Origin of the sequence: Gordonia marina, from assembly GCF_052036135.1 — a bacterium.
Classification (GTDB): domain Bacteria; phylum Actinomycetota; class Actinomycetes; order Mycobacteriales; family Mycobacteriaceae; genus Gordonia.
Genome location: NZ_JBPSDN010000031.1, coordinates 1 through 51,649 on the forward strand (window position 1 = coordinate 1; position 51,649 = coordinate 51,649).

At 70.3% G+C, this 51,649-nt stretch carries 52 protein-coding genes; 15 read left to right on the top strand and 37 right to left on the bottom strand.

Annotated elements, in window-relative coordinates; translation table 11 throughout:
- Nucleotides 1–394: 394 nt before the first annotated feature.
- Nucleotides 395–1,186, bottom strand: a complete 792-nt coding sequence (locus ACSEEN_RS16595) for a ParA family protein (protein ID WP_247864850.1) — start codon at nt 1,184–1,186, stop codon at nt 395–397.
- A 46-nt stretch (nt 1,187–1,232) separates the two neighbouring features.
- A complete protein-coding gene (locus tag ACSEEN_RS16600) occupies nt 1,233–1,691 on the bottom strand; it encodes a hypothetical protein (protein WP_440713769.1) in 459 nt (152 codons plus the stop codon).
- A 66-nt stretch (nt 1,692–1,757) separates the two neighbouring features.
- Here ACSEEN_RS16600 and ACSEEN_RS16605 point away from each other — a divergent pair, with 66 nt between their 5' ends.
- Complete coding sequence (locus ACSEEN_RS16605) at nt 1,758–2,708, top strand: diacylglycerol/lipid kinase family protein (RefSeq protein WP_440713770.1); 951 nt, start codon at nt 1,758–1,760, stop codon at nt 2,706–2,708.
- 301 nt (nt 2,709–3,009) lie between these two features.
- A complete protein-coding gene (locus ACSEEN_RS16610; protein ID WP_062393655.1) occupies nt 3,010–3,264 on the top strand; it encodes a WhiB family transcriptional regulator in 255 nt (84 codons plus the stop codon).
- Between the two features lie 178 nt (nt 3,265–3,442).
- Here ACSEEN_RS16610 and ACSEEN_RS16615 read toward each other — a convergent pair whose 3' ends face one another.
- On the bottom strand, nt 3,443–4,975 hold the full coding sequence (locus ACSEEN_RS16615) for a sensor histidine kinase (RefSeq protein WP_440713771.1): 1,533 nt from the start codon (nt 4,973–4,975) through the stop codon (nt 3,443–3,445).
- Nucleotides 4,976–5,070: 95 nt separating this feature from the next.
- Here ACSEEN_RS16615 and ACSEEN_RS16620 point away from each other — a divergent pair, with 95 nt between their 5' ends.
- Complete coding sequence (locus ACSEEN_RS16620) at nt 5,071–5,145, top strand: 50S ribosomal protein bL37 (RefSeq protein WP_371307617.1); 75 nt, start codon at nt 5,071–5,073, stop codon at nt 5,143–5,145.
- A 74-nt stretch (nt 5,146–5,219) separates the two neighbouring features.
- Here the strand turns inward: ACSEEN_RS16620 and rsrA are convergent, their stop codons facing one another.
- The 5 genes from rsrA to ACSEEN_RS16645 all read right to left on the bottom strand — a co-directional run bounded on the left by rsrA (nt 5,220) and on the right by ACSEEN_RS16645 (nt 8,923).
- Nucleotides 5,220–5,519, bottom strand: a complete 300-nt coding sequence (gene rsrA / locus ACSEEN_RS16625) for a mycothiol system anti-sigma-R factor (RefSeq protein ID WP_247864854.1) — start codon at nt 5,517–5,519, stop codon at nt 5,220–5,222.
- A complete protein-coding gene (locus ACSEEN_RS16630; protein WP_440713772.1) occupies nt 5,516–6,178 on the bottom strand; it encodes a sigma-70 family RNA polymerase sigma factor in 663 nt (220 codons plus the stop codon). The genes rsrA and ACSEEN_RS16630 overlap by 4 nt, the downstream gene beginning before the upstream one ends.
- 120 nt (nt 6,179–6,298) lie before the next feature.
- Nucleotides 6,299–7,183: a DUF1266 domain-containing protein gene (locus ACSEEN_RS16635; protein WP_440713773.1), complete on the bottom strand. Its 885-nt coding sequence runs from the start codon at nt 7,181–7,183 to the stop codon at nt 6,299–6,301.
- Nucleotides 7,171–8,037 (bottom strand): DUF1266 domain-containing protein, encoded by an 867-nt coding sequence (locus tag ACSEEN_RS16640; protein WP_440713774.1) that lies wholly within the window; start codon nt 8,035–8,037, stop codon nt 7,171–7,173. Before ACSEEN_RS16640 ends, ACSEEN_RS16635 begins: the two co-directional genes overlap by 13 nt.
- 49 nt (nt 8,038–8,086) lie before the next feature.
- Nucleotides 8,087–8,923, bottom strand: a complete 837-nt coding sequence (locus ACSEEN_RS16645) for a DUF1266 domain-containing protein (protein ID WP_440713775.1) — start codon at nt 8,921–8,923, stop codon at nt 8,087–8,089.
- 42 nt (nt 8,924–8,965) lie between these two features.
- Between ACSEEN_RS16645 and ACSEEN_RS16650 the strand changes: the two genes are divergently transcribed.
- Together ACSEEN_RS16650 and ACSEEN_RS16655 are read left to right on the top strand one after the other, a co-directional pair.
- Nucleotides 8,966–9,706, top strand: coding sequence for an SOS response-associated peptidase (locus ACSEEN_RS16650; RefSeq protein WP_440713776.1), 741 nt, complete (start codon nt 8,966–8,968; stop codon nt 9,704–9,706).
- Nucleotides 9,703–10,215, top strand: coding sequence for a DUF5313 family protein (locus ACSEEN_RS16655; RefSeq protein ID WP_440713777.1), 513 nt, complete (start codon nt 9,703–9,705; stop codon nt 10,213–10,215). The genes ACSEEN_RS16650 and ACSEEN_RS16655 overlap by 4 nt, the downstream gene beginning before the upstream one ends.
- A 152-nt stretch (nt 10,216–10,367) precedes the next feature.
- Here the strand turns inward: ACSEEN_RS16655 and ACSEEN_RS16660 are convergent, their stop codons facing one another.
- The 3 genes from ACSEEN_RS16660 to ACSEEN_RS16670 are packed head-to-tail and all read right to left on the bottom strand — an operon-like array spanning nt 10,368 to nt 13,567.
- Nucleotides 10,368–11,858: a flavin-containing monooxygenase gene (locus ACSEEN_RS16660; protein WP_440713778.1), complete on the bottom strand. Its 1,491-nt coding sequence runs from the start codon at nt 11,856–11,858 to the stop codon at nt 10,368–10,370.
- Between the two features lie 52 nt (nt 11,859–11,910).
- Nucleotides 11,911–13,290, bottom strand: coding sequence for an FAD-binding oxidoreductase (locus ACSEEN_RS16665; protein ID WP_440713779.1), 1,380 nt, complete (start codon nt 13,288–13,290; stop codon nt 11,911–11,913).
- Nucleotides 13,291–13,297: 7 nt separating this feature from the next.
- Nucleotides 13,298–13,567 (bottom strand): GlsB/YeaQ/YmgE family stress response membrane protein, encoded by a 270-nt coding sequence (locus tag ACSEEN_RS16670; RefSeq protein ID WP_247864860.1) that lies wholly within the window; start codon nt 13,565–13,567, stop codon nt 13,298–13,300.
- A 54-nt stretch (nt 13,568–13,621) separates the two neighbouring features.
- On the opposite strand from ACSEEN_RS16670, the gene ACSEEN_RS16675 reads away from it, so the two are divergent.
- Complete coding sequence (locus tag ACSEEN_RS16675; protein ID WP_440713780.1) at nt 13,622–14,545, top strand: quinone oxidoreductase family protein; 924 nt, start codon at nt 13,622–13,624, stop codon at nt 14,543–14,545.
- A 226-nt stretch (nt 14,546–14,771) separates the two neighbouring features.
- On the opposite strand, the gene ACSEEN_RS16680 is transcribed toward ACSEEN_RS16675, so the two are convergent.
- On the bottom strand, nt 14,772–14,957 hold the full coding sequence (locus ACSEEN_RS16680; RefSeq protein ID WP_247864862.1) for a hypothetical protein: 186 nt from the start codon (nt 14,955–14,957) through the stop codon (nt 14,772–14,774).
- A 146-nt stretch (nt 14,958–15,103) separates the two neighbouring features.
- Between ACSEEN_RS16680 and ACSEEN_RS16685 the strand changes: the two genes are divergently transcribed.
- Entirely contained in the window at nt 15,104–15,937 is an 834-nt protein-coding gene (locus ACSEEN_RS16685) for an aldo/keto reductase (RefSeq protein WP_440713781.1), read from the top strand.
- Nucleotides 15,938–15,956: 19 nt separating this feature from the next.
- Here ACSEEN_RS16685 and ACSEEN_RS16690 read toward each other — a convergent pair whose 3' ends face one another.
- Both ACSEEN_RS16690 and ACSEEN_RS16695 read right to left on the bottom strand, forming a co-directional pair.
- Entirely contained in the window at nt 15,957–16,280 is a 324-nt protein-coding gene (locus tag ACSEEN_RS16690) for an ArsR/SmtB family transcription factor (protein WP_440713782.1), read from the bottom strand.
- The gene (locus tag ACSEEN_RS16695) at nt 16,277–17,131 is read right to left on the bottom strand and encodes an NAD(P)-binding domain-containing protein (protein WP_440713783.1); all 855 of its coding nucleotides are present in this window, start codon (nt 17,129–17,131) and stop codon (nt 16,277–16,279) included. The genes ACSEEN_RS16690 and ACSEEN_RS16695 overlap by 4 nt, the downstream gene beginning before the upstream one ends.
- Before the next feature lie 104 nt (nt 17,132–17,235).
- On the opposite strand from ACSEEN_RS16695, the gene ACSEEN_RS16700 reads away from it, so the two are divergent.
- Nucleotides 17,236–18,396, top strand: coding sequence for an aminotransferase class I/II-fold pyridoxal phosphate-dependent enzyme (locus ACSEEN_RS16700; protein WP_440713784.1), 1,161 nt, complete (start codon nt 17,236–17,238; stop codon nt 18,394–18,396).
- 6 nt (nt 18,397–18,402) lie between these two features.
- Here the strand turns inward: ACSEEN_RS16700 and ACSEEN_RS16705 are convergent, their stop codons facing one another.
- Nucleotides 18,403–18,870 carry an NUDIX hydrolase gene (locus ACSEEN_RS16705; RefSeq protein WP_440713785.1) on the bottom strand — a complete coding sequence of 156 codons (468 nt, stop codon included), beginning with the start codon at nt 18,868–18,870 and terminating at the stop codon, nt 18,403–18,405.
- A gap of 147 nt (nt 18,871–19,017) precedes the next feature.
- Between ACSEEN_RS16705 and aroA the strand changes: the two genes are divergently transcribed.
- From aroA to ACSEEN_RS16725, 4 genes are all read left to right on the top strand, one after another.
- A complete protein-coding gene (gene aroA / locus ACSEEN_RS16710) occupies nt 19,018–20,310 on the top strand; it encodes a 3-phosphoshikimate 1-carboxyvinyltransferase (RefSeq protein WP_440713786.1) in 1,293 nt (430 codons plus the stop codon).
- 1 nt (nt 20,311) lies between these two features.
- Entirely contained in the window at nt 20,312–21,415 is a 1,104-nt protein-coding gene (rsgA, locus tag ACSEEN_RS16715) for a ribosome small subunit-dependent GTPase A (protein WP_247864869.1), read from the top strand.
- 48 nt (nt 21,416–21,463) lie between these two features.
- On the top strand, nt 21,464–21,697 hold the full coding sequence (locus tag ACSEEN_RS16720) for a FitA-like ribbon-helix-helix domain-containing protein (RefSeq protein WP_247864870.1): 234 nt from the start codon (nt 21,464–21,466) through the stop codon (nt 21,695–21,697).
- Nucleotides 21,698–21,871: 174 nt separating this feature from the next.
- Entirely contained in the window at nt 21,872–22,273 is a 402-nt protein-coding gene (locus tag ACSEEN_RS16725; RefSeq protein ID WP_247864871.1) for a type II toxin-antitoxin system VapC family toxin, read from the top strand.
- 192 nt (nt 22,274–22,465) lie between these two features.
- Here ACSEEN_RS16725 and ACSEEN_RS16730 read toward each other — a convergent pair whose 3' ends face one another.
- The 15 genes from ACSEEN_RS16730 to ACSEEN_RS16800 all read right to left on the bottom strand — a co-directional run bounded on the left by ACSEEN_RS16730 (nt 22,466) and on the right by ACSEEN_RS16800 (nt 41,747).
- Nucleotides 22,466–22,816 carry a DUF732 domain-containing protein gene (locus tag ACSEEN_RS16730; protein ID WP_247864872.1) on the bottom strand — a complete coding sequence of 117 codons (351 nt, stop codon included), beginning with the start codon at nt 22,814–22,816 and terminating at the stop codon, nt 22,466–22,468.
- A 203-nt stretch (nt 22,817–23,019) separates the two neighbouring features.
- A complete protein-coding gene (locus tag ACSEEN_RS16735) occupies nt 23,020–24,240 on the bottom strand; it encodes a fatty acid desaturase family protein (protein WP_440713787.1) in 1,221 nt (406 codons plus the stop codon).
- A 145-nt stretch (nt 24,241–24,385) separates the two neighbouring features.
- Nucleotides 24,386–25,666: a fatty acid desaturase family protein gene (locus tag ACSEEN_RS16740; RefSeq protein ID WP_440713788.1), complete on the bottom strand. Its 1,281-nt coding sequence runs from the start codon at nt 25,664–25,666 to the stop codon at nt 24,386–24,388.
- 90 nt (nt 25,667–25,756) lie between these two features.
- Nucleotides 25,757–26,350, bottom strand: coding sequence for a mycothiol transferase (locus tag ACSEEN_RS16745; RefSeq protein ID WP_298444985.1), 594 nt, complete (start codon nt 26,348–26,350; stop codon nt 25,757–25,759).
- Between the two features lie 114 nt (nt 26,351–26,464).
- Nucleotides 26,465–27,592, bottom strand: a complete 1,128-nt coding sequence (locus ACSEEN_RS16750; RefSeq protein ID WP_440713789.1) for a ferredoxin reductase — start codon at nt 27,590–27,592, stop codon at nt 26,465–26,467.
- Nucleotides 27,593–27,693: 101 nt separating this feature from the next.
- A complete protein-coding gene (locus tag ACSEEN_RS16755; RefSeq protein ID WP_247864876.1) occupies nt 27,694–28,188 on the bottom strand; it encodes a DUF6912 family protein in 495 nt (164 codons plus the stop codon).
- A complete protein-coding gene (locus tag ACSEEN_RS16760; RefSeq protein ID WP_440713790.1) occupies nt 28,185–29,156 on the bottom strand; it encodes a WS/DGAT domain-containing protein in 972 nt (323 codons plus the stop codon). The genes ACSEEN_RS16755 and ACSEEN_RS16760 overlap by 4 nt, the downstream gene beginning before the upstream one ends.
- Nucleotides 29,157–29,192: 36 nt before the next feature.
- Complete coding sequence (locus ACSEEN_RS16765; RefSeq protein ID WP_440713791.1) at nt 29,193–29,669, bottom strand: wax ester/triacylglycerol synthase domain-containing protein; 477 nt, start codon at nt 29,667–29,669, stop codon at nt 29,193–29,195.
- Nucleotides 29,670–29,728: 59 nt separating this feature from the next.
- Nucleotides 29,729–30,172: an Rv3235 family protein gene (locus tag ACSEEN_RS16770; RefSeq protein WP_298444990.1), complete on the bottom strand. Its 444-nt coding sequence runs from the start codon at nt 30,170–30,172 to the stop codon at nt 29,729–29,731.
- A gap of 321 nt (nt 30,173–30,493) precedes the next feature.
- On the bottom strand, nt 30,494–33,265 hold the full coding sequence (secA, locus tag ACSEEN_RS16775; protein ID WP_440713792.1) for a preprotein translocase subunit SecA: 2,772 nt from the start codon (nt 33,263–33,265) through the stop codon (nt 30,494–30,496).
- Between the two features lie 99 nt (nt 33,266–33,364).
- Nucleotides 33,365–35,032 carry an allophanate hydrolase gene (atzF, locus tag ACSEEN_RS16780; RefSeq protein WP_440713793.1) on the bottom strand — a complete coding sequence of 556 codons (1,668 nt, stop codon included), beginning with the start codon at nt 35,030–35,032 and terminating at the stop codon, nt 33,365–33,367.
- Nucleotides 35,029–38,616: an urea carboxylase gene (uca, locus tag ACSEEN_RS16785; protein WP_440713794.1), complete on the bottom strand. Its 3,588-nt coding sequence runs from the start codon at nt 38,614–38,616 to the stop codon at nt 35,029–35,031. Before uca ends, atzF begins: the two co-directional genes overlap by 4 nt.
- On the bottom strand, nt 38,613–39,311 hold the full coding sequence (locus tag ACSEEN_RS16790) for an urea amidolyase associated protein UAAP2 (RefSeq protein WP_440713795.1): 699 nt from the start codon (nt 39,309–39,311) through the stop codon (nt 38,613–38,615). The genes uca and ACSEEN_RS16790 overlap by 4 nt, the downstream gene beginning before the upstream one ends.
- Nucleotides 39,312–39,334: 23 nt before the next feature.
- On the bottom strand, nt 39,335–40,186 hold the full coding sequence (locus tag ACSEEN_RS16795) for an urea amidolyase associated protein UAAP1 (RefSeq protein WP_440713796.1): 852 nt from the start codon (nt 40,184–40,186) through the stop codon (nt 39,335–39,337).
- A gap of 25 nt (nt 40,187–40,211) precedes the next feature.
- Nucleotides 40,212–41,747, bottom strand: a complete 1,536-nt coding sequence (locus ACSEEN_RS16800; RefSeq protein ID WP_440713797.1) for an amino acid permease — start codon at nt 41,745–41,747, stop codon at nt 40,212–40,214.
- Nucleotides 41,748–41,936: 189 nt separating this feature from the next.
- Here ACSEEN_RS16800 and ACSEEN_RS16805 point away from each other — a divergent pair, with 189 nt between their 5' ends.
- Entirely contained in the window at nt 41,937–42,575 is a 639-nt protein-coding gene (locus ACSEEN_RS16805) for a TetR/AcrR family transcriptional regulator (RefSeq protein WP_440713798.1), read from the top strand.
- Nucleotides 42,576–42,619: 44 nt separating this feature from the next.
- On the opposite strand, the gene ACSEEN_RS16810 is transcribed toward ACSEEN_RS16805, so the two are convergent.
- The 6 genes from ACSEEN_RS16810 to mtrA form a co-directional block, all read right to left on the bottom strand.
- Nucleotides 42,620–43,219, bottom strand: coding sequence for a hypothetical protein (locus ACSEEN_RS16810; protein ID WP_440713799.1), 600 nt, complete (start codon nt 43,217–43,219; stop codon nt 42,620–42,622).
- Between the two features lie 137 nt (nt 43,220–43,356).
- The gene (gene hpf, locus ACSEEN_RS16815; protein WP_440713800.1) at nt 43,357–44,094 is read right to left on the bottom strand and encodes a ribosome hibernation-promoting factor, HPF/YfiA family; all 738 of its coding nucleotides are present in this window, start codon (nt 44,092–44,094) and stop codon (nt 43,357–43,359) included.
- A 295-nt stretch (nt 44,095–44,389) separates the two neighbouring features.
- Nucleotides 44,390–45,109: a ComF family protein gene (locus ACSEEN_RS16820; RefSeq protein WP_247864881.1), complete on the bottom strand. Its 720-nt coding sequence runs from the start codon at nt 45,107–45,109 to the stop codon at nt 44,390–44,392.
- A gap of 142 nt (nt 45,110–45,251) precedes the next feature.
- The gene (locus ACSEEN_RS16825; protein WP_247864882.1) at nt 45,252–46,961 is read right to left on the bottom strand and encodes an LpqB family beta-propeller domain-containing protein; all 1,710 of its coding nucleotides are present in this window, start codon (nt 46,959–46,961) and stop codon (nt 45,252–45,254) included.
- Nucleotides 46,958–48,526, bottom strand: coding sequence for an MtrAB system histidine kinase MtrB (gene mtrB / locus ACSEEN_RS16830; protein ID WP_440713802.1), 1,569 nt, complete (start codon nt 48,524–48,526; stop codon nt 46,958–46,960). The genes ACSEEN_RS16825 and mtrB overlap by 4 nt, the downstream gene beginning before the upstream one ends.
- A gap of 53 nt (nt 48,527–48,579) precedes the next feature.
- Nucleotides 48,580–49,266, bottom strand: a complete 687-nt coding sequence (mtrA, locus tag ACSEEN_RS16835; RefSeq protein WP_247864883.1) for an MtrAB system response regulator MtrA — start codon at nt 49,264–49,266, stop codon at nt 48,580–48,582.
- Between the two features lie 124 nt (nt 49,267–49,390).
- On the opposite strand from mtrA, the gene ACSEEN_RS16840 reads away from it, so the two are divergent.
- Entirely contained in the window at nt 49,391–50,029 is a 639-nt protein-coding gene (locus ACSEEN_RS16840; protein WP_371307050.1) for a dTMP kinase, read from the top strand.
- Nucleotides 50,030–50,039: 10 nt separating this feature from the next.
- On the opposite strand, the gene ACSEEN_RS16845 is transcribed toward ACSEEN_RS16840, so the two are convergent.
- On the bottom strand, nt 50,040–50,465 hold the full coding sequence (locus ACSEEN_RS16845; protein WP_247864885.1) for a hypothetical protein: 426 nt from the start codon (nt 50,463–50,465) through the stop codon (nt 50,040–50,042).
- A gap of 785 nt (nt 50,466–51,250) precedes the next feature.
- On the opposite strand from ACSEEN_RS16845, the gene ACSEEN_RS16850 reads away from it, so the two are divergent.
- On the top strand, nt 51,251–51,541 hold the full coding sequence (locus ACSEEN_RS16850) for an aminoglycoside phosphotransferase/kinase family protein (protein WP_440713801.1): 291 nt from the start codon (nt 51,251–51,253) through the stop codon (nt 51,539–51,541).
- The last annotated feature ends 108 nt before the right edge of the window (nt 51,542–51,649 follow it).

Here is a 51,649-nt window from a genome sequence, read left to right on the forward strand (position 1 = left end):
GTGAGGCGCGGTGTCAGTCGCGGCGGCGGCGACCGCTCGACGACCCGCCACCCGACCCCTCACGGAGCCGGTTGAGCAGTTCCGAAACCGGCTGACCACCGGTATGGGCACCATCATCCGTGGCGGGACCCCGACGACCCCGCTGCGGCATCGGCGGCACCTCGGGCACCGGCGGAACCGGCGCGGCCGACGGCTGATAGCCGGCCCCCGGGTAGTCCTGCGGCAGCACGTAGTCCTGCGGCGGCGCGTACTGCTCCGGCTGGGTGTACGGCTGCTGCGGGTAGACCTGCGGTCAACAACGCCTCAGCGCCCTGACCAGAAAGCTGCGTAGCCTCGAAGAGCCCAGTCACACCTGCCAGCGGAGTCCGGACAATCCCGCTCGGCTATCGAGCGGTCAGCCGCCCAGCTCGAAGGTCCGCAGATCCTTGCCGTTCCAGTGCCCCCACAGGTTCTCGGCGAGTTCCCGGTAGGCGGTGGCGCCCTTGTTCTTGCGCCCGCGCATCACCGATGCGCCCGACGCCGAGGCCTCGGCGAAGCGCACGGTCCGCGGGATCGGCGGATCCAAGACGGGCAGCTGGTAGCGATCGGCGACGTCGGACAGCACGTCGCGCGAATGCGTGGTGCGGGCGTCGAACAGCGTGGCGATGGCGCCCAGGGTCTTCAGTTCCGGGTTGGTGATCTGCTGCACCTCGGTGACCGTCCGGAGCAGCTGCCCCAGACCGCGGTGCGCGAGGGTCTCACACTGCAACGGCACGACCACCTCGTCGGCGGCGGTGAGCCCGTTGAGCGTGAGCACGCCGAGCGACGGCGGGCAGTCGATCAGGATCACGTCGAAGTCCTGCGCCACCTCGGCGAGCGCCCGCTTGAGCGCGTACTCGCGGCCCGGCCGCATCAGCAGCAGCGCCTCGGCGCCGGCGAGGTCGATGGTGGCCGGCAGCAGGGTCACATTGTCGTCGGTGTCGAGCAGCACATCGGCGATGTCCTCGGCGCCGAGGAGGACGTCGTGGACCGACTTACTCAGCGAATCGGGGTCGTGTCCGAGCGAAAAGGTCAGGCAGCCTTGCGGATCCAGGTCGACGACCAGTACCGACACGTCCAGGTCGGCCAGGGCCGCCCCGACGGAGGCCGTGGTCGTGGTCTTGGCGACCCCGCCCTTCTGGTTGGCGATGGCGAGCGTGCGCGTCATGCCCACCACCCTAATGTGTCGGCCCGCACAGGGCCTTCCGGCCCTGTCAGGCGTCCGGCGGCAGGTCGTGCCCGGCGAGGTAGTGGACCGACACCGGCGCGAAGACCAGTCCCAGGACGACGAGCACGATGATCATCAGCGGCGCCCCGAACAGCGCCTGGTAGTGGTCGACCAGCAACGACGACCCGGTCAGCAGCGACCACGCCACCGGGATCAGCAGGATGTTGGTGATGACGCCGATCGCACGCCCCCAGCGCCGTCCGTGATACAGCGCGATCCCGCCGGCCAGCACGCCGCCGAAGATGCAGATGAACCACAGCGCGGTGCCGGGGCCGCTGACCCACGACTCGTGGTGGTGCCCGACGAGCGCGAGGATCAGGTAGACCACCGCGACGGAGAGGCCCGCCAGGCCTTGGGCCGAGACGATGCCGCCCGCCGCCCGCAGGGTCGCCGGGATCGTGGACGACGGCCGGGGTTCGACCGGGGCGGAATCGGAATCGCTCACGCCCCTACCCTATTTGACCCCGGCCGCACCGGGCCGCGCCGGGCACCACCGGTAGGCTGGTTGCTCGTGCGCGTCATGCTGGTCACCAATCCTTTTGCCACTTTCACCACCGCGGCCGGCCGGGACACCCTGGCCAACACCCTCAGCGCGCGGTACGACGTGGACGTGGAGCACACCACGCATCGCGGACACGCCGGCGAGCTGGGTGCCCGCGCCGCCGCCGACGGATACGACGCGGTGGTGGTGCACGGCGGCGACGGCACCGTCAACGAGGTGGTCAACGGCATCCTCGGCGCGCCCGATCGGCCGTCGCCCGTCGATCCGGCCGACCTCCCCGCGCTCGGCGTGATCCCCGGGGGCAGCGCCAACGTCTTCGCCCGCGCTCTCGGCATCGACCGCGACCCGATCGTCGCGACCGCACAACTGATCTTACTGCTCGACTCCGGCAGCCGGCGGCCGATCAGCCTCGGCCACACGCTGAACCGCTGGTTCCTGTTCAACGCGGGCATGGGGATGGACGCGATCGTCGTGCGCCGCATGGAGGACAAGCGCCGCAAGGGCAAGAAGGCCACCGCCCAGCGCTACTTCGCGACCACGGTGTCGTCGTTCTTCTCGTCGTCGGTCACGCCGCCGGTCTTCACCGTTACGGTGCCCGACCGCGAGCCGATCGAGGGGGTGCGCTTCGGCTTCGTCAGCAATACCGGGCCCTGGACCTACTTCGGCACGCGGCCGATCGCCACCAACCCGCACACCGACTTCGATCACGGCCTCGGCGTGTTCGCCGCCACCAGTGTCGGGATCCTGCGCAACATCGCCCTGGGCAGCCAGTTGCTCCGCGGCTCGGACAACCCGCACGCACGGCATCTGTTCCGCGACGACGACGTCGAGTGGGTCCGCTTCACCGGGGCCGAGCCCGCCGACGTGCAGATGGACGGCGACTACCTGGGCCGGTACACCGAGTTGGAGTTCGGCACCCGCAAGCACGTACTGCACGTCGCCGCCGCACAGCCCGAATAGGACTTACCGACATTCCCGCAGGTCACAGCGTCGTACACCCGCTCGTTACCTACGGGTAACTGCCGTGTCGACTGATTGCAACCCCTTGTGATCTATCCGGCAATCAGAAAATACCCCTAGCCAAATGTCGGCACAGGGTAGTACAACGGTAACAGACAGCAAAACTCCCGCCCCCAGCGCACCGGGTCACCGGCCGCCTGCTAGGTGAGGCACCTGCTGTTAACAGCCCGTAGCAACCCACGAGCTCCAACGCGCCGCCATGAAGTGGTGCGCCTGGAGTCATGCCGCAAGGAGAGATGAAATGGACTGGCGTCACAAGGCCATCTGTCGCGATGAGGACCCGGAACTGTTCTTCCCGGTGGGCACCAGCGGCCCGGCCATCGCGCAGGTCGCCGATGCCAAGCTGGTGTGCCAGCGCTGCCCGGTGACCGCCGAGTGCCTGAGCTGGGCGCTCGAGACCGGTCAGGACGCCGGCGTCTGGGGCGGCATGAGCGAGGACGAGCGTCGCGCTCTCAAGCGCCGCAACGCCCGCACCCGCGCCCGCAGCGCGGTCTGAGACCCCGCCGGAGCACGCTCCGGCGACAAGCGAGAAGCCCGGCCGATCTCTTCACGGCCGGGCTTCTTTCTGTTCTGACCCGACTGTGACGTATTTTCTCGGGCCGGCTTTCCGGCCTGCGCATCCCGCCGACGCCGCGGCCGCACCGGCCGGAAGACGTCACGGTACGGACAACCGGTCAGTGCAGGGGGATCTTCAACTCGACCAGCGTGCCGGGGGCGCCGGGATTCGGGCCGATCGAGATGCGGCCGCCGAGGTCGTTCGAGACCAGGGTGCGCACGATCTGCAGGCCCAGCCGGTCTGAGGAGTCCAGATCGAAGCCGGCGGGGACACCCACCCCGTTGTCGGTCACCCGGACGGTGAGACCGCGCAGGTCGCGCTCGCCGTCCACCACGATCGTCGGCGCGGGCGTCTCACCGGTGAACCCGTGCTCGATCGCGTTCTGCATGACCTCGGTGAGTACCTGCACGAGGGGCATGGCGAGGTCGGCCGGGAGCACGCCGAGACGACTGCCCCGCCGCACCCGGATCGTCGCGGCGAACGGACTCGGCGCACCGACGTCGGCCAGGGTCGGGATCAGCCGGTCGACCACCGCATCGAGATCCACTTCCTCATCCACGCTGCCCGACAGCATCTCGTGCACCAGCGCGATCGACGAGACCCGGCGCACCGCCTCGGTCAGCGCCACCGTGGTCTCGGCGTTCCCGGACCGCCGCGCCTGCAACCGCAGCAGCGCCGAAACGCTCTGCAGATTGTTCTTCACCCGGTGGTGGATCTCCCGGATGGTGGCGTCCTTGCTGATCAACGCCAGGTCGCGGCGCTTCACCTCGGTGACGTCTCGGATCAGCAGTGCCGCACCCCGGCTCTGCCCACGACTGCGCAGCGGCACCGCGCGGATCAGCACGCTGGCCCGTCTGGCGTCGAGTTCCATGCGCAGCGGCAGGTCGGCCGCGGGCAGCGCGGCGCCGGTTCCACCGTCGCGCTCGCCGCAGGCCGCCGACAGCGTGGCCGCCACATCGACGGCGTCGAACGGATCGGTGAGCAGCTGGGCGAAGACGTCGGCGAGCCGGGCGTGCCCGAGTTCGGCGGTCCAGCCCATCCGATGCACCGCCGAGACCGCGTTCGGGCTGGCGTAGACCACTCGCCCGCCGGCGTCCAGACGAATGAAGCCGTCGCCGGCGCGCGGCGTGGAGAGGCCGAGCGTGTTCGCCTCGTCGAGCGGGAAGGTGCCCTCCACGACCATCTGGCACAGTGCGTCGGCGGCGTCCCGGTAAGCCGACTCCAGCGGCGACGGGGGCAGCGTCCCGGACGCGTCACCCGTCCGGCCGAGGACCGCGATCACCTCGCCGCCGAAGGTCACCGGCACGGCGATGCGCTCCACCAGCAGGTCGCCGAATCGCCGGGCGACGTCGTCCCGTTCGATCCGCCCGCTGACGAAGGCCCGGGTCACGAACGGATTGGCGCCCTGCGGGCTGGCCGGCGAGTCGACGCGGTGGCCCACCTCGTCGTGCGGGAACAGGGTCGATGCGGTGTTGGGGCGCACCTGCGCCACGTACACCTGCCGGTGGTCGGCGCCGGGCACGGCGAGCACGTAGTCGGCGAAGGAGAGATCCGCCAGAAGCTGCCACTCGGCCACCAGCCGCTGCAGGTGCAGCGCGGCCGGATCGGACAGGTCGGTGTGCTCGGCGAGCAGGTCGTGAAGGGTGGCCATCGTCGCCCATCGTAGATCAGGCGATTAACGCCGACCGGCCGCGGCGTGACAGAATCATCGATGATCTTTTCCCTAGAGATGTCAGGAGGTCCGTCATGGGTAAGCGCGGACGCAAGAAGCGTGCACGTAAGAAGAACAAGGCCAACCACGGCAACCGCCCGAACGCCTGAGTCTTCGCATAGACAAGACGACGACGGCCCGGCCCCGATCACTCGGGGCCGGGCCGTTCGCATCGCTGCCGAGGCTAGGGAGCGCTCGGGTCGGCGCGGATCGTCGTCTGCTGCACGATCACGGTTCGCCGGATCTCGACGCGCAGTCGTTCCCGCAGGCCCTCCGGCGCGGCCTCGCAGCATTTGCGCCGAAGCAGTTCCTTGATCTGCTGCTGCACCGCGTAGTGCTCCAGGCACGACGGGCACTCCTCGAGGTGCTCCTGCAGCCGTGCGCGGGCGTTGAGGTCGCACTCGTTGTCGAGCAGCAGGAAGATGTCGGCGAGTACCGCCGAGCAGTCGAGCCGTTCCCCGTGGTCCGGGGTGCCGGCGGTCATCGGGTCGCCTCGCTCTTCGCGCGGCCGATACCGCGCTCGCGCGCGACGTCGGCGAGAAGCTCCCGCAGTTGCTTGCGGCCGCGGTGCAGCCGGGACATCACGGTGCCGATCGGGGTGTCCATGATCTCGGCGATCTCCTTGTAGGGGAGTCCTTCGACGTCGGCGTAGTAGACGACCATCCGGAAATCCTCCGGCAGCTGCCCGAGCGCGTCCTTGATCTCGCTGTTGGGCAGGGCGTCGAGCGCCTCCACCTCGGCCGACCGCAGGCCGGTGGAGGTGTGCTCGGCGTTCGCCGCGAGCTGCCAGTCGGTGATCTCGTCGGTCGGATACTGCGCGGGCTGCCGCTGCTTCTTGCGATACGAGTTGATGTAGGTGTTGGTGAGGATGCGGTACATCCACGCCTTGAGATTGGTGCCCTTCTTGAACGACGAGAACGCCGAGAAGGCCTTCACGTAGGTCTCCTGCACCAGATCCTCGGCGTCCGCCGGGTTACGCGTCATCCGCAGCGCGGCACCGTAGAGCTGGTCGAGCAGCGGCAGAGCGTCCCGCTCGAACCGCGCGGTGAGCTCCTCCGGGGTCTCTGGAGCATCGGTGGCCTCGTCAGGCACAAGGGTCCCTTCTGTGGAGATGTGCTGGATCAAGTCTAGCTTTGCGCGCATGGGTTGCGGCCTGTCGTGCAGGACTGCGATCGTCATGTCTGGCGTCACCTCCGAGGCGTTGTCCGTAGTCGCCTATCGAGTCAGGTCAACACCGCGACGGGCACAGTTGTTCCCGAACACTCAGTCCCCGGGCTGGTCATCGTCCGCCGGCAGGACACGCTCCGCCGGGAACGGGATGTTGTTCCACGGCGATTCGGGGTTGTCCAACAGCGGCCGCATCATGAACAGCGCGTCGGCGATGCCGTTGCCCCAAGTGTCCGGATAGGTGACGATCCGCCCGACGTTGCAGCCGATCGCGTACTCGCGCCAGCCCGAGTACAGATCTGACGCCGAGTCCCGGCACATCATGGCGACGTTGGCGACCACATGCTTCTCTCCGTAGCCCACATTCACACCCCATTTCGCGACCGCACCGGCCCTGAGGTAGTCGTAGCCGTCGAGGGCCTCGGCTTCCTCGTCCGCGCCGAGCAACTGCGACATCCGTACGGTGTCCTCGGCCCGGCGGATCCCGGGGATGGCCCCGCGCAGCGCCTCGGCGAACTCCGGGGAGCCGCCGGCGCCCGCCACCTCCGCGTCGATCGCCGACGCCCAATCGGCGTCGGTGATGGTCGGCAACTCGCGCGCACGCTTGTAGCGTGTACGGATCTGGACCGCCTCGTAGGAGTGCCAGTCACCCCAGCCGCTATTGACCAGCGAGTTCAATGCGTTCATCCAGCCCTCGGCGTCGGTGATGCCGTATAGGTCCAGGCCTTCTCGGGGTTCCATGTGGCCCACCGACGTGAGCGAATTCCACCATCCGCCGTGGCTGACACTCATCGGACAGACCACCGCCAGGCCCTGGGCGAGCGGCCCGTACAGCGGTCCGTCCGGGAGCGCCGCGCACGGAATCGCGCTGTAGTCGCGCCGGATCGCGGCGTCTATCTCCTCCCTGGTGTCCTTCTTGTTCGCCAGCTTCTCCTGCCGGATCCGGCCCGGCGTTCTCTTGATCGAATTCAGAAGTCCCATGACTGCTCCTCGAAGTCGTCGATATTCAGGTCCGCTAGGGGAAACCGGAGAACCCGCCACGGGCTCTCCGGGTCGATGAGGCAGGTCGCCACCGCGGACAGGACGCTCTCGAACCGGCGATGTTCCTCCCCCGGATTCGCCAGTAACGTCGCGCCGGCGACCACGGAGACCGCGTGCTCATGCCAGGACGCGCAGCGCGTCCCGATCAGGTCGCGCGCGGCCAGCAGCGACTGGGTGACGGCCGCATGATCGGCATACCCTGCCTTGGCCCCGAGGCAGATCGTGGAGACCGCGTAGGCCGCCTGATATCCCACGACGGTGTTGACGTGGTTGCCCGCGGCCTGCAGCCCCGCGCCGGTGAGCCAGGCGTCGACCTCGGTGATCCGCGGGGCCAGCTGGGCAAGCCGCTCATGGGCACTGTCGGACTGCTCGGTGCGGTGCAGCCAGTCGTGCAGTCCGTCGACCCACGCTGCCGGAAGGTCACCACCGCACGCCCGGATCAGGTCGGCACGCACCTGCAGGATCGCCTCGATGTCGCCGGGCGACGCCGGATCGAGCACTCCGCTCAGGTACCCCACCCAGTCGCCGGGATTGTTCACTCCCAGCTCGGCCGACAGGATCACGCGGGCGTCGTAGACCGAGCAGTCCGGCAGGTCCAGGGCGTTCCAGCACGCGCCGCGGGTCAGTGCGATCGATGCGCCGAGGGCGAAGGCCTGCGCGGTCTCGCCGTACAGTGCACCGCCGGGCTGCGCACGCAGTTCACCGGCCGCTGCCGCCGCCAGCGTGGCCGGTACCGGCCACGGCGGGTCATCGTCGCCGCGGGTCTGCACGTACCGCTCGAGTAGCTCGTTCATCGCGGGACCGGGCCGCGGTCCGACGTCCACCTTCCGTGCATCGCCGCCGTCAGCGGCCCGCGGGGTACGGAATGTTCGTCCACGGGCTCGCCGTGCTCGACAGCAGCAGCTTCGTGATGTCCGCGGCTTTCCGGAATACCTGATCGCTCGGGTATCCGCCGTCGAACATGGAGTGGGCGAGGACATAAGCGGCACCGAACGACGGCCATGACGGGTACATCGCGGCAGCATTCGCGCCGAGAGCGTCGATCATGGCGTTCACCGTCTTCGGGTCGGAGAAGCCCGCACGTGCCCCGGTGTTGATCAGGTGTGCGGCGGCGGCGAAGTCGTAGGCGAACAGACTGCGAACGTACTCGCCAGGCGGCAGGAGTCCTTCTTCGGCCAGCGCCTGTTCGGCGTGGAACGCCTTCACCGCGGCGCGCAGGACGGCATCGGTCCGTTCGTCGTCCCAACCGCGCACCTGCTGCTGGGCGTCGACAGCGGGCAGCCACTCGTCCAACGACAGGTAGCTGGCGGCCCGCTCGACGAGCAGGTGGTGCCGAATATTCAGCGCCTCCTCGCCGGGTTCGGCGACCGCGGAGGCCGCCCGGAGGGTCTTGTCGGTCACCTCCAGCCACGACTCGCTGCTGGTGATCTTCCAGTCCCGCGCCAGCTCTATCTTCTCCTCGCGCGAGGCCACCAACCGGCCGGTGTCCGGCCGTTCGGGGCTGTTCCAGAACGTGCCGGCCCGGATCGCCTCCGGTGCGCCAAGGGCAAGGGTCGACGCGGCCAGGCCATGGGTGGGGCCGTTGGGCGAGGTGAGGATCTGCGGCTCGACTCCGGAAGTCATCGACGGTGTCCCTTCGCTGTGCGTTGGCGCCCGACCGAAGCGCCGCGGCGCAAGCATACTGGACGCCTCGTCCGTTTCTGCGGGTGCGACAATGGGGACATGTGCGGACGGTATGCGGTGGCGACGGATCCGGCGAAGCTCGCCGCCGAGATCGACGCCCGCAACGAGGTTCCGGAGTCCGACGACCTCGGCCCGAACTACAACGTCGCACCCACCACCACGGTGATGACCGTCGTCGACCGGCATGAACGCGGCGACGCCGCCGAGCCCGTCGACCGTCGGGTGCGCGCCATGCGCTGGGGCCTGATCCCGCCGTGGACCAAGGAGTTCGGCAAGGGACCGCTGCTGTTCAACGCCCGCGCCGAGACCGTGACGGAGAAGCCGGCGTTCCGGGCCGCAGCCAAGAACAAGCGCTGCCTGTTCCCGATGGACGGCTGGTACGAATGGCAGGCCGGCCCCCTGGACAGCCGGGGAAAGCCCACCAAGATCCCGTTCTACATGTCCCCGCGCGACGGTTCACGACTGTTCATCGGCGGGTTGTGGACGGCGTGGCGCTCACCCGAGGACCGGGAAGCCGGGAACGACGACGCCTGGATCTCCAGCGCGGCGATCCTGACCACCGAGGCCGTCGGCGCCCACCGGGAGATCCACGACCGGATGCCGCTGATCATGCCGTTCGAGTACTGGGCCGCCTGGCTCGACCCGGACCATCCCGCCGACCCCGGCCTGCTGGCCCCGCCCGACCTGACGCTGGCCGACGCCATCGAGATCCGCGAGGTCTCTCCCCTGGTCAACCGGGTCGCCAACAACGGCCCCGAGCTGCTGGAGGCGGCGCGATGAGTACCACCCCTTCGACTCCGCTCAGGAACCACCCTTCGACTCCGCTCAGGAACCACCGGCCGGGCCCGCTGCAGCGACTGGGCTATCTGCTCGGGCGGCCGCTCCCCGAATCGATGCGGGACTGGGTGCGCCGCGACATCACCGGCCGGCGCAACACGCTGCGGTATCTCCTCCGCGGCTTCGTGCCCTTCGTCCCGATCGCCGTGGGCCTGTGCTTCATCCCCGCGCCGTGGTGGGTGCGCGGCGGCATGGTGCTGCTCCTGGCGATCCCCTTACTCTACTTCCAGATCGCCCTGAAGGACGTCTACCGGCGCCACCTGCTGCGCAACAACGGACTCGACCCGAAGCTGGCCGACAAGGTGAAGATCGTGCGCCTGTCCGACGCCCAGGCCCTCTACGAGGCCAAACACCGGCCCGCGGTTCCTGAGCGGAGTCGAAGGGCGGTCACCGCGCCGATCGAGATCGACGGCGTCGTCGTCGACCGGTCGCCCGACGAGAATCAGCGCTGATCCGCCGGACGTGGCTTCGACTCAGTCTCGACCCCGCGGGACTCGACCGGTGGTTCCTGAGCGGAGTCGAAGGACTCGACCGGCTCAACGAGGCCTTGTCCAGCCGGCTGAGTAGGCCGAGGAACGAGGCCTTGTCGAGGCCACGCCTCTTCTCACGCGTACGAGTAGTCGTCCAGCGGGAAGCTGTCCATCTCGTGCAGGGTCGCGAGGGTCGACGACGGGCGCAGGAGCGTCGCCTCGCCGTGCTGGTTGAAGTAGTAGCTGCGTGACGTCGCGCAGTCCCCGGCGTAGAACACCGACGAGTCGAGCGCCTTGGTGGAGCGGTCGAGGTAGCGCGTGTTGGCGTCCTCGGTCACCTCGAAGGTGTGGGCGCCGCGGCGTCGCAGTTCGGTGAAGAGCCGGGCGATGTGCTTCATCTGCCCCTCGATGGTGGTGAAGTAGCTCAGTCCGCTGTACGAGTACGGGCTGTTCAGGCTCAGCAGATTCGGCATCTTGGGCACCGCGACACCCTCGTATGCCTGGAAGCGGCCCTCGCGCCACCACTTCCCCAGATCGCGGCCGTCGCGCCCGATGATCTGGAAGGCCGGGAAGTTGGTGTCCCAGAGGTTGAATCCGGTCGCCAGCACCAGCGTGTCGATCTCGGTTTCGGTGCCGTCCTCGCTGATGATCCCGCCCGGCGTGAACCGCTCGATCGGCGACGTCTGCAGCGTGACGTTCGGCTGGTTGAACACCCGGAAGTAGGTGTTCGAGAACGTGGGCCGCTTGCAGCCGAAGTCGTACGACGGCGTCAGTTCCCGGCGGGTCCTCCTGTCGCGCACCTGCGCGCGCAGGTGCGCCTTCGAGAGCAGCGCCGCGAGCTTGTTGCCGGGCTTGGCCTGCTTGAAGTGCAGGACACCGAAGACCATCAGCGCTTCCAGGAGCGAGGTGTTGACCAGCCGGGCCGCCTTCTGCGTCAGCGGCACCTTCTCGAACAGGGTCTGCACGCCGTCCGGGATCGCGAAGTCGATCTTCGGCACCACCCAGATCGGGGTGCGCTGAAAGACGGTGAGCGCCTTGGCCTTCCGGGCGAGCTCGGGGATCAGCTGCACCGCCGTCGCGCCGGTGCCGATCACCGCGACGCGCTTGCCGGTGGCGTCGTAGTCGTCGTCCCAGGCCGTGGTGTGGAGGATCTCGCCGGTGAAGTCGCCGATCCCGGGGAAATCCGGGATGTGCGGCTGGCTCAAGAATCCGGTGGCGGTCACCAGATAGCGCGCGGTGCGGCTGCGCCCGTCGTCGGTGTGGACGGTCCAGAACCGGCCGTCGTCGTCCCATTCGGCGCGGACCACCGCAACGCCGAATTCCATGTGCCGTCGCAGGTCGTACTTGTCTGCGATGTGTTCGGCGTACTTCTTCAGTTCGGCGCCGGGCGCGAAGAGCCGCGACCAGTGCGGGTTGGGCTCGAACGAGTACGAGTAGGTGACCGAGGCGATGTCCACCGCGAGCCCCGGGTAGTGGTTGACGTGCCAGGTGCCGCCGAGATCGTCCTCGCGCTCCAGGATCGCCAGGTTCTCCAGGCCCTGCCTGCGCAGTTCCATCCCGGCACCCATGCCGCCGAAGCCCGCACCGACGATCACCGCGTCGTGATCGAGTCGCTTCTCGCCCATCGTCCAGCCTTCCCCGAAATCTACATGTGACTACGACTCACAGTAACTGAGGTCACAGGCCCCGGCCAGGCGGCGTCACCGGCGCCATCCCCAGCACGCCCGGATTCAGGGCCCCCCGCGGGTCCAGCGCCGACTTCACCGCGCGCATCGCGGCCAGATCGGTGGGCGAGCGCGACAGATCCAGCCACGGCACCTTCGCCCGGCCGACGCCGTGTTCGGCGCTGATGCTTCCGCCGAGCCCGGTCACGGCCCGCAGCACCCGGTCGGTGAGCTCGTCGGCGCGGGCCGGATCGACGTCGAGCAGGTTCACGTGCAGATTGCCGTCGGCGAGGTGGCCGAACGGGATGTGCCGGGCACCGAATTCGGCGGCGAGCGGGTCGACGGCGCCGATCAGATCACCGAGCGCCGGCAGCGGCACCGACACGTCGAGCTTGACGACGGGGGTGGTGCTGGCGCGGGCGATGATCTCGGTGTGCGCCTCCCGGACCGCCCACAGCTGCGCGGCCGAGCCCTCCTCCAGCACGGCGTCGGCCACACCGGCCGCCTCCAGCGCCGCGGCGAGGTCGGCCCCGGCGGCCTCGACCGTGACCAGCAGCAGATACGGCGGCGGGTCGGCGAACGGACGACGATGCCCGTGCTCGGCGAGCAGATCCATGCCGCGCCTGATCATCAGCTCGGCGGCGCAGACCACCAGCCCGGCCTCCTCGATCGCGGTCAGCATACGCAGCGCGGCGGCCGGGTGATCGACCGCCGCGATCGCCGACGCGGTCCGCCGCAGCTGCGGGACCAGCCGGAGGAGGACCCCGGTGATCACCGCGAGGGTGCCCTCGCTGCCGGTGAGCAGCCCGGGCAGGTCGTATCCGACGTTGTCCTTGCGGAGCGGCCGCCAGCGGCGCAGCACCTCGCCGGACGCGAGGACGGCCTCGATACCGAGGACCTGCGCACGCATCGAGCCGTACCGGACCACGTGGATCCCGCCGGCGTTGGTGGCGACCATGCCGCCGACGGTGGCACTGTCGCGCGCGGCGAGATCGACCCCGAAGGCCAGACCGGCGGCGTGGACGCGGCGTTCCAGGCGGGCCAGCGGCACCCCCGCGCCCGCGCCGACCGCGCGACCGGGGACGTCGACGTCGTCGATCCAGTCCAGCCGCGCGGTGGACAGGACGATCGCGGACATCCCGACGGGCGGGACGGAGCCGCCGACCAGGCCGGTGTTGCCGCCCTGCGGACAGATCGCGACCCCGGACCCGGCGCAGCGTCGTACCACGCCGGCCACCTCGGCGGTGTTGCCGGGCCGGACCACGGCGAGGGCGTCGCCCGTCCAGCGGCCGGTCCAGTCGGTGAGGTATCCGGCGGTGATCGCCGGATCGGTCAGGACGTGAGCGCCGCCGACGATCCCCGCCAGATCGTCGAGCAGTCCCGCCGCGGACATCGCCGGGTCAGTTGCGCTGCTTGGAGTTGACCAGACTCATCAGCCAGATCAGCAGGCACGCACCACCGAGGCAGGTCAGGAAGCTGAAGCCCCAGCCCGCCTCGTCGACGTTGACCCCGAAGAATTTGAGGATGAAACCACCGACCAGGCCGCCGATCACGCCGACCACCACGTTCAGCAGCAGACCGAGCGAATCGGTCCGCTTCATCAGCCTGGCCGCGAGCCAGCCGGCGAGGCCGCCGATCAGAATCCAGCCGATGACGCTCAGTGGCAGCATGTCGTTCCCCTTCGTGGACAGCCCGTTTCCGAACCTAACGCTACCCTGGCGCCCATGACCATCAGTATCGTCGCGACACAGTACGGAGAACCCGCCGATTCCCTGGCGGCGGTCCAGACGCCGGTCCCCGAGCCCGGGCCCGGCGAGGTGGTGGTGCGGGTGACCGCCGCGGGGGTCAATCCGTTCGACGCCAAGCAGGTCCGCGGGCAGGTCGGCAACGACCCGGCCAAGCTGCCGTTGCGGATCGGCGGGGAGGCGGCCGGAGTGGTGCACGCGGCCGGCACCGGCACCGAGGTCAGCCCGGGTGACCGCGTGGTGGTCTACCCGGCCACCGGCGCGTTCGCCGAGTACGTGACGGCTCCGGCACCGAACGTGCACGCCATCCCGGACGGGCTCGACGACGACTCTGCCGCGGCGCTGCTGCTCGCCGGCGTCACCGCGGCCGACATCCTCGCGACGCTGGGTGTCACCGGCGACGACGTGCTGCTGGTGCACGGCGGTGCCGGCGCGGTCGGGGCGATCGTGACCGCCCGCGCGGTCGCCGCCGGGGCGACCGTCATCGCCACCGCGTCGGCCGCCAACCACGACTACCTGCGCGGACTCGGCGCGATCCCCGTCGACTACCGGGGCGATCTCGCGGCCGCGGTCGACGCCGCGGCACCCACGCCGGTGACCGCCGTCGCCGACACGGTGGGCTCCGACCAGGCGATCGACGTATCGCTGGCGCTGGTGCCCGCGGACCGGATCGTCAGCATCGCGGCGTGGGGCCGGACCGGCGACGGGATCGTCGTGGTCGGCGGCAGCACCGAGGAGTCGCGGCGGCATCGCCGCGAGGCGGTTCCCGGACTGGTGGCCGATGCCGCGGCGGGGCGGATCGTCATCGAGATCGCCGGGAGTTATCCCCTCGCGGAGACCGCGCGGGCGCTGGAGGCGGTCAGCGGACCGCATCCGCGCGGCAAGTACGTCGTGCGGCCCTGACGTCCGGGACCTCGGCTGCTGTTTCGTGGCCGCTCAGCAACCACGAGACAGCAGCCGACGCGAGGCCGTGTCGTCTCCTGAGTCTTCTCCGAAGGCATCGGAGGATCCGCTGGGCGGCCGGCAAGGCGGAGGAGGGAGGCATAGCGGCGCTATGCCGGCCGACGACGACGCCGCCAGGCGCTGCGCGGGCCGCCGAGGACCGGAAAGAGACTCAGGAGACACGGCCTTAATCGTGCTTGGCGAAGAACCGGGCGACGGTGATCGCGCCGACCACCACCAGCACCACGACAGCGATCCACAGGACCGCCTTGATGAGGGCGCCGGCGATCGAGGCCAGGATCAGGATGCCGAGGATGACGAGGGCGATCTTCAGCGCCGAGGTGCGCTTGTGTTCGGGGGTGTGCGTGCTCATGTCTCCACCGTGCCTCAGCGGGGCCGCCGAGTCACCCGCGGCTGAGGGATCCGGGCCGGAAATCGGTGATCACCCGGAGACGGTGCCCGACGACTTCCCACCCGAACCGGGGAATGCCCCGGATCCCGGCCGCGTTGAACCGGACTATGACCACGGTTCCGCAGATCACCCTGAACAACGGCGTCACCATCCCGCAGCTGGGCCTCGGCGTCTTCCAGATCGCACCGAAGGACACCAAACAGGTGGTCCTGGACGCGCTCGGCGTCGGCTACCGGCACATCGACACCGCGCAGATGTACGGCAACGAACGCGAGGTCGGTGAGGCGATCGCGGAGTCCGGGATCGCCCGCGACGAGATCTTCGTGACCAGCAAGCTCAACAACGACGCGCACGATCCCGAGGCCGCGCGCGCGGCCACCGCCCGCAGCGTCGACGCGCTCGGCGGCCCGCTGGACCTGTACCTGATCCACTGGCCGATGCCCGCGGTCGGCGACTTCGTCGACACCTGGCGCGCCATGGAGGAGTTCGCCGAGCAGGGTCTGACCCGCGCGATCGGCGTCGCCAACTTCCAGATCCCGCACCTGCAGCGCCTGCTCGACGAGACCGGGACCGTTCCGGCCGTCAACCAGATCGAGGTCCACCCCTACCTGCAGCAGAACCCGCTGCGCGCCTTCGGCCGCGAGCACGGCATAGCCACCGAGGCGTGGTCCCCGATCGCCCAGGGCGACGTCCTGGACGACCCGGTCCTGCTCGGTATCGCCGCCGACACCGGCCGCAGCGTGGCCCAGGTGGTGCTCCGCTGGCACCTGGAGCGCGGCGACATCGTCTTCCCCAAGTCGTCTCACCCGGAGCGCCTGCGCGAGAACTTCGACCTCTTCGACTTCTCCCTGAACGACGACCAGCTCGCCGCGATCGCCGCCCTCAACGCGGACCGCCGCCGCGGCCCGAACCCGGACGAGTTCAACTGGATCCCCGGCTGAACCGCACCGGCCGACGGGTTCAGTGCCCGTCGGCCCGGCAAGCACGGATGGTCGTGACCAGTGCGTCCAGGGAGTCGACAGTCGCATCGTCGATCGTGACGCGGTAGATCCGGGTGGTTCCATCACGCTGCGCGGCCACCACGCCGGTGTCCCGGAGTATTCCGAGGTGCCGGGACACCGTCGATTGCGGCGCATCGACCGCCGCCATCAGCGCGGCGACACTCATCCCGTCGTCCGCGGCGAGCAGGCAGCGCACGAGCGCGAGACGCAGCGGCTCGCCCAGCGCCCGGAACAGCGGATGCAGGTCTTCGATGAGCCCGTCGACCCGTTCGGCGTGACTCATCGGCCGAGCTTGTCGGCAAGCGCGCCGCGCAGGTCATCGAGTGCGGGATGGTCGGCGGCGTCGCGGTCGGCCCAGGCGTCGAGCATGGCGAGACTCTGACGCGCATGACGACCGAAATGTGACCGCGCGTACGCGGGCGCGTCGAACGGCGCCATCAACCCGAAGAGCCGCAACCCGCACCAGGCCACCGCCCGCGGCACCGGCCGATGCCGCTCGCCGTCGATCGACCGCACAGCCTCCGCTGCCGCGGCGCCGGGTCGGGCGAGATTCTGCAACAGCCGTCCCCAATCCCCGTCCTGCACCGCCAGCTCGGCCATGTACGGCATCGTCCACGCGGTGCGGGCCAGCCCGGATTCGATCGGAACCACATTCGCGGCGCGGCCGAAGGCCGCTGCCGCCCGCGCCACCGCATCGTCCGGCCCGGAGAGCTCGAACAGGGCGCGCCCCGGTGCCCAGGCGTCGGTGACCGGGCCGCGGCTCCACGCGAAGAACGACGGCGCCGCCAGGACCGCCTCGGCTGCGGGAAGCCGCCGGCTGAGGAGTTCCAGGTCGCCCGGAACCTTGCTCATCGTGGCGACGACGCCGGCGTGCTCAGCCGCGAAATCGAGCACTTCCGCGTCGACCTCCGCCGGAGGCACAGATAACACGACGACGTCCCACTCCCGGGATGCCGCGTCCTCGTACGTCAGCACCTCCACCGTCCGCGACGACCGTCGGCGACCCCGGCCGCTCCGGCACGTCCGCGCACCTTCCGCGTTCCGCGAGGCGACGGCGATCTGCGCGCTCTCACCCGCCAGACCGGCCGCAGCCACCCCCACGGCGCCGGCGCCCGCGATGAGAATCCCAGCCATCCGTAACTCCATCCTAATATCCGGATATACAGATATATCACGGCTACGCCCGGCCTCCGAACCGGCGGCACAGCTCTTCCGAGGCTCGACACTACGATCTCCCCATGGAGTTCTCCCGGCGCGCCCAGGCCGTCAGCCCGTTCTACGCGATGGAGTACGGACGGCGGGCCGCCGAACTGGAAGCCCGCGGCACCCACGTGGTGAAGCTCAACCTCGGAGAACCGGATTTCGGGGCGCCCCCGGCGTTTCTCGAGGAGATCCGGCGGATCAGCGACGGCCGCCCGATGCCGTACACCGGCGCCCTGGGCGCCCCCGAGCTGCGGGCCGCGATCGCCGGGTTCAGCCGCGAGCGGTTCGGGGCGCCGATCGACCCGGCGCGCGTCGTGGTCACCACCGGCGCATCGGCGGCGCTCCTGCTGGCGTGCGCGGCACTGATCGATCCGGGCGACGAGGTCCTGGTCGCCGACCCGTCGTATCCGTGCAACCGGCGCTTCGCCGAGAGCTTCGGCGCGCAGGTGCGGCTGCTGCCCACCGGACCGGAATCGCGATTCCAGCTCGACGCCGCCGCCGTCGCGGACGCCTGGAGTGAGCGCACCCGCGGGGTGATGGTCGCCTCGCCGTCGAACCCGACCGGCACCAGCCTTCCCCACCAGGACCTTCTCGACCTGAGTCACGCGACGCACGACCGCGGTGGGTGGCGCATCGTCGACGAGATCTACCTCGGTCTGGCCGACGGCGAGCGCCGGAGCGTCGCCGCCGACGATCCGGGCGCCGTGGTGGTCAACAGCTTCTCCAAGTACTTCGGCATGACCGGCTGGCGCCTGGGCTGGATGGTGGTGCCCGACAAGATGATCCCGGTGGCCGAGCGGCTCGCGCAGAACTACTACATCTGCCCGCCGACGCCCACGCAGGTCGCGGCGCTGACCTGCTTCGCCCCGGAGACCCTGGCCGTCGCCGAGGAACGCCGCGCCGTCCTCCGGCGACGCCGGCGACTCGTTCTCGACGGACTGGCCGGCCTTCCAGGCATCACCGTGCCGGTCGAACCCGACGGCGCGTTCTACGTCTACCTCGACGTTTCGGGCACGGGCCTGTCGGCCACCGACTTCTGCGACCGGGTCCTGGACGAGGCGCACGTCGCACTGACCCCCGGCAAGGACTTCGGCACCCTCGGCGCGGAACGCTACGTCCGCCTGTCGTACGCGACCGGCGACGACGACCTGCGCGCCGGACTCGACCGGCTCGCCGGCTTCCTGGCGGCCGGCTGACGCCGGCTACCCCGCACCGAGCGCTTCGCGAAGTCGCTCGATCAACGGCACCTGGGCGGGGTTCAACTTGACCGCGGCCTCGCCGACGCCGAACCAGCCCGCCCGGTCGACCTCGGGGAAGACCTGGGTCCGGCCCGACCGCGGCGGCCAGGACAGCTCGAAGGTGTTGCTGCGCAGCGTATCCGGGTCGAAGTCACCCTGCAGCGCGAACGCGGTCACGTACTTGCCGCTGCGCAGGCGCACCTGCCCCAGGTCGGTGGCGATACCGTCCGGCACCGCGTGCCCGGTCTCTTCGGCGAACTCACGGCGGGCCGCCGCCAGGAGATCCTCGCCCTCCTCGACCAGTCCTTTCGGGATCGACCACGCGCCATCGTCCTTCTTCGCGAAGAACGGCCCGCCCGGATGGACCAGAAGGACCCGCAGATCGTCGCCGCGACCGCGGTAGAGCAGGATTCCGGCGCTGTGTTCGGCCATGGACTCACGGTAGCGCCGTGAGCGCGCAGGAGATCGGCCGCTGGGACGCCGCCGAGGGCATATCGCCGCCGGCGGCGCTGAGACGGCCGATGTTCTGCGGGCGCGGGCCCGCCGCTCCGTCACCGCCGACATGACAGACTGAGACTCATGACTGATTGGGCCGCCCCGACCGCCGCACGACCCGTCGATGCCACCGTCGAACTGCCCGGTTCCAAGTCGATCACCAATCGCGCGCTGATCCTCGCCGCGCTGGCCGACGCCCCGTCGCACCTGACCGGGACGCTCCGCAGCCGCGACACCGATCTGATGCTCGCGGGCCTCGAGGCGATGGGCATCGGCGTGACCGCCGCGCCCGGCGACCCCACCGACCTCACGATCACGCCGCACCCGCTGCACGGCGCCGACGTGCACTGCGGCCTGGCCGGCACTGTCATGCGGTTCCTGCCCGCCGCCGCCGCCCTGGCCGCCGGGCCGGTGCGGTTCGACGCCGACGAGCAGGCCCACTCCCGGCCGCTGACCACGGTGCTCGACGCCCTGCGCAAGCTCGGAGTCGCGATCGACGGCGACGGCCTGCCGTTCACCGTGCGCGGCACCGGTGCCGTGGCCGGGGGCGCGGTGACCATCGATGCGTCGGCGTCGTCGCAGTTCGTGTCCGGTCTGCTGCTGTCGGCGGCGCGTTTCGACACCGGCGCCGAGATCGCGCATCTGGGCGCGCCCGTGCCGTCCATGCCGCACATCGAGATGACCGTCGACATGCTGGCCACCGCCGGTGTGCGCGTGCGGACCGGCACCGATCCGTCCGGCGCGGTGACGCGCTGGGAGGTGAGCCCGGGCCCGATCCGCGCGGTCGACTGGGTGATCGAGCCCGACCTCTCGAACGCCGCCGCGTTCCTGGCCGCCGCCGCGATCACCGGGGGCACCGTTCGCGTCCCGCGCTGGCCCGAGACCACCACTCAGCCCGGCGCCGAGATCGTCTCGATCCTCATCGACATGGGCTGTGACACCGCCGCGTCCGACGACGGCACGCTCACCGTGACCGGCCCGCCGCGGCTGCACGCGATCGACGCCGACCTGCGCGACGTCGGCGAACTCACCCCGACCATCGCGGCCCTCTGCGCGGTGGCGGCGGGCACGTCCACGCTGTGGGGGATCGAGCATCTGCGCGGCCACGAAACCGACCGGCTCGCGGCGCTGACCGCCGAGATCAACCGGCTGGGCGGGACCTGCCGGGAGACCGACGACGGCCTGGTGATCACCGGTCACGAACCCGGTGAGCTGCGCGGCGGCCAGTGGCGGACCTACGCCGATCACCGGATGGCGACCGCCGGCGCGGCGCTCGGCCTGGTGGTCGACGGGGTGACGGTGGAGAACGTGGAGACCACCTCGAAGACCATGCCGCGCTTCCCCGAGATGTGGACCGAGATGCTGGACGCGAACTGACGTGGGCCGCTCCGCCCGTTCCTACGACGAGTCCGACGTCCGGATCCGTCCCGGCAAGGGCACCCGTCCGCGCACCAAGAAGCGGCCGGCGCACGACGACGCCGAGACCGCGATGGTGGTCTCCGTCGACCGCGGCCGCTGGGGCTGCGTGCTGGGCGGCGACCCGGACCGCCGGGTGGTCGCGATGCGGGCACGCGAACTCGGCCGCACCCCGATCGTCGTCGGCGACCGGGTGGGCCTGGTCGGCGACCTGTCCGGCCGGCCGGACACCCTGGCCCGGATCGTCCGGGTGGACGACCGCACCACCGTGTTGCGCCGCACCGCCGACGACGCGGACCCGTACGAGCGGATCGTCGTCGCCAACGCCGACCAGCTGCTGATCGTGACCGCGCTGGCCGACCCACCGCCGCGCACCGGCTTCGTGGAGCGGGCGCTCGCGGCCGCCTACGCCGGTGGTCTGGTTCCGATCCTGTGTCTCACCAAGTCCGACCTCGCCGACCCGGCCGCGTTCGCCGCGCACTTCGCCGACCTGCACCTCCCGGTCATCGTCGCCGGGCGCGACGACCCTCTCGACACCCTGCGCGACGCGCTCGACGGCCACCTCACCGCGCTTATCGGGCATTCCGGTGTCGGTAAGTCGACGCTGGTCAACCGCCTGGTGCCGGACGCCGACCGCGCCGTCGGCCGGGTCTCCGGCGTCGGGAAGGGACGGCACACGTCCACACAGTCGGTGGCCCTGCCGCTTCCCTTCGACGGAGCTCAGGGGGCGGACGCCGGAGCTCAGGAGGCGGACGTCGGCGCCCACGGAGCGGAAGCCGAGCGGACCTGGGTGGTCGACACCCCGGGTATCCGGTCGTTCGGGCTGGCCCACGTGACCCCGGACGAGATCATCGATGCCTTCGCCGACCTGCGCGATGCGATCGAGAACTGCCCGCGCGGCTGCACGCACCTCGGCCCGCCCGCCGACCCCGAATGCGCCCTCGACGATCTGCCCGGCGACTCCCACCGCCGCGCGATGGCCGTCCGGGAACTGCTGGTCGCCGTCCGCGACGACACCCCCGCCGACGCCCCGCCGGAGAACGCCGAACCCGATCCGGGTCCGTGACTCAGGAAGCTCACGGCAGAACTGCGGCAATGCCGCTAAAATAGCGGCATGACGACGATCACCATCCGCAACGTCCCGGACGAGGTCCGGAACGAACTCGCCGCACGTGCCGCGCGGGGCGGCCAGTCGCTGCAGGAATACATGTTGAAGCAGGTCTCCGACCTCGCGGCTCGCCCGTCGATGGCCGACCTCATCGCAGAGGTCCGGGCGGCACAGCGGGTCCATCCCACCTCAATCACCACCGAGGAGATTCTCGCCGATCGTGACGCAGATCGCCGCTAAGGTCGCGTCCTAGGCCATGTCTCCTAAGTCTCTTTCCGGTCCTCGGCGACCCGCGCAGCGCCCGGCGGCATTGTCGTCAGTCGGCATAGCGCCGCTATGCCTCCCTCCTCCGCCTTGCCAGCCGCCCAGCGGATCCACCGATGCCTTCGGAGAAGATTTAGGAGACACGGCCTAGTGAGTTTCCAGGTAGTCGACTCCTCCGTCATCACCGCTGCGCTCATCGACAATGGGCCGGAAGGCGAATGGTCGAGACGACTTCTCCCCGAGTGGGCCTGCGCAGCGCCGAGCCTGCTTCCCTACGAGGTCGGCAACATCATCCGCCGGAGCACCATCCGCGGCGTTCTCGACGCGGCCGCCGGCGCCAACGCACTCGACCGTCTGACCCGCATGCCCTTCGCCTTCATGCCGTTCGACGTGATCGCCCGACGTGCCTGGGCGCTGCGCTCGAACATCACCACGTACGACGCCGCGTATGTCGCGACCGCGGAACTGATTGGATGCCGTTTCCTGACCCTGGACCGGAAACTCGCGAAAGCGCATGGCCCGACGTGCGAGATCATCACCCCAGAACACTGATCGTCTACCCGCGGGCCACACTGATTCCGCTAGTGTCGCGTGTTGAAAGTTGTTGAATGGTTGCCGTGAGTCAGATGGGCGGCCGGCAAGGCGGAGGAGGGAGGGATACCGGTAGGTATCCTGACCGACGACAACGCCGCCAGGCGTTCATCTGGCCGCGGCATACCGTCAATGAATTTTCGACACGCGACACTAGCCGGTGGGCAGGCCCGTCGGCATCAGCTTGGACTGCATGTCCGGGCAGAAGGCACCCACGGCGGCGCCGGCGAGCGCCGCCTTCTGGGCGGTGTCGGCACCGGCGGAGCCGTCGTACGAGATCACCTGCTTGCCGTCCTTGAGGTCCTTGCAGACCTGCTTGCCCTCGGAGATCCGGGCATCGCGGTCGCTGACGTCCACCCCGGCGGCCTTGAGGGCGGTGATGTAGGCGTTGTCGTGCGTGGAGTCCGAGTGCACGCCGTCGCTGTCGTTGCCGCAGGCACCGAGCGTGAGCACGGCGGCGGCCGCCGCGGGCAGCAGCAGAAGGCGGTAGGCGGTCGAACGCATGGGAACTCCTCGTCATCGGGCACACGGGTGTACCCCGCGCGCGATCCTGCGCTGAGGGTAGCCGCCCGGCCCCGGCCGCGCGAGCAGAAGCGACAACCAGCCCCGAACACGACGTATCGCACCTCGCGCGACATGCGGGGCCGTCGCCTGCGGGACGCATGTCGCGCGGGCCGATCGGGTGTCGCGACGGGCGACGGCGCTCGCTACAGCTTGCGGGCGCGGAGCGCGCGCGACGCCCGGGACGTCGTCATCCGGGTCAGCGCGGTGCGCAGGCCCGGGGCGCGGGTCGGCATCGCGTCGAAGCGGTGCTCGGAGGTGGTCTCGGGGGCGTCGTCGACGGTGTCGAGGAGCCAGCTGTCGGGCAGGGCGAGCTTGTTGATGGTGCGCAGCGTGCGCAGGTATTGCAGCGTGAAGCTGTCGGAGTTGTACGGGAGGTCGTACTTGTCGCAGATCTCCCGGACGGTCACCGCGACCTCGGCGAGCCGGTTGCTCGGCAGATCCGGGTAGAGGTGATGCTCGATCTGGTAGCAGAGGTTGCCGCTCAGGAAGGCCAGCGCGGGCCCGGCGTCGAAGTTGGCGGTGCCGAGCATCTGACGCAGGTACCACTGACCGCGCGTTTCGCTCTCCAGGGTGTCGACGGTGAACTTCTCGGCGCCGTCGGGGAAGTGGCCGCAGAAGATCACCACATAGGCCCACAGATTGCGGATCAGGTTGGCCGTCGCGTTCGCGGTGAGCGTGTGCCGGTAGTTCGGGCCGCTCAGCACCGGGAACAAGACGTAGTCCTTGGCCACCTGCTTGGCGATCTTGGCCGCGAACAGTTTGACCTTGGGTTTGGTCTCCGCCCATGTCTGCTCACCCTTGCGGACACCGCCGATGTTGATGTCGTGCAGGCCGATCCCCCACTCGAAGGTCGCCGCGAGCACCAGATTCGACACCGGCTGGAACAGCCGCCGTGGCTCCCACGGCTCGTCGCGGGTGACGCGCAGGACCTTGTAACCCACGTCGTCGTCCATGCCGACGATGTTGGTGTACTTGTGGTGGATGTAGTTGTGCGAGTGCTTCCAGTGCGGCGACGCGCACACCATGTCCCACTCCCACGACGTGGAATGGATCTCGGGGTCGTTCATCCAGTCCCACTGCCCGTGCATCACGTTGTGCCCGAGCTCCATGTTCTCGATGATCTTCGACAGCGCGAGCGCCGCCGTCCCGGCCAGCCACAGCGAGCGGCGCCGGCTGCCGAACAGCGCCAGCCGCCCGGCGGCCTCCAGAGCGCGCTGGGCGAGGATGGTCCGTCGCAGGTAACGGACATCGCGCTCACCGAGCTCCGCCTCGACCCGGCGGCGCAGTGCGTCGAGTTCCGCGCCGAGTGCCTCGACGTCCGTGTCACTCAGGTGCGCGTACTCGTTGATGTCCGATATCGCCATTGCTCTCCATTATGCAACCGGGAGCGAGACGATGCTCGCGCAGCGTCTCGCTCCCGTTGCTGTGCCGATCACGACCCAACGACACCCGGGGTCGCGCACGTCGATCCGAACGCGTCACCCGGGCACGGCCATCCGGCAAGCGCCGTCAGGCGGCCGGCCGCGTCTCGAGGTAGACGACGCCCCGCCGGCGGTCACGCAACCGCGTGAGGGCCGACTTCAGCCCGCGGCGACGGCCGGTGCGCGGGTCGACCGTCGACACCAGATGCTGCTCCGGGCTGTCCTTGAAGCGCAGTTCCGACGCAGTCTCGGGGGCGTCGTCGCTGGTGGCCTTGAGGTACTTGTTCGGCAGCGAGAGCTTGGCGATGGTGCGCCACGCCTTGGCGTACTGCACCGGGAACGACCCGGTGGTGTACGGCAGGTCGTATTCGGCGCAGATGGCCTGCACGCGCACCGAGATCTCCGGCAGCCGGTTGCTCGGCAGGTCCGGGAAGATGTGGTGCTCGATCTGGTAGCTCAGGTTGCCGCTCAGGAAGCCGAGCACCGGGCCGGACCGGAAGTTGGCGCTGCCCAGCATCTGACGCAGGTACCACTGCCCCTGGTTCTCGACGTCCATGTCGCGCTTGGTGAACTTCTCCGCGCCGTCCGGGAAGTGGCCGCAGAAGATCACCGCGTTGGTCCAGATGTTGCGGATCACGTTGGCCATCAGGTTGGCCGTCAGCGCCTTCCGGAAGCCCCGGCGGGACCGGGTCGCACCGCCGACCAGCGCCGGGTACACGACGTAGTCCTTGGCGATCTGCTTACCGATCTTGGTACCGGCGTCGCGCAGGTCCTTCTGGAACTGGATCTTGGCTTCCTCGGTCTTGCGCTTCTTGCCGAGCTCCAGGTGCTGCGCGGCGACGCCGTACTCGAAACCGAGCATCAGCAGCGTGTTCCACAGCAGATTGCCGAGGTAGAACGGCCGCCAGCGCTGGTCGCGCGTGACCCGCAGGAGACCGTAGCCCACGTCGTCGTCCATGCCGAGAACGTTGGTGTACTTGTGATGGATGAAGTTGTGCTGGTGCTTCCAGTGCGCGCTCGGCCCGGCGTTGTCCCACTCCCACGACGTGGAGTGCACCTCCGGGTCGTTCATCCAGTCCCACTGCCCGTGCATCACGTTGTGCCCGAGCTCCATGTTCTCGATGATCTTGGCGGTGCCCAGCGCCGCCGCACCGGTCCACCACAGCGACCGCTTGCGCGAGCCGAAGATCAGCGCACGGCCACCGAGTTCCAGGCCGCGCTGCAGCCGGATGGTGTTGCGCAGGTAGCGGGCGTCGCGCTCACCGCGATCGGCCTCGATGTCGGCCCGGATCTGGTCGAGTTCCACCGCGATCGCCGCGATGTCCTCGTCGGTCAGGTGCGCGTACTCGGGGATGTCCTTAATGGCCACCGATTCTCCTCACTTACGTTTCCGTAACTTACGCAATCGTAGGTTACGGCTCCGAAGGTTGTCCAGTGCGGGTGACGACAGCGACGGATCTCACGCGAGCAGGGTTCCCGGCTCCGGCACGAACGGGGTGAAGAACCGATTCGGCGGGGCGCCCGCGATCGACATCTCCAGCGCCGGAATCGACCGGCCGTCGATCTGTTCGCGCAGGATGTCCGCGTGCCCGGCATGCCGCGCGAACTCCTCGACCTGGTGGACCAGGTAGTACCGGTTCTTGATCGGCATCGGCTCATAGATCCCGGCCCACGGCGCCGGCGGCGCGAGCGCCTCACCATCCGGATCGATCCCGGCCACCGTCGCGAGGAACTCGCCGCGCGTCGCGTCGAAGCGGTCCACGAGTCCGGCGGCCGTCTCATCGTCCCACAGAGTGAACCCGCTCATGTACGCGGCGAAGCCCGCCTCGTCGAGCGCGATCAGTTCGGTGCCCTCCCGGAGTCGGTGAATCGCACCCGCCATGCCCTGTTCGGCATGCTTCAGGAGCCCGCCGAGCGACAGCGCGCTACGGCAGGGCGTCATCCGGGCCTGTTCCTCGGTGAGCCCGTACAGCGCGGCGCGCAGCGCGCCCAGCTGCTGGTCGGCGTAGTTGATCAGTCCGGTCAGTTCGTCGTCGCGAGCGGGTGCGTACATGGGGTCCTCCGGGCGTGGTCCGATGCGAGTGCACTTTCCATAGTCCCGGGAACGACGGCCGGGCCGCCTCCGATTCACCGAGAATCCCGGTGGAGACGGCCGGCCGGAGTGCCCTCACACGTCGAGCGTGCAGTCCCCCGCGGCCGCGCTGACACACGTCTGGATCCGTTCGCCCTCGACATGCTCCACGCCGGTGCGCAGGTCGCGCACGCAGCCCTTGTCGAGCATCACCACGCAGGTCTGGCAGATGCCCATGCGGCAGCCGTACGGCATCTGCACGCCGGCCTGCTCACCCGCCTCCAGGAGCGTCGTGGCGCCGTCGACGGTGATCGACTTGTCGCGCGTCCCGAACGTGACCGTTCCACCCTGCGCGCCGTGCGCACCGCGCTCCAGCGCGAACCGCTCGATGTGCAGGGCGTCGCCCACCCCGGCCTTCTCGAAGGCGGTGGTCAGCATGTCCAGGAATCCGCCCGGACCACACGCCCACGCCTGGCGCTCCGCCCAGTCCGGGCACACCACCGACAGCGCCTCCTCGTCGAGCCGCCCCTCGTTCGCGGACAACCACAGCTTGAGCGTCACGACGCCCTCGGCGGCCAGCGCCCGCAGCTCGTCGAGGAACATCACGTCGTCCTCGGTGGGCGCCGAGTGCACCAGCACCACGTCGGACCCGCCGAGTCGCTGTCCGCGGCGGCGCATGGTCCGCAGCATGGACATGATCGGCGTGATGCCGCTGCCCGCGGTGGCCAGCAGCAGCTTCGGCGGCAGCGGCTCCGGCAGCACGAACTCCCCGGCGGGGGCGGCCAGCCGGACGACGGTGCCCGGTTCCAGGCCGTTGACCAGGTGCGACGACAGGAAGCCCTCGGGGAGCGCCTTCACCGTGATCGCGACGGTCTTGTCACCGGCCGAGGTGTCCGGGTCACTGGTCAGCGAATAGCTCCGCCATGTCCAGCGGCCGTCGACCGGGATGCCGATACCCAGGTACTGACCCGCGGTGTAGTCGAACGAGAAGCCCCAGCCCGGCCGGATCACGATCGTCGCCGAATCACCGGCCTCGGAGGTCACCGACACCACCCGGCCGCGCAGTTCGCGGGCCGACCACAGCGGGTTCGCCAGGTGCAGGTAGTCGTCGGGCAGCAGCGGCGTGGTGACCCGGGAGACCGCCGCCCGCACCCAGTGCGCCATCTTCCCGTTCGACGACGCGGCCCTCGCCGGTGCCTCGAACCGTTCCCGCCACGACCCCATCACGCTCTCCTCTCGCGGGCCCGCGAACGCGAACCGCCTACGGAACCGTAACTTACGGAAGCGTAACCACAGTGTGCAAGTCGGCGCCGACGAACCGCCGCCTACAACAGGTCTAGCAGGAACGGCAGTTCCTGGGTGGCGTACCAGGCGAGGTCGTGATCCTCCGCATCGCCGACCACCAGTTCGGCGTCCTCGTCCCCGAGGTCGGCCGCATCGACGACGGCCACGGCGGCCGCGACCGCGTCCTGCGCGTCCGCGCCGTCGACGTGCACCGCGACCACCTGATCGACGGTGACCGGGCCGGAGACCTTCACGACGGCGTCGTCGAGATCCGGCCGCGGCACGGCATCATCGCGTTCGGCGACCACCACCACGCGGCGCACCGGCAGCTCGCCCGCCTCGGTGCCGAGCAGTCGCAGACTCGCGCGGGCGGCCTCGCGGAGCGCCACCTCGGCGAGTTCTTCGTCGTCGCCGGCCGTGTACGCCTCACGCAGCGCCGGTGTGAGCGCGAAACCGGTGCCGCCCAACGGCATCCAGGCGCCGTCGCCGAGCAATCGCTGTACGCCGCTCAGGGTTGCGGGCAGGTAGACCCTCATGACTGGACCTCATCGTCGTCGGCGGCCGGCGGTGCGACCGGGATCCGGGTGACCGGCCGCGGACCGAAGCCGCCGGTCCGCAGTTCTTCCAGCGAGTCGGCCACGTATCCGGCCATCGCGGGCAGATCGCCCATCACGTTGCGGTCGGCGAAGAAGCCGAACTCCACGAGCTCGCAGTACTCGTTGACACTGATCGCCAGCGCGCGCCGCGCGACCAGTGCGGGGATGGTGTACAGCGCCGCCACCGGCACGCCGCCCACATAGCGGCGAGCGATCTGGTGATCGCTCATGCTGATCGGCACGTTGTACGAGCGCTGAAACAGCCCGTTGAACACGCGCGTGGAGAAGTCGGCGAACGGCACCACACCCAGTTCGGGCAGCATCGGCCGCAGGCCCGGGGTCATCCGCCGCTGCGACTGCGAGTAGCGGTCGGCCAGCCCGGCCACCTGCATCAGCCGCACCGACGGCGCGTCCTCCCCGATCGGCAGGTCGGTGATGAACTCGGGACAGCCCGCGCACAGCCAGCCGCCGCCGGCCCGCCGCGACTCGGCGACGCCGTCGCGCGCCCCGAGCGGCAGCACCGCGCGCATCGTCTCGCCGTGGGCGATGGAGTCCCGGATCGACAGCATCCACCGGCGCATCACCCCGGTGACGATGCCGAGCACGACGTCGTTGAACGTGCACTCGAAGCGGTTCGCGACGCCCAGGACCTCCGCGCGCGGCACCGACGCGAAGGTGAAGAGCCGGGCCGACGTCGGCGCGGCGTTCAGCGGGCTGTCCGGCGCCGAGTTCACCAGCTGCTGGACGGTGGTGCCGACGAAGCGGGCCGAGCGGTCGGCGAAACTCAGCAGGTCGGCGATCGGCCCGCCGCCGTGCAGGACCGAGTCGGCGAGTTCCCCGGGCCGCGCCATCGCCTCGGCGAGCGCACCCAGGGTGACGCTGCGGGCGCTCGGGCGCCGCCCAGGCATCCAGAGGTCGTCGTCCAGGCGCGGGGTGTCGGCGGACTAGTCGGTGATCACCTCGCTGATCTCCGGATGACTGCCGTCGCCGAGCAGGCAGCGATGGGTCTTGGTGAGGATCGCCAGGCGGCCGCCGGTGAGGCCCTCGATCAGGTAGAGCTCCCACATCGGGCGTCGGCGGTCGAGGGGCCGCGACATCACGCGTGCGATGAGTTCCTGCAACTGCGTGTCGCTGCCGGGCTGCGGGATGGCCGAGAGGCGCACGTGGAAGGTGACGTCGAAGTCCGGGTCGTCGATCCAGAGCGGGCGCGCCAGCCCGAGCGACACCTCGGTGACGGTCTGCCGGTAGCGCGGCATCTGCTGCAACCGGTTCTCCACCAGGGCCACCAGCCGCGGGTAATCGAGGGTGGCGCCGTCGCCCTGCGCCGGATCCAGAATCGACAGGGTGCCCAGATGGGTCGTCGTTCCGGCCCCGTCCAGGAAGTAGTACATCGCGTCGTCGGGCGACAGTCGATTCACCATGGTGCCGTTGATACTACGACTCCCCGGCGTACCGGCCGGGCCAGTGTCGCGGCGCGGTGCTACAAGATCGCGAACTCGGTGACCACCCAGCGGCGGGACAGTTCGCGCCGCTGCGCGCCGCGCGCGGAGACCCGCACGGCCGCGGTCTCCATCGCGCCGGCGAACGCCCGCGTCCGCGGTCCGCGCACGTAGGTGCCGAAGATCTCGGCCGCCGCGCTCGAGCGCAGCTGGACGTGGACGCGGTGGAGCCGGGCACTCTCCCGGTCGGGTCCGCCCGCGCCGAGTTGCAGCAGGGTCGCGATCTGCGTGAGCACGTCGTCGGACACCGCTCCGGCCAACTGCCCGCGCGGCCGCTTGCCGTCGAGCACCTCCAGGGTGCGGGCCACCACCGCGATCGCGAACGACCGCGCCGCGGTGGCCACCTGCAGGTCGGGCGCCGGAGCCTTCGGCCGCGGTCCGTGGATCGCCGTGCCGGGCTGAGTGTCGAGCAGAGTCCCCCTCATGCACAGTCCGACGCGCCAGCCCCCGTTCCGGTTCCACGACACGCCGGATTTCTCCGAAATCTGCTCGCCGGCGCGAGATCGCACGTCCGGCTCGGGGTCGTTTCGACTCACCCCTCGCCCTGGCGGGCTCGGGGTGGCTCAACGGGCTATCGGGAAGCCCAGCGCACAAGCGGGCGACTCAGCGGGCTATCGGGAAATCCAGCGTACGACCGGGCGACTCAACGGGCCATCGGGAAGCCCAGCGCACGACCGGGCGACTCAACGGGCCATCGGGAAGCCCAGCGCACGACCGGGCGACTCAACGGGCTATATCGGCGGAACCTACTTGGCGTGGCGGCGGCGGTTGCGGCGCTCGGCGGCGCGGCGCTCCTTGCGGCTGCCGACGACCGGCTCGTCGCCCAGCACCTCCGACGGCGTGCCGGAGAAGAGTTCCTCCACCGCGGAGTGGATCTCCGGGGTGCCGTCCTCGGCCGGGCCGCTGTAGGTGATGCCGTCGGCGGCCTCCTCCTCCGCGTCCGGTGCGCCGAGACCGCTGCCGGCCAGCATGTCCGAGACGCTGCGTTGCGGCACCAGCGCAGGCGCCTCCGCCTCGGCCTGCACCTGGGCGTTGAACAGGAGGCTGACGGTCTCCTCCTTCATGCCCTCGAGCATGCCCATGAACATGTCGTAGCCCTCGCGCTGGTACTCCACCACCGGGTCGCGCTGCGCCATCGAACGCAGGTGGATGCCCTCGCGGAGGTAGTCCATCTCGTAGAGATGGTCGCGCCACTTACGGTCGAGCACGTTCAGCAGGATCGACCGCTCCAGCTGACGCATGGTGCCGTCGCCGCCGATCGCGGCCACTTCCTTCTCGCGCCGGTCGTAGGCGGCCAGGGCGTCGTCGACGACGATCTGCCGCAGTTCGTCCCGGTCGAGGTCGTCGCGCTCACCGAACTCGTTGACCTTGAACACGGTGTCGGCGTCGAGCGAGATCGGGTACAGGTTCCCCAGCGCGGTCCACAGCTCGTCAACGTCCCAGTCCTCGGCGTAGCCCTCGACGGTGGCGGCGTCGATGTACGCGCCGACCACGTCGGCGACCATCTGGCGGACCTGCTCGCTATGGTCGTCCCCCTCGAGGATCTCGCGGCGCTCGGCGTAGATCACCTTGCGCTGCTCGTTCATCACCTCGTCGTACTTGAGGACGTTCTTGCGGATCTCGAAGTTCTGCTCCTCGACCTGCGTCTGCGCGCTGCGGATCGCGCGGGTGACCATTTTGGCCTCGATCGGCACGTCGTCGGGCAGGTTGAAGCGGGTCATGATGGTGTCGAGGGCCGCGGCGTTGAAGCGCCGCATCAGCTCGTCGCCCAGCGACAGGTAGAAGCGCGATGCACCCGGGTCGCCCTGTCGTCCGGAGCGGCCGCGCAGCTGGTTGTCGATACGCCGCGACTCGTGACGTTCGGTGCCCAGCACGTACAGGCCGCCGGCCTCGCACACGGCGACGGCCTCGTCGGCGGCATCCGCGCGGGCCACCGCGATCGCCTCGTCCCAGGCGGCCTCATACTCGTCCGGGGTGTTGACCGGGTCCAGGCCGGCCTTGCGCAGCCGGGTGTCGGCGATGACCTCCGGGTTACCGCCCAGCACCACGTCGGTACCGCGGCCGGCCATGTTGGTGGCGACCGTGACCGCACCGGTGCGGCCGGCCTCGGCGACGATCTGCGCCTCCTGCTCGTGGTACTTCGCGTTCAGCACGGTGTGCTTGATGCCGCGGTCGGCCAGCAGCCGCGACAGGTACTCCGAGCGCTCGACGCTGGTGGTGCCGATCAGGATCGGCTGCCCCTTCTCGTTCCGCTCGGCGATGTCGTCGACCACGGCCGCGAACTTGGCCTCTTCGGTCTTGTAGATCAGGTCCGACTGGTCGTCGCGGATCATCGGCTTGTTGGTCGGGATCGGGACGACGCCCAGCTTGTAGATCTGGTGGAACTCGGCGGCCTCGGTCTCGGCGGTACCGGTCATGCCGGACAGCTTGTCGTAGAGGCGGAAGTAGTTCTGCAGGGTGATCGTGGCGAGCGTCTGGTTCTCCGCCTTGATCTCGACGCCCTCCTTGGCCTCGATGGCCTGGTGCAGACCCTCGTTGAAGCGGCGGCCGTCGAGCACGCGGCCGGTGAACTCGTCGACGATCAGGACCTCGCCGCGGCGGACGATGTAGTCCTTGTCCTTGTGGAACAGCTCCTTGACCTTGATCGCGTTGTTCAGGTAGCTGACCAGCTGCGAGTTCTCCGGCTCGTACAGGTTGTCGATGCCGAGACGGTCCTCGACGAAGGCGACGCCAGCCTCGTGCACACCGATCGTCTTCTTCTTGATGTCCACCTCGTAGTGGGTGTCCTTCTCCAGCAGCGGTGCGATGCGGGCGAACTCGGTGTACCACTTGCTCGACGAGTCGGCCGGGCCGGAGATGATGAGCGGGGTGCGGGCCTCGTCGACGAGGATCGAGTCGACCTCGTCGACGACGGCGAAGTTGTGGCCGCGCTGAACCAGATCGCCCAGCTCGTGCGCCATGTTGTCGCGCAGGTAGTCGAAGCCGAACTCGTTGTTGGTGCCGTAGGTGATGTCGGCGCTGTAGGCGACGCGTCGCTGGTCCGGCGTCATACCGGTGAGGATCACCGCGGTCTGCAGACCGAGGAAGCGGTGGACGCGGCCCATCTGCTCGGCGTCGCGCTTGGCGAGGTAGTCGTTGACCGTGACCACGTGCACGCCGTCGCCGGACAGCGCGTTGAGGTAGGCAGGCAGCACACAGGTCAGGGTCTTGCCCTCACCGGTCTTCATCTCGGCGATGTTGCCGAAGTGCAGTGCCGCGCCGCCCATGATCTGGACGTGGAAGTGCTTCTGATCGAGCACGCGCCAGGCCGCCTCGCGGGCGACCGCGAAGGCCTCCACCAGCAGGTGGTCGAGGGTCTCGCCGTCGTCGAGCCGTCCCTTGAACTCGTCGGTCTTGGCCTTGAGTTCGGCGTCGGTCAGCGCCTCGATCTCGCCCTCGAGGGCCTCGACCTGGTCGGCGATGGCGTCGAGCCTCTTGACCATCCGGCCTTCGCCCAGGCGCAGCAGCTTGTTCAGCACGGTCTTACAGTCCCCATCGGTCGTGAGCAAAGATGTGAGCGGCCCGCACCTGCGCACAGACCATCGTCCATCGTACCGGGCGGCGGACGGGTCAGGAGATCAGACACCTCCCAGGTAGGCGCGCCATCCGCCGAAGTCACTGATGTCCGTCGCACCGCGGAAAGCGATCCCCTCCGCCTGGAAGCCGGTGACTGTGGTGCCGTCGTCGAGGAGCACGGGTCCCAGCGCCATCGGCTGCGGCAGTGCGGCGAGGACGCTGCCCAGTCCGGCGGAGGGCAGCGTCCAGACCTCCCCGTCGATGGCGACACCGCCGTCGTCGACCCGGCGGAGCCCCGGCTTGGGCGGCGTGGTCGCCAGCGCGTGCAACCGGTAGGACGGCGCGGTCCGCGCCGTCCTGGCGAACCGGCCGCCGGCCGCGACGAGCTGGTGGTTGAGCGGTTGTCCGGAGAGGTGAGCACCGACGACGAACAGGTCGGTGCCGGGGTTCCCCAACCGCGCGGCGATCTCGGCGATCCGCTGATCGTGGAAGGCCGGCGCGGTGAGCATCACCCCGAACGGCAGGCCCGCGGCGGTGCCCAGCGGAATCGCGAGCGCGCAGTAGTCCAGCAGGTTCGCGAAATTGGTGTACCGGCCGAGGCCGGCGTTCACGCCGACGGGATCGGCCGCGACCTCGTCGAGCGACGGATGCCGGGTGGTCGTCGGCGTCAGGAGCGCGTCGAAGCCGTCGAGCGCCCGGCGTCCGGCCAGGCCCAGCCGGTCCAGGCGTTCGGCGCCGGCGAAGACGTCGGCCGCGGTGTAGGCGTCGCCGCCGAGAACGATCTCGGCGACCGTCGGATCGATGGCCTCGCCGACCTCGTCCAGGCGGCTCCGGATGAACCCGCCGACCGCCGCGGTCCGCTGCGCCACGAACGCCCCGCCGTACAGCAGGGAGGCGGCCTCCAGCAGCGGCGAGATGTCCACCTCCCGCACCTGCGCGCCGGCCGCCCGCACCCGCTCGACGACGGCCGCGAAGGCCGCGGACCAGCCGTCGGCCAGGCCGTCGAGTTGGCCGGGCCGCGGAATCGCGATCCGGGGCCGCGCCCCGACGCAGGGCACGGGGACGGCGGGCCGGCACAGCGGGTCGACGCCGTCGGGCCCCGTCATCTCTTCGACGGCGCGGCGGCCCTCGCGGAGGTCCCGGGCGAACACGGTCACCACATCCAGCGATCGGCAGGCCGGCACCGTCCCGGTGGCCGGAATGAGCCCGATCGTCGGTTTGAGGCCGACGATTCCGTTCAGCGCGGCGGGGACGCGCCCCGAACCGGCGGTGTCGGTGCCGAGCGCGATGTCGACCAGGCTCAACGCCACCGCGACGGCCGACCCCGAACTCGAACCGCCGGAGATCAGGTCCGGCCGCCAGGCGTTACGTACCGCGCCGTACGGGCTGCGCGTGCCGACGAGCCCGGTCGCGAACTGGTCGAGATTGGTCTTGCCCAGAACGATCGCGCCCGCCTCCCGGAGCCGCGCGACGGCGGTCGCATCCCGGTCCGGCAGGTACGCGTACGACGGGCACGCGGCGGTCGTCGGCAGTCCGGCGACGTCGATGTTGTCCTTGACCGCGACGAGGGTCCCGGCGAGCGGCAACGACTCGCCGCCGGCCACCCGCGCATCGATCAGGGCGGCCTCGGCGACCACCTCCTCCCGCTCGCGCAGCGTCACCCAGACCTCCGGCCGGTCGACGGCCGCGATCCGCGCGTACGCCTCGGCGACCCGGTCCACCGCGGTCATCGGCCGACCTCCACCGCGGCCAGCACCTGGCCGCCGATCACCTGATCGCCCGGCCTCACATACACCTTCGCCACCCGGCCGCTGGCCGGTGACGACACCGCGCTCTCCATCTTCATCGCCTCCAGGATCAGCATCCGGTCATCCTGCTCCGTCCATTCGCCCTCCGCGGCCTCCACCTTCCAGACGCTCGCGGCGAACGGCGCGGTGACCGGCACGCAGCCGTCCGGCACCTCGACGGCGGCGGCCGCCGGGGCCGGCTCGTCGTAGACGCGATCGAATTCGCCGGCCGCCCGCCAGCGTTCCTTCTCCTCGGCGAACGCGCTCTGCTGGCGGCTGCGGAAGTCGGTGATCGAGGGCGCCTCGCGGCGCAGGAACTCCTCGTGTTCGGCGAGCGAGAACTCGCCGTCGACCGTGCGGAAGTCGCCGCGGCCGGCATCGACGTCGGCCCGCAGGTCGAGCAGTTCGCTTGCCGAGACCGGATACCACTTGATGCGGTCGAAGGGCCGCAGCGCCCACGGGTTCTCGGCGAACAGGCCGCCGCGGCGGAACCGGTTCCAGATCTGGACGGTCCGGCCGACGAACTGGTATCCGCCGGGCCCCTCCATGCCGTAGATGCACATGTACGCGCCGCCGATGCCGACCGAGTTCTCGGCGGTCCAGGTGCGGGCCGGGTTGTATTTCGTGGTGACCAGCCGATGACGCGGGTCGATCGGGGTGGCGACGGGCGCGCCCAGGTACACGTCGCCGAGACCGAGGACCAGATAATCCGCGTCGAAGACGATGCGCCGGACGTCGTCCACCGAGTCCAGGCCGTTGACGCGGCGGATGAACTCGATGTTCCAGGGCGTCCACGGGGCGTCGTCGCGGACGCTCGACATGTAGCGGTCGATCGCCAGCCGGGTCGCCGGATCATCCCAGGACAGCGGCAGGTGGACTTCCCGGGAGGGCACGACCAGCTCGCGGGTCGGTGGCAGCCGGTCCTCGATCCGCTGCAGCTCGCCGAGCAGTTCCGACGCGCGCAGCACCTCCGGGTCGGTCTGGATCTGCAGGGAGCGGATACCCGCGGTGACGTCGCGGACCGCGGACACCCCGAGTTCGGCGACCGCCTGTTCGAGGGCGTGCACACGCATCCGCAGCCCCAGGTCCAGCACGTTCTGCCCGTACTCGATGAGGATGTTCGCGTCGCCGTCGCGCCGATAGGTGACGGCCGGGGCGATCTCGGTGCCCCGCTCAGCGACGGCGGAACGCCGGGCGAGAACGCCGTCGTCGCCGTCTCCCCCACCGGAGCCGACGAGCAGCGGCGGCTGGAACCGGCGCGCGGTCTCCTCCCGGACCGGCACGAATCGGACGGTGTCGCCGGGCCGCAGCTGCCCCACCTTCCAGAACTCGCCGCTCGCGACGACGGCCGGGCAGACGAATCCGCCGAGGCTCGGTCCGTCCAGGCCGAGGATGATCGGGGTGTCGCCGGTGAAATCGAGTGCCCCGACCGCGTAGGCGGTGTCGTGGATGTTGGACGGATGCAGCCCGGCCTCGCCGCCGTCTTCGCGCGCCCAGGCCGGCTTGGGACCGCGCAACCGGATTCCGGTCCGGGACGACTGCTTGTCCACCTCGTACTCCGCCGCGTACAGCTCGTCGATGTCGGCGCGGGTGAAGAACTCCGGCGCCGCGTGCGGCCCCTCGGTGACACCGACCACCCAGTCGTGCGTCATCGCCGGGCGACGTTCCGCGGGAACCGGCCTCGCCTCGGCGACCGCGCCGGTTCCGGGGCGCAGGACGTCCCCGGCGACGAGGGCGCGGCCGCCGTGACCACCGAAGCCGCCCAGGGTGAACGTCGAGCAACTGCCGAGGTAGTCGGGGACGTCGAGACCGCCGCGGACCGCGAGGTACGCGCGGAGTCCGGTTCGCGTCAGGCCGATCGACAGGGTGGCGCCGGCGGGGACGGTGACCGGTTCCCACTGGGGCACCGGGCGGCCGTCGACCTGGACCGGTACGTCGGCGCCCGTCACCGCCACCACGGCGTCGTGCGAGAAGGCCAGGCGGGGACCGGCCATGGTGATCTCCAGCGCGGGAGTGTCCGGGTGGTTGCCGACCGCGAGATTCGCCTCGCGGAACGACACCGCGTCCATCGGCCCGGACGGCGGCACGCCGACCTTCCACAGCCCGATCCGGCCCGGCAGGTCCTGCACGGTGGTCAGGATACCCGGCGCGCGGACGTCGATCCGCGGCCGCGGATCGACGGGGTCCCCGAGCGTACCGGTGTGGTGGGTGACCGCGCGGAGATCGTCGTCGTCGCAGAGTGCACGCAGCATGCCGACACCGGTCACGATGCCGTCGATGCGGGTCTGGTCCAGTGCGGCGGCGAGCGCATCCAGGGCGGCGCCCCGGTCGGCGGCGTGGACGATGACCTTGGCGAGCATGGGGTCGTAGTCGGGTGTCACCTCCAGTCCGGTCTCGATCCAGCGGTCGACGCGGACCCCGGCGGCGTCGGGGAACTCGCATCGGGTGACCAGCCCCGGCGAGGGTGCGAAGTCGCGCAGCGGGTCCTCCGCGTAGACACGCGCCTCGAAGGCGTGTCCGCGCGGGGTGTGCTCGGTGGTGAACAGCTCCGGATCCAGCGCGTCGGGCCCGTCGATCGCCAGGTCGAGCATCAGCGCCACCAGGTCCACCCCGAAGACCGCCTCGGTGACCGGGTGCTCCACCTGCAGTCGGGTGTTCACCTCCAGGAAGCACGCCTCCTCGCGAACCGGGTCGTAGATGAACTCGACCGTGCCGGCGGAGCGGTAGCCGACGGAGGCCGCGAGGCTCCGCGCGGCCCGGTGGATCTCGGCGCGCACGTGCCCGGGGAGATCCGGCGCCGGCGCCTCCTCGATGACCTTCTGGTTGCGGCGCTGCAGTGAGCAGTCCCGGTCGCCGAGCACCGCGACCCGGCCCCGGCCGTCGCCGAAGACCTGGACCTCGACGTGGCGGGCATCGCGCACCAGACGCTCCAGGAAGACACCACCGCCGCCGAAACTGCGTTCGGCGAGCGCGGCGACGGCGGCGTACGCCTCGGCGACCTCGGCCGGCGTCGTGCACACCTGCATCCCGATGCCGCCGCCTCCGCTGGTGGCCTTCAGCATCACCGGGAAGCCGATCCGTTCGGCTTCGGCGACCGCTTCGGCGGCGGAGCCGAGGAGCCCGGTGCCCGCGAGCAGCCGGACTCCGGCGGCCAGTGCCCGTTCCCGGGCGGTGTGTTTGAGGCCGAAGTCCTCGATCTGGCCGGGGGTGGGGCCGGCCCAGGCGATCCCCGCCGCTTCGGCGGCCCGCGCGGCCGCCACGTTCTCCGACAGGAAGCCGTAGCCGGGGTGGATCACGTCGGCGCCGTGCTCGACGGCCGCGGCGATCACCGCGTCCACCTTCAGATACGACTCGGCCGCCGGTGCGGGTCCGAGCCGGACGGCGACGTCGGCCTCGCGCACATGTGGCGCCGCCCGGTCGGCGTCGGAGTACACGGCGACGGTCCGCAGACCGAGTTCCCTCGCCGATCGGAGGATGCGTCGTGCGATCTCGCCGCGATTCGCGACGAGGACGGTCCGGCGGTTCATCGTCGGTCTCCCTCGGGATCGGTGACGACGACTCGCAGCGGCGTCACGTTGAAGTCGTTGCAGGGGTTGTTCATCTGCGGACAGTTGGAGATCACGACGATCACGTCCTTCTCCGCCCGGCAGGCCACCCGGCGTCCCGGCGCGGACATGCCGTCGACGATGCCGAGCGAGCCGTCCGCCTCGACCGGGACGTTCATGAACCAGTTCAGGTTCGAGACGAGGTCGCGCGGTCCCAGTCCCCATTTGGCGCCCTCGTAGAGGAAGTTCTCCCGGCAGGCGTGCTGGTAGGCGGTGTGGTGCCCGTAGCGCAGGGTGTTCGATTCCTTGCTGCAGGCGCCGCCGATGGTGTCCTGCCGGTCGATCTCGTTTCCCACGACGGTCATCAGCGGTTCGCCGAGGTTCGACCGGAGGACGGTACCGGTGTCGACGTAGGCGTTTCCCTGCCACGCGAGGGTGTCCGGCACGCTGTACCGCTCGGAGGTGTCGGCGGCGGCGAAGATCAGGCAGTCACCGGACTGGTTGCCGCCGACGTCGACCAGGGTGAACACCTGCCCCGTCGTGACGACGCCCGACCAGGAGGCGCGCGGCGCGATCTCGTCATCGATGACCACGCGGCCGGCGACGAACGGCTCGGATCGGTCCAGGGCGCTGTCCGGGGCGTAGACCGGCCGGGGCGGGACGGTGGTGGAGACCATGATGATTCCTCTCGGGCCGGCCGTCAGAGACCGGCGAGTTCGGCGTAGGCGATGGAGTTGCGGTAGGCGCGTTCCCGTTCGGGACTCGCGCCGAAGAAGGCGTCGTCCGGGCCGGTCGGCGCGGACCGGAGGGCGTGCACCCGCAGGTCGGTGGCGATGTAGTCCGGGCGCGGGTCCCGGGGATGCGGCGCGTTGGCGATCAGAACGATCAGCGGCAGTTCCGCCCGGAGCTCGACCCGGGTCCCGGGGCCGGCCGAACCGATCCAGTCCAAGCCGCCGTCGGCGCCGACCCGGACGCCGTGGAAGAACGACACCGCGGGCGGCAGATCCCGCCGATCCAGTCCGTGCTTGGTTCCGGCCATCCGGAGCAGCGCACTGCCGGAGGGGGTGGGGCCCTCCGGCACCGCCGACCCGTACTTCTCGATGTTCCAGGCGTCCCCGGACGCACCGCACAGGGCGTCGTGGTGCCCGGAGGTGTCGGCGACCATCGTCGCGAGGACGCGGCCGTCGCCGGAGAGCAGCGGATGCCCGGTGGTGAGATACGCCTGCCACGGGATCTTCAGGGTGTCGGCGACGTTCAGCCGCTCCGCGGTGTTCAGCGCGTTGAAGAGGACCACCGAGGCGTTCGCATCCCCCTCGGGGTCGTCGAGGCGGATCGTGGTTCCGCGCGCCACCCGCAGATGCGTGTAGCCGCCGGGTGCGACGTTCTCCGACCACAGCAGGTCGTCGCCGGCCACCTCGGCCGGGGCGATCGGAGACGAGGCGGCGGGCAGGTAGGGCATCCACCGGGACCGGGTGGCGCGGGCCCGGGCGTCCGAACGCGCTTGGCCGACGCTGCCGAGATCGGCGGTCCGCCCCATGTTGTCGACGGTCATCGGATTCTCCTTCGGGTGTTTCTGATCAGTGACCGGCGGTGACCGGCCGGGGATGGACCTTGTTGCGGGGGAAGCAGACGATCCCGACGAGCACGGTCACCGCGATGCAGATCGGCCCGGCCCAGCGCAGGATCGGCATGTCGCCTGCGGGATCGAAGACCTCGGTGCGGGGCCACGCCAGGTTGACCACCATGAGACCGCCGTAGAGCACGGCGAGCGCGTTGACCGCGATCCCCCACCGGCCGAGGCTGAACAGCTTCTTGCCCTCGGCGTCGACGAGCGGACCACCGCGCGGCCAGCCCTGCCACCGCCGGAACAGCATCGGGACGGTCACCGACAGATACGCCAGGTAGATCAGGATGATGCAGACGCTGGCGAGGGTGGCGAAGATCGCCGAGTTGCCGACGTTGACGAGCAGGATGCCGATGCAGAGGACCCCGATCAGGATCGACGGCGCCATCGGGGTACCGGTCCGCGTATTGACGTGGGCGAGTCGTTCCGAGAAGGGCAGCCGGCCGTCGCGGGCCATGGAGAAGATGAGTCGCGAGCACGCGGTCTGGATGGCGAGGGTGCAGATGAACACCGCCACGGCGACGTCGGCGAGCAGGACCTTCCCCCAGAACCCGCCGAGCACCGCGTCCAGGACGTAGGGCAGACCACCGCTGGCGAGCTGCTCGTCGAGGGTGGGGGCCGCCATCAGTGCCGCCAGGAGCATCAGACCGCCGCCGATCGCCGACACGGTCAGCGCCAGCCGGATGGTGCGGGGCGCCACCCGGCGCGGGTTGTGGGTCTCCTCGGCGAGCTCACCGGCCGAGCCGAAGCCGACCATCACGTAGGCGGCCATCAGGCCGGAGACGATGAACGCCCAGATGTAACCGGGCTGGTGACCGGGCAGGCCGGTGTCGAAGACGACGGACGGACCGCGCTTGGCGTGGCTGAACAGCGCACAGATGACGGCGACGACGCCGACCAGCTCGCAGGTGACACCGATGCTGTTGACCCGGCTCATCCAGCGGACCCCGAGGCAGTTGATGGTGGTGACCACGACCAGCAGAATCGAGCCGAGCAGAACGGCGTTGGCCGCCCCGCTGGTGCTGGTCAGCGTGGGATCGTCGCCGATGACCTGAAAGCCGCGCCAGACCGACGGCAACACCACCTGCAAGGCGATCGCGGCCGCCGAGGCGGTCACGATCTGCGCGACGATCATGAACCAGCCGCCGAACCAGCCGATCACTTCGCCACCCATCCGGCGTGACCACTGGTAGATGGCGCCGGAGATCGGGTACCGGGCGGCGATGTCGGCGAAGCAGAGCGCCACCAGGAATTGCCCGGCGTAGACGATGGGCCACGTCCAGAAGAAGGCGGGGCCGCCGAAGCCGAAGCCCAGTCCGAAGAGCTGGAAGATCGTGGTGAGGATCGAGACGAACGAGAATCCTGCGGCGAAGGAGGCGAACTTGCCGAGGGAGCGGTGGAGCTGCTGGTGGTACCCGAGGTCGGAGAGTTCGTCGGCGTCGCGCCCGGCCGTCGGACTCGCCTGCGGGCGGGTTGCTGTGGCTGTCATGTGGTTTCCTCCATCGGCCCGGTCCGCTCACCACTGAGCGTTTTTCTGTCTGCCGATAGGTAACCGTCGCGCAATTTCTGTCGGGTGACAGTTTTGTTTCGGCGGCGGAAACCGATGCAACAAGCGTGTTACGCCCGGTCGCGAGGGCCCGGCCACCGGGACGGACTTCCGGGACATAAGCTCGGGGACATGACTGCACAGGCGCCTCGGGCCGGCCGAGCCGCCGCCGGACCGGGACGGCCCCGCCTCGTCGAACCCCGGCGGAACGCCGCCTCCGCCCGCGACGAGATCCTCGATGCGGCCGCCGAGCTGTTCGTCGATCGGGGCTACACCGCCACCAGCACGCGCCGCATCGCCGAGGCCGTCGGTATCCGGCAGGCCTCGCTCTATCACCATTTCGCGACGAAGGAAGACATCCTGGTCGCCCTGCTCGGCGAGACCGTCGCCGACTCGCTGGATCGTGCCCGCGAACTCCTCGCCGGTCCGGCTCCGGCGATGGATCGGCTCCTGGAGCTGGCACGTTTCGACGTCGCGCAGCTCGCGGGATCACGCTGGAACCTCGGCGCGCTCTACCTGCTGCCCGAGTTGAAGTCCGAGCGTTTCGCCGCGTTCAACGACGCCCGGCGCGAACTCGCCCAGGCCTACGAGACGCTCGCCGCCGAGGTGCTGCACGACCCCGCCGACCGCCGCAGCCTGCTGCCCTTCCGGCTGGTGGAGTCGGTGATCATGATCCGCGGCGACGAGCAGCGCGGCCAGCTCGGCGAGCACACGGCACCCGGGCTCGTCGACACCATCGTCGAGGCCATCGAGGTGCTGCTCACCGCGTGAGGCCCCTGCGTGCGGACCGCGCACGGCGGCGGGCGCCGCTGCGGTCAGAGGGGCAGCCGGCCGGTGGTGCGGATCCGCTCGAGCGCTTCCGGGGTGTAGAGCCGCGGCCACAGGTACACGTCGTAGTTCACGGTGACCCGCTCGGCGGTCGCGTCGTAGCGCAGGCCGACGCCGGTCACCAGCCCGGCCCGGTTCACGCCGCTACCGGGCTCGGTCTTCAGATCGCAGTCGTCATCGGTGGTCTTGAACGGCACCTGCGGGCAACCGGGTTCCGCGTGCGTGCGCAGCTCGGCGATGGCCCGGTCGGCGTCCTCGCGGCGCAGCCCCCACCGGTCGACGGCGGCATTCAGCTCGCCGATGCCATCGGCCAGACTGCCGAAGGACCGCTTCACGAAGACACCGCCCAGGTCGGGGCCGGTGCCGATCGCGTCGATCGCGATCAACCGGGTCGTCGTGGTCGTCCGGCCGGCCGGCCCGTCGAGGACGAGGACGTACTCGGGTCCGGACACCTGCGCGGTGTCACCACCCATCCCGAACGACGCCTTCCGCGCGGGCAACGTCCGCAGATCGAGCTTCATCAGCCGCGTCCGCTCGACCTTCCGGATACCGGCCTCGTCGAGCGTCGAGTACGGCGCCGAGTCCACCGTCCGCTTCACGGCGGCGAGATCGGTCGGCGCCGGTACGCACGCGACCGCACCGAGGAGGGCGGCACAGACGACGCCGAGGGCCGCCGCCTTCCGGCGACGGCCCAGCGAGCGAGTCCTGCGGACCGCGTTCAGGATCAGGACAGGCGGATCACGCCGTAGTCGAAGGCGTGACGGCGGTAGACCACCGACGGGCGGTCACTCTCCTGGTCGTGGAACAGGAAGAAGTCGTGACCGACCAGTTCCATCTCGTAGAGCGCGTCGTCGACGGTCATCGGGACCGCATCGTGCTCCTTGACGCGGACCACCTGGCCGGGCTCGTACGGCTCGACGCCGTCGTCCCAGCGGTCCTCGGCCTCGGCGACGGTCTCCGGATGCGGATCGTCGGGGAGGGCGCCGGGGGCCACCGCCTCGGACAGGCTCATCGCCCGGCCCGGGCCGGTCTTGCGGATGCGGTTGCGGTTGCGGGCGCGGCGCAGCTGCTTCTGCAGCCGGTCCATCACCTGTTCGGTGGCGGCGTAGAAGTTCTCGCCGCTCGCCTGGGCCCGGACCACGGGGCCGTCGCACCGGGCGGTCACCTCGACCACCTGCGCCTGCTTGAGCTGACGGCGGTTCGGCTCGTGATAGAGCACCACCTCGAAGCGGGTGAGCGAGGGATCGAAGCGCTCCAGCCGCGCGAGCTTGTCCGCGACGTACACGCGGAAGTGCTCGGGGATCACCACGTTGCGGCCGTTGAAAACGACCTCGGCGTCGGGCTCGGCGGGCTCGGCGACCTCCGCGACGAAGGCGGGCCGGGTGAACGCCTCGTTCACTTCCGCCTGGGTGGGGGCAGGGCCTTTGGGTTCGCGCTGTCCTTTGCGATGAACAACCGACATCGACATCCTCCTCCGATCGCTGCGCCGGAACCTCCTCGGTTCCGAGACACAGAGCAATTCGCTTGCCGCACAAGGGATTTGCGCGGCAGTTAGCAGTGAATTCACCGCAGGATTCCGGCTGCGAGTGTCCCGGTTCCGACGAACTCCGGCACCGGGCGAAACGCCCTCACCTCCTGCACCTGAAGGTTCATCACTGTCGAGTTCGACGTTATCGGTTCCGTCGTTTCTTCTCCACATTTCCGGGGTACCGGAAGCGAGTCGTGTCGCCCTTCACATGCGACGCTCAGGCTGCGGTTCACGCACCGGCGACGACGAGCACTCCGGACACCTCGACGCCGCCGCGCGACAGCGCGGCGACCGACGCCGCGGCGGTGGCGCCGGTCGTGAGCACGTCGTCGATCAGCAGCACCGCGGCGCGGGCCGCGTCACCCTCGCACGGCGCAAGCAGCGCGGCCGGCGGCGGCCCGGTCAGGGTGATCGCACCGGCCAGGTTCGCCATCCGGCCACCCGCGGACAGGCCCGCCGAGTCGCGGGTCCAGCCGGCCGTCGCCAGCAGCGGCACCACGCCCGCGCGCGGGCCGAGGGCGGTGGCCGCGGATCGGGCGATCGCGGTGACCGGATCTCCGCCGCGGCGCCGCGCCGACATCGCCCGGGTAGGCGCGGGGATCAGCGCGAGCCGCCGCGCGCCGGGCAGCTGCTCCCAGTCGGCGAGGGTGACCAGGCCCCGGGCGAGCACGGCGCCCAGGATCGGCACCAGATCGGTCCGCCCGTGCTCCTTGAGCTCGACCACCGCGCTCTGCAGCGGCCCGCGGTAACGGCCGAGCGCCCAGGCCGGCACCGGGAGCTCCACGCGCGGACGGAGCAGCACGGGATCGTCGACCACCCGCCGGGCGCAGCGCGCACACCACGGCGTCCCCGGCCGACGGCAACCCCCACACTCGCGCGGCAGCGCCAGATCGAGCGCCGCCGCGAACACCTCCCGCAGCGCGCGTCCCGATCCGAGTGGCGGGGTCATGGATGCATCGTCGTCGCCCGGCGGGCCCGCTGTCGAACACGTTGTCCACAGGGATCCGGGCGTCGCGCTATCCGGAGCGAGCGGTCTCGACTCCGCTCGACCGTCACGACGAGTTCCGCCGACCGGCCGCGCCCGACGAGCGCTACGAGACGGGGATGGCGCCGCGGCCGGTGTCGCCGACCGAGGTCCAGTACTGGTCGACGCCACCGGGGGCGGTGCCGATCTCCAGGATGCCGTTGCTGTCCGCGGCGTAGACCTTGGTGCGGGTCGCGGCCAGCGCGACCACCGGCGGCTTCAGGTTGCCGGAGACCAGCGGCAGCGCGGGCACCCCGGAGACCGGGATGCGCAGGACCGGTGCGTCGTCGCCGGTGCGGGCGAGGTACAGGTTCTCGATCCCGCCCCAGGCCAGCGCGACCACCGAGCCGATGTCGTAGGCCGTCTGGTGCACCCCGCTGAGCGACGGCACGCCGCGATCATTGGTGGTCAGCACGGCCAGCAGCACACGACCCCCGACCAGCAGCGCGGCACGCACCCCGTCCGGGGACACCTGGAACGCGGTGATCGGCCGCGGATCGATCGCGGCCACCTGACTGATGTCGAGCGGCACCACACGGGCCGCACCGGCCTGGTCCGTCGTCCACTGCACGGGTTTGCCGTCGACCACCGCGTAGCCGACATCGGCGGTCGCGCCGAAGCCCGGCGTGACGATGTCGCCGCCGGAGACCACCTCGGTGGGGATGCCGCCGTACGGGCCCTGCAGCAGGACTCGGCGCCCGCCGCGGTCGGCGACGGCCGCCACCCGGGTCTGGTCCGCGGACAGCGCCGCCGCCCGCAGATCCGTCGCACTGCCCAGCGGCCCGGAGACCTGCGCGGTGCCCGCCGACGTGACCCGCAGCAGACCGCCCCGCACCACGTGCAGCGGCGGCACCTGTCCGGTGTCCGGTTCGGGATCGAAGGACTTGACGTCGGCGGTGCGCCAGCCGTCCGCCCGGTCCGCGACCAGCGGGGAACCGTCGGACGTGATGCGGTAGGTGCCGCGGAAACTGGCGGCGTCGAGTGTCCAGATCAGCTGTGCCGCGAGCACCGTGCGGTTGCGGGGATCGGCGTCGACCAGCCCGCCGAGATTGATCGTCACGGTGTCGCCGTCGATCGCGACCGGCCCCCGCAGCTCGACGTCCTTGCCCGCGGGCGACTCGACGGCGCCGGTGAGGTCGGGCGCCGGGCCGGCGAGCAGCCGGGTGACCACCGCCGTCGGATCGAGCGCGCCGCCGAACAGCCAGCGCGGATCGCCGACCAGCCGGGTCGCGGTGCGGTCGGGGTAGAACAGCTGCGCCAGCCGGTAAGAGGAGTCGAACTGGGTGCGATCGGTGACCGTGCCAGGTTCCAGGTCGCCCTCCACCCGCCAGGAGCCCTTCACCTGGTTCAGCGTCAGCGGCATCACCATCTCGCCGTCAACCGGGGTGAGCTGGCCGATCGTGCTGAGGACGCCGACGCGCGTCCCGATCACGCGCAGCCGGATCGCGCTCTCGTTACGCTCATCGACCACCACGCGCACATCGTCGAGCACCGTCGTCGGGCCCTGGTCGTCCCAGCGCGACGACGCGCCGGTGGTGAGGAACCGGCGCGCGGCCTTGTGCCCGGACGCCGGATCGGCCATCGCCTTGAGGAAGTTGCGGACCACGGTCTCCGGGTCGTCGCTGCGGCGCGGCGTCGGCACCAGATTGGTCGGCTGGGTCCGGTTGAACTGCTCCACCGGCTGCGGCGCCGACGAGTCGGGGATCGCCACGCATCCGGTGACGGCCAGCATGATCGCCAGCAGCAGGAGCACCGGCACTGTTCGGCGCGGTGTCATCGCGGGGTTCCCCCGTCCGGATTGAGTGGCAGCGGACTGCCGAGGAGCTTGTGGCCGCGGACCAGCGGCAGGGTGAGGCGGAAGCACGACCCGACGCCGGGCTCACCCGCCGCTTCCAGTCTGCCCTGATGCAGCCGGGCGTCCTCGATGCTGATGGCCAGGCCGAGGCCGGTGCCGCCGGATCGCCGGACGCGGGACGGGTCGGACCGCCAGAACCGGTTGAAGACCAGCTTCTCCTCCCCCGGTTTGAGGCCGATGCCCTGGTCGCGGACGGTGATGGCGACGGCGTCGCCATCCGAGCGCATGGTGAGCGTGACCGGGCGCTGCTCGCCGTGGTCGATGGCGTTGGCCAGCAGGTTGCGCAGGATGCGCTCGATGCGGCGCGGGTCGATCTCGGCGAGTACCGGTTCCACCGGCAGGTCGACGATCAGTTCGGTGCCGCCGTCGGCGGCGAGCGGTTCGACGGTGGCCAGCGCCGCCTCGATCGGGATCGCCATGTCCATCCGCTCGGCGGAGAGCTCGGCCTGCCCGGCGTCGTGCCGGGAGATCTCCAGGAGCTCGGTGAGCAGGGTCTCGAAGCGGTCGAGCTCGGTGTCCATCAGCTCGACGCTGCGGCGTTGCAGCGGATCGAGGTCGTCGCGGCTCTCATAGAGCATGTCGGCGGCCATCCGGACGGTCGTGAGCGGGGTGCGCAGCTCGTGCGAGACGTCGGACGTGAACTGCCGTTGCAGACCGCCGAACTCCTCGAGGTGGGTGATCTGTTTGGACAGGCTCTCGGCCATGTCGTTGAAGGAGACCGCCAGCCGCGCGAACTCGTCGTCGCCGCGCACCGGCATCCGCTCGGACAGCCGGCCGTCGGCGAAGCGCACCGCGATGCGCGATGCGCTCTTCAACGGCGCCACCACCTGCCGCGCGATCAGCCAGGCGATGGCCGCGAGCAGGCCGAGGAGCACCAGACCGCCGACCATCAGGGTGCTGCGCACCAGGTTGACCGTCTTCTGCTCGCTGCCCATCGGGAACACCATGTACAGCTGGAGGTCGGGCACGGCGCTCTCCACCGGGGTACCGACCACCAGCGCGGGCAGGTGCTCGCCGCCGCGGTGCACCGTCGTGTACTGGTAGGCCACCTGGCCGCGACTGACCATGGTGCGCAGCTGCTCGGACACCTCGGTCACCGGCCCGGCGGCCGCCACCGGCGGCTCGCCCCGGCGGCCCGGGACCAGCAGCACCGTGTCGTACGCGCCGGCACCGGCGCTCTGCGCCGAGTCGGTGTCCTGGTCGGTCATCAACGCCCGGGCGCGCGCCAGGCGCGATTCGGTGGACGTGCTCGACTCGGTGGTCGTCAGCACCCGTTCCACCAGGTTGCGGGAACGCTCGAGCTGATTGAGGGCGACGGCCTGCTTGTCATCGAGCAGACGCCCGGTGATCTGACTGACCAGCAGAAAGCCCACGATCAGCAGCACCACGAACGAGAGCACCAGCGTCGACACGACCACCCGCAGCTGGAGCGACCGGCTCCACAGCGCGCCGAACGCGCGGCCGACACTGCCGGCCGCGCGCTGCATCGAGGCCACAGACCGGTTGATCCGGCGGCGGTTGAACACAGACTTATGTTTGATCACGGGGGTCCGGCCTTGTAGCCGACCCCCCTCACCGTCAGCACGATCTCCGGATTCTCCGGGTCGGTCTCGACCTTCGCCCGCAGACGCTGGACGTGCACGTTCACCAGCCGGGTGTCGGCGGGATGACGGTAACCCCAGACCTGTTCGAGGAGGACGTCGCGGGTGAAGACCTGCCGCGGCTTCCGGGCCAGCGCCACCAGCAGGTCGAATTCCAGCGGGGTCAGCGAGATCGGGATGCCGTCGCGGGTCACCTTGTGCGCGGGCACGTCGATCTCCACCGGGCCGATCGCGAGCAGTTCGGCGGGCTCGTCGCCCTGCCGGCGCAGTCGTGCCCGGATACGGGCGACGAGTTCCTTGTGCTTGAACGGCTTCACCATGTAGTCGTCGGCGCCCGATTCCAGGCCGAGGACCACGTCGACGGTGTCGGATTTGGCGGTCAGCATGACGATCGGCACACCCGACTCGTTCCGGATGGCGCGGCAGACGTCGATCCCGTTCATGCCGGGCAGCATCAGGTCGAGCAGGACCAGGTCGGGCCGCAGCTCGCGGACCGCGGGCAGGGCCTGGGTGCCGTCGCCGACGACGAACGGTTCGAAGCCCTCGTTGCGCAGGGCGATCGTGAGCATCTCGGCCAGCGAGGCGTCGTCGTCGACGACCAGGATCCGGGGCTTCATGTCGACCATCGTGGCACTCGACGGCTGTTCCGCGCGGTAACGACACCCTCCGGCCGGCCGGGGATCCCCCACACGGAGCCGAGATCGCGACTCCGCCCGATCGGCATCGCCGCCCGGACCCTACGATCACCGCATGGGAATCCTCGTGGCGATCGAAGGCCTGGACGGCGCCGGGAAGAACACCATCACCCGGCGGATCATCGCCGAGGCCACCGACCGCGGCCTGTCCGTGACATCGACGACGTTCCCGTCGTACGGCACGCATCTCACCGCCGATCTGGCCGCCGAAGCGCTGCACGGTGAGCACGGCGACCTGGCGCAGAGCGCGTACGCGATGGCCCTGCTCTTCGCGCTCGACCGCCGCGAAGCGCGCAGCGAACTGGCCGCCGCCCTGGACACCAGCGACCTGCTGCTGTGCGACCGCTACGTCGCCTCCAACGCCGCCTACAGCGCGGCCCGGCTCGGCGAGGGACCCGACGGCGACGTGGTGACGTGGGTCCGCGACCTGGAATTCGGGCGCTTCGCGCTCCCCCGCCCGGCACACCAGCTTCTCCTCGGCGTCCCGCCGGAGGTGGCGATGGAACGGGCGGAGGGTCGTGCGGCGGCCGATGCCGCGCGCGCCCGGGACGCCTACGAGCGCGACGCCGACCTGCAGACGCGCGTCTACCGGTCGTACCTGGCGCTGGCCGACGCGTCGTGGATGTCGGACTGGACGGTCGCCGACGGCGACGACGCGGTCGCGGCCGTCCTCGCCCTGCTGCCGCCGTCGTAGTTCCCGGTTCTCAGTCCCACCAGATCATCCAGCCGGTGGTCCAGTAGAGCAGCAGGATCAGGAACGAGATCACCGGCGCGACGAAGCCGATCGGGAAGCCCGAGACGCCCATCCAGACGCCGGCGACACCGATCGCGATCCAGAGCGCGTGGTAGATGACGGTCATCACCGAGTCGAGCAGCCACGCGAGGATGCTGAGCAGCGTGCCGAGCACCGAGCCGGTGGTCTTGAGCGCCTTCATGCCCTTGCCGCCGCCGGGCGGGGCCTGCGGCGTCCCGGTCTGCCCGGCCGCACCCGGCACGGGATGGAAGGTGGCGTAGCCGCTCGCCGGGCGCGCGGCGCCGGGGACCATCGCTCCGGGCGCGGCGCGACCGCTCGGCGGAGCACCGTGGACGGGCGGCGGAGGCGGGAACCGGCCCGGCGGGGGCGGAGTCATCGGCCGCGGACCGTGCGGCGGCACCGCCCTCGACCAGGCGCTCGGCGACTGCGGCCCCGAGGGTGGCGGCACCGGGGATTGCCGACCCGGGGATTGCGGCACCGGGGATTGCGGCACCGGGGATTGCCGACCCGGGGGTGGCGGCATGGTTCGCGGCGACGGCCGTCGCGCCGCCGGCTCCGGGCGCGGCGGACCGAACGATCCCGGAAGTCCGGGAGCCGGCACGACCGGCGGACGCGGCAACGCGGGCGCGGCCGAACCGGGCCGCGGGACGCCCGGCCCGGCACCGGACGACAGCGAGAACCGGTCTCTCGCGTACTGATCCGCGCCGGGCGGCACACCCGGCACCGCATCCGGTGCCCGCAGGTTCACCAGCCGCGTGGGTTCACCACTCGGCCCGGTCACCGCGCGATCGCTCGCCTCACTCATCCCCCCACGATCCGCCGGGCCCGTCGGCCGGGTCAGCCGAATCGCCGGGCCCGCGCGAATTGACGCCGAACAGAGGACAAGCGCCCGGCAGCGTCGCCGCCGGTGACCTATGCGACGTTCACGAGATCTATCCGAGTTAATGGTCGCATTACGGTCGCATACTATTTCACGCACTTCAGGAGCCAGGGAATCAAGGATCCAATCATCATAAGCCCAGTTCAATCGATGCAACACGGTGAACATCACGACAACCCGAAGTACTAATGGTTGTCCATGTCATGGACATATGGTTGACATGACACAACCGCTGTGGCGTAATCGGTTGTGATCGCAGTCACGACCGAGGAGACCAGCAGATGACAGACAGTGCCGCCGACTACGAGGACTTCGCGCTCGGCGCGCTCGAGCTGTACGGGTTCGGTGACGCCACCCTCCGGCTGCTGAGCTTCTCGGAGAACGCGACCTACCTCGCCGAGCGAGACGACGACGCACTCGTGATCCGGGTGCATCGGCCCGGATACAACACCCGCGCCGACGTCGAATCCGAACTCGCGTGGATGGAAGCCGTCCGTGCGGATTCGTCGATCAGGACGCCCCGCGTGTACCCGATGCTCGACGGCGGCCACGTTGAATCACCCCAGGTTTGATGCCGCTCCTTTCTGAGTCCCATCAGGAAGGATGACAATCATGCCCAAGAAGATCGATCCCGCCGTCCAGGCCCGTGCTGAGCGCCTGTGGCGCGAGCACGGCGCCGA

Excerpts from the sequence above, each read along its gene's own strand:
- ACSEEN_RS16765 (WP_440713791.1), bottom strand. The coding sequence starts at position 29,669 with ATGGTGAATCGACTGTCGCCCGACGACGCGATGTACTACTTCCTGGAC.
- rsrA (WP_247864854.1), bottom strand. The coding sequence starts at position 5,519 with ATGACCGCCGGCACCCCGGACCACGGGGAACGGCTCGACTGCTCGGCG.
- ACSEEN_RS16760 (WP_440713790.1), bottom strand. The coding sequence starts at position 29,156 with ATGCCTGGGCGGCGCCCGAGCGCCCGCAGCGTCACCCTGGGTGCGCTC.
- mtrB (WP_440713802.1), bottom strand. The coding sequence starts at position 48,526 with ATGCAGCGCGCGGCCGGCAGTGTCGGCCGCGCGTTCGGCGCGCTGTGG.
- ACSEEN_RS16650 (WP_440713776.1), top strand. The coding sequence starts at position 8,966 with ATGTGCGGACGGTATGCGGTGGCGACGGATCCGGCGAAGCTCGCCGCC.
- ACSEEN_RS16700 (WP_440713784.1), top strand. The coding sequence starts at position 17,236 with ATGGAGTTCTCCCGGCGCGCCCAGGCCGTCAGCCCGTTCTACGCGATG.
- ACSEEN_RS16640 (WP_440713774.1), bottom strand. The coding sequence starts at position 8,037 with ATGAACGAGCTACTCGAGCGGTACGTGCAGACCCGCGGCGACGATGAC.
- ACSEEN_RS16685 (WP_440713781.1), top strand. The coding sequence starts at position 15,104 with ATGACCACGGTTCCGCAGATCACCCTGAACAACGGCGTCACCATCCCG.
- ACSEEN_RS16705 (WP_440713785.1), bottom strand. The coding sequence starts at position 18,870 with ATGGCCGAACACAGCGCCGGAATCCTGCTCTACCGCGGTCGCGGCGAC.
- mtrA (WP_247864883.1), bottom strand. The coding sequence starts at position 49,266 with ATGGTCGACATGAAGCCCCGGATCCTGGTCGTCGACGACGACGCCTCG.
- ACSEEN_RS16790 (WP_440713795.1), bottom strand. The coding sequence starts at position 39,311 with ATGGTCTCCACCACCGTCCCGCCCCGGCCGGTCTACGCCCCGGACAGC.
- ACSEEN_RS16660 (WP_440713778.1), bottom strand. The coding sequence starts at position 11,858 with ATGGGCGAGAAGCGACTCGATCACGACGCGGTGATCGTCGGTGCGGGC.
- ACSEEN_RS16840 (WP_371307050.1), top strand. The coding sequence starts at position 49,391 with ATGGGAATCCTCGTGGCGATCGAAGGCCTGGACGGCGCCGGGAAGAAC.
- ACSEEN_RS16795 (WP_440713796.1), bottom strand. The coding sequence starts at position 40,186 with ATGACCGTCGACAACATGGGGCGGACCGCCGATCTCGGCAGCGTCGGC.
- ACSEEN_RS16850 (WP_440713801.1), top strand. The coding sequence starts at position 51,251 with ATGACAGACAGTGCCGCCGACTACGAGGACTTCGCGCTCGGCGCGCTC.
- ACSEEN_RS16665 (WP_440713779.1), bottom strand. The coding sequence starts at position 13,290 with ATGTCCGCGGCGGGACTGCTCGACGATCTGGCGGGGATCGTCGGCGGC.
- ACSEEN_RS16645 (WP_440713775.1), bottom strand. The coding sequence starts at position 8,923 with ATGCTTGCGCCGCGGCGCTTCGGTCGGGCGCCAACGCACAGCGAAGGG.
- ACSEEN_RS16800 (WP_440713797.1), bottom strand. The coding sequence starts at position 41,747 with ATGACAGCCACAGCAACCCGCCCGCAGGCGAGTCCGACGGCCGGGCGC.
- hpf (WP_440713800.1), bottom strand. The coding sequence starts at position 44,094 with ATGTCGGTTGTTCATCGCAAAGGACAGCGCGAACCCAAAGGCCCTGCC.
- ACSEEN_RS16610 (WP_062393655.1), top strand. The coding sequence starts at position 3,010 with ATGGACTGGCGTCACAAGGCCATCTGTCGCGATGAGGACCCGGAACTG.
- ACSEEN_RS16825 (WP_247864882.1), bottom strand. The coding sequence starts at position 46,961 with ATGACACCGCGCCGAACAGTGCCGGTGCTCCTGCTGCTGGCGATCATG.
- ACSEEN_RS16695 (WP_440713783.1), bottom strand. The coding sequence starts at position 17,131 with ATGGCTGGGATTCTCATCGCGGGCGCCGGCGCCGTGGGGGTGGCTGCG.
- ACSEEN_RS16690 (WP_440713782.1), bottom strand. The coding sequence starts at position 16,280 with ATGAGTCACGCCGAACGGGTCGACGGGCTCATCGAAGACCTGCATCCG.
- ACSEEN_RS16615 (WP_440713771.1), bottom strand. The coding sequence starts at position 4,975 with ATGGCCACCCTTCACGACCTGCTCGCCGAGCACACCGACCTGTCCGAT.
- ACSEEN_RS16770 (WP_298444990.1), bottom strand. The coding sequence starts at position 30,172 with ATGAGGGGGACTCTGCTCGACACTCAGCCCGGCACGGCGATCCACGGA.
- ACSEEN_RS16630 (WP_440713772.1), bottom strand. The coding sequence starts at position 6,178 with ATGCGCGCAAAGCTAGACTTGATCCAGCACATCTCCACAGAAGGGACC.
- ACSEEN_RS16805 (WP_440713798.1), top strand. The coding sequence starts at position 41,937 with ATGACTGCACAGGCGCCTCGGGCCGGCCGAGCCGCCGCCGGACCGGGA.
- ACSEEN_RS16720 (WP_247864870.1), top strand. The coding sequence starts at position 21,464 with ATGACGACGATCACCATCCGCAACGTCCCGGACGAGGTCCGGAACGAA.
- ACSEEN_RS16845 (WP_247864885.1), bottom strand. The coding sequence starts at position 50,465 with ATGACTCCGCCCCCGCCGGGCCGGTTCCCGCCTCCGCCGCCCGTCCAC.
- ACSEEN_RS16820 (WP_247864881.1), bottom strand. The coding sequence starts at position 45,109 with ATGACCCCGCCACTCGGATCGGGACGCGCGCTGCGGGAGGTGTTCGCG.
- ACSEEN_RS16680 (WP_247864862.1), bottom strand. The coding sequence starts at position 14,957 with ATGAGCACGCACACCCCCGAACACAAGCGCACCTCGGCGCTGAAGATC.
- ACSEEN_RS16635 (WP_440713773.1), bottom strand. The coding sequence starts at position 7,183 with ATGGGACTTCTGAATTCGATCAAGAGAACGCCGGGCCGGATCCGGCAG.
- ACSEEN_RS16755 (WP_247864876.1), bottom strand. The coding sequence starts at position 28,188 with ATGAGGGTCTACCTGCCCGCAACCCTGAGCGGCGTACAGCGATTGCTC.
- ACSEEN_RS16675 (WP_440713780.1), top strand. The coding sequence starts at position 13,622 with ATGACCATCAGTATCGTCGCGACACAGTACGGAGAACCCGCCGATTCC.
- ACSEEN_RS16595 (WP_247864850.1), bottom strand. The coding sequence starts at position 1,186 with ATGACGCGCACGCTCGCCATCGCCAACCAGAAGGGCGGGGTCGCCAAG.
- ACSEEN_RS16730 (WP_247864872.1), bottom strand. The coding sequence starts at position 22,816 with ATGCGTTCGACCGCCTACCGCCTTCTGCTGCTGCCCGCGGCGGCCGCC.
- atzF (WP_440713793.1), bottom strand. The coding sequence starts at position 35,032 with ATGACCGCGGTGGACCGGGTCGCCGAGGCGTACGCGCGGATCGCGGCC.
- ACSEEN_RS16750 (WP_440713789.1), bottom strand. The coding sequence starts at position 27,592 with ATGGGGTCGTGGCGGGAACGGTTCGAGGCACCGGCGAGGGCCGCGTCG.
- ACSEEN_RS16735 (WP_440713787.1), bottom strand. The coding sequence starts at position 24,240 with ATGGCGATATCGGACATCAACGAGTACGCGCACCTGAGTGACACGGAC.
- ACSEEN_RS16745 (WP_298444985.1), bottom strand. The coding sequence starts at position 26,350 with ATGTACGCACCCGCTCGCGACGACGAACTGACCGGACTGATCAACTAC.
- uca (WP_440713794.1), bottom strand. The coding sequence starts at position 38,616 with ATGAACCGCCGGACCGTCCTCGTCGCGAATCGCGGCGAGATCGCACGA.
- ACSEEN_RS16670 (WP_247864860.1), bottom strand. The coding sequence starts at position 13,567 with ATGCTGCCACTGAGCGTCATCGGCTGGATTCTGATCGGCGGCCTCGCC.
- ACSEEN_RS16655 (WP_440713777.1), top strand. The coding sequence starts at position 9,703 with ATGAGTACCACCCCTTCGACTCCGCTCAGGAACCACCCTTCGACTCCG.
- aroA (WP_440713786.1), top strand. The coding sequence starts at position 19,018 with ATGACTGATTGGGCCGCCCCGACCGCCGCACGACCCGTCGATGCCACC.